Annotated in this window: 55 protein-coding genes, 1 pseudogene and 1 riboswitch (2 of these 57 cut by a window edge); of the genes and pseudogenes, 37 read left to right on the top strand and 19 right to left on the bottom strand. The window is 69.9% G+C overall.

What is annotated here, in order from left to right; translation table 11 throughout:
* Both H4Q84_RS05890 and H4Q84_RS05885 read right to left on the bottom strand, forming a co-directional pair.
* Positions 1–424, bottom strand: partial view of a histidine kinase gene (locus tag H4Q84_RS05890; RefSeq protein ID WP_248582471.1) — the 5' portion only. It extends 863 nt beyond the left edge of the window; only the first 424 of its 1287 coding nucleotides appear in the window; its start codon is at positions 422–424; its stop codon lies beyond the left edge, outside the window.
* Between the two features lie 429 nt (positions 425–853).
* Positions 854–1951 carry an IS630 family transposase gene (locus H4Q84_RS05885; RefSeq protein ID WP_248582470.1) on the bottom strand — a complete coding sequence of 366 codons (1098 nt, stop codon included), beginning with the start codon at positions 1949–1951 and terminating at the stop codon, positions 854–856.
* A gap of 135 nt (positions 1952–2086) precedes the next feature.
* Between H4Q84_RS05885 and H4Q84_RS05880 the strand changes: the two genes are divergently transcribed.
* Positions 2087–3355 carry an IS110 family transposase gene (locus tag H4Q84_RS05880; RefSeq protein WP_248582469.1) on the top strand — a complete coding sequence of 423 codons (1269 nt, stop codon included), beginning with the start codon at positions 2087–2089 and terminating at the stop codon, positions 3353–3355.
* 245 nt (positions 3356–3600) lie between these two features.
* The gene (locus tag H4Q84_RS05875) at positions 3601–4857 is read left to right on the top strand and encodes an IS110 family transposase (protein ID WP_248582468.1); all 1257 of its coding nucleotides are present in this window, start codon (positions 3601–3603) and stop codon (positions 4855–4857) included.
* A 51-nt stretch (positions 4858–4908) separates the two neighbouring features.
* On the opposite strand, the gene H4Q84_RS05870 is transcribed toward H4Q84_RS05875, so the two are convergent.
* From H4Q84_RS05870 to H4Q84_RS05855, 4 genes are all read right to left on the bottom strand, one after another.
* A complete protein-coding gene (locus tag H4Q84_RS05870) occupies positions 4909–5280 on the bottom strand; it encodes a hypothetical protein (RefSeq protein ID WP_248582467.1) in 372 nt (123 codons plus the stop codon).
* 355 nt (positions 5281–5635) lie between these two features.
* Positions 5636–6637 (bottom strand): HNH endonuclease signature motif containing protein, encoded by a 1002-nt coding sequence (locus tag H4Q84_RS05865; protein WP_248582466.1) that lies wholly within the window; start codon positions 6635–6637, stop codon positions 5636–5638.
* A 54-nt stretch (positions 6638–6691) separates the two neighbouring features.
* Positions 6692–6949 (bottom strand): hypothetical protein, encoded by a 258-nt coding sequence (locus H4Q84_RS05860; protein ID WP_248582465.1) that lies wholly within the window; start codon positions 6947–6949, stop codon positions 6692–6694.
* Positions 6950–7023: 74 nt separating this feature from the next.
* Entirely contained in the window at positions 7024–7917 is an 894-nt protein-coding gene (locus H4Q84_RS05855; RefSeq protein ID WP_248583619.1) for an SGNH/GDSL hydrolase family protein, read from the bottom strand.
* Positions 7918–7959: 42 nt separating this feature from the next.
* On the opposite strand from H4Q84_RS05855, the gene gatC reads away from it, so the two are divergent.
* From gatC to H4Q84_RS05815, 8 genes are all read left to right on the top strand, one after another.
* Entirely contained in the window at positions 7960–8259 is a 300-nt protein-coding gene (gene gatC, locus H4Q84_RS05850; RefSeq protein ID WP_248582464.1) for an Asp-tRNA(Asn)/Glu-tRNA(Gln) amidotransferase subunit GatC, read from the top strand.
* Positions 8259–9773 carry an Asp-tRNA(Asn)/Glu-tRNA(Gln) amidotransferase subunit GatA gene (gene gatA, locus H4Q84_RS05845; RefSeq protein ID WP_248582463.1) on the top strand — a complete coding sequence of 505 codons (1515 nt, stop codon included), beginning with the start codon at positions 8259–8261 and terminating at the stop codon, positions 9771–9773. The genes gatC and gatA overlap by 1 nt, the downstream gene beginning before the upstream one ends.
* Positions 9770–11263, top strand: coding sequence for an Asp-tRNA(Asn)/Glu-tRNA(Gln) amidotransferase subunit GatB (gatB, locus tag H4Q84_RS05840; protein WP_248582462.1), 1494 nt, complete (start codon positions 9770–9772; stop codon positions 11261–11263). Before gatA ends, gatB begins: the two co-directional genes overlap by 4 nt.
* 95 nt (positions 11264–11358) lie before the next feature.
* Positions 11359–11441, top strand: a riboswitch (cobalamin riboswitch).
* Between the two features lie 96 nt (positions 11442–11537).
* The gene (locus H4Q84_RS05835) at positions 11538–12896 is read left to right on the top strand and encodes a hypothetical protein (protein WP_248582461.1); all 1359 of its coding nucleotides are present in this window, start codon (positions 11538–11540) and stop codon (positions 12894–12896) included.
* A gap of 5 nt (positions 12897–12901) precedes the next feature.
* Positions 12902–13753 (top strand): hypothetical protein, encoded by an 852-nt coding sequence (locus H4Q84_RS05830; RefSeq protein WP_248582460.1) that lies wholly within the window; start codon positions 12902–12904, stop codon positions 13751–13753.
* Complete coding sequence (locus tag H4Q84_RS05825) at positions 13750–14823, top strand: energy-coupling factor transporter transmembrane component T (RefSeq protein WP_248582459.1); 1074 nt, start codon at positions 13750–13752, stop codon at positions 14821–14823. The genes H4Q84_RS05830 and H4Q84_RS05825 overlap by 4 nt, the downstream gene beginning before the upstream one ends.
* Positions 14820–16424, top strand: a complete 1605-nt coding sequence (locus H4Q84_RS05820) for an ABC transporter ATP-binding protein (RefSeq protein ID WP_248582458.1) — start codon at positions 14820–14822, stop codon at positions 16422–16424. The genes H4Q84_RS05825 and H4Q84_RS05820 overlap by 4 nt, the downstream gene beginning before the upstream one ends.
* The gene (locus tag H4Q84_RS05815) at positions 16417–17226 is read left to right on the top strand and encodes an ECF transporter S component (protein WP_248582457.1); all 810 of its coding nucleotides are present in this window, start codon (positions 16417–16419) and stop codon (positions 17224–17226) included. The genes H4Q84_RS05820 and H4Q84_RS05815 overlap by 8 nt, the downstream gene beginning before the upstream one ends.
* A 107-nt stretch (positions 17227–17333) precedes the next feature.
* On the opposite strand, the gene H4Q84_RS05810 is transcribed toward H4Q84_RS05815, so the two are convergent.
* The 3 genes from H4Q84_RS05810 to H4Q84_RS05800 are packed head-to-tail and all read right to left on the bottom strand — an operon-like array spanning position 17334 to position 19980.
* Complete coding sequence (locus tag H4Q84_RS05810) at positions 17334–18476, bottom strand: PQQ-dependent sugar dehydrogenase (RefSeq protein ID WP_248582456.1); 1143 nt, start codon at positions 18474–18476, stop codon at positions 17334–17336.
* The gene (locus H4Q84_RS05805) at positions 18476–19405 is read right to left on the bottom strand and encodes an alpha/beta hydrolase (RefSeq protein ID WP_248582455.1); all 930 of its coding nucleotides are present in this window, start codon (positions 19403–19405) and stop codon (positions 18476–18478) included. Before H4Q84_RS05805 ends, H4Q84_RS05810 begins: the two co-directional genes overlap by 1 nt.
* A 35-nt stretch (positions 19406–19440) precedes the next feature.
* Positions 19441–19980 carry a DUF402 domain-containing protein gene (locus tag H4Q84_RS05800; RefSeq protein ID WP_248582454.1) on the bottom strand — a complete coding sequence of 180 codons (540 nt, stop codon included), beginning with the start codon at positions 19978–19980 and terminating at the stop codon, positions 19441–19443.
* Between the two features lie 105 nt (positions 19981–20085).
* Between H4Q84_RS05800 and H4Q84_RS05795 the strand changes: the two genes are divergently transcribed.
* On the top strand, positions 20086–21750 hold the full coding sequence (locus H4Q84_RS05795) for an alkaline phosphatase D family protein (protein ID WP_248582453.1): 1665 nt from the start codon (positions 20086–20088) through the stop codon (positions 21748–21750).
* Positions 21751–21854: 104 nt separating this feature from the next.
* Here the strand turns inward: H4Q84_RS05795 and H4Q84_RS05790 are convergent, their stop codons facing one another.
* Positions 21855–22703: an EamA family transporter gene (locus H4Q84_RS05790; protein WP_248582452.1), complete on the bottom strand. Its 849-nt coding sequence runs from the start codon at positions 22701–22703 to the stop codon at positions 21855–21857.
* 9 nt (positions 22704–22712) lie between these two features.
* Positions 22713–23261 carry a PadR family transcriptional regulator gene (locus H4Q84_RS05785; RefSeq protein ID WP_248582451.1) on the bottom strand — a complete coding sequence of 183 codons (549 nt, stop codon included), beginning with the start codon at positions 23259–23261 and terminating at the stop codon, positions 22713–22715.
* A gap of 66 nt (positions 23262–23327) precedes the next feature.
* On the opposite strand from H4Q84_RS05785, the gene H4Q84_RS05780 reads away from it, so the two are divergent.
* From H4Q84_RS05780 to H4Q84_RS05770, 3 genes are read left to right on the top strand one after another with little or no spacing between them, the layout of a single operon-like run.
* Positions 23328–24419 carry an exo-alpha-sialidase gene (locus tag H4Q84_RS05780; RefSeq protein ID WP_248582450.1) on the top strand — a complete coding sequence of 364 codons (1092 nt, stop codon included), beginning with the start codon at positions 23328–23330 and terminating at the stop codon, positions 24417–24419.
* A 12-nt stretch (positions 24420–24431) separates the two neighbouring features.
* Positions 24432–24884, top strand: a complete 453-nt coding sequence (locus H4Q84_RS05775) for an SRPBCC family protein (RefSeq protein WP_248582449.1) — start codon at positions 24432–24434, stop codon at positions 24882–24884.
* Complete coding sequence (locus H4Q84_RS05770; protein ID WP_248582448.1) at positions 24881–25975, top strand: hypothetical protein; 1095 nt, start codon at positions 24881–24883, stop codon at positions 25973–25975. The genes H4Q84_RS05775 and H4Q84_RS05770 overlap by 4 nt, the downstream gene beginning before the upstream one ends.
* A 32-nt stretch (positions 25976–26007) precedes the next feature.
* On the opposite strand, the gene H4Q84_RS05765 is transcribed toward H4Q84_RS05770, so the two are convergent.
* Both H4Q84_RS05765 and H4Q84_RS05760 read right to left on the bottom strand, forming a co-directional pair.
* Positions 26008–27780, bottom strand: coding sequence for an MMPL family transporter (locus H4Q84_RS05765; RefSeq protein WP_248583618.1), 1773 nt, complete (start codon positions 27778–27780; stop codon positions 26008–26010).
* Entirely contained in the window at positions 27711–28199 is a 489-nt protein-coding gene (locus H4Q84_RS05760; protein ID WP_248582447.1) for a hypothetical protein, read from the bottom strand. Before H4Q84_RS05760 ends, H4Q84_RS05765 begins: the two co-directional genes overlap by 70 nt.
* Positions 28200–28335: 136 nt before the next feature.
* On the opposite strand from H4Q84_RS05760, the gene H4Q84_RS05755 reads away from it, so the two are divergent.
* The 7 genes and pseudogenes from H4Q84_RS05755 to H4Q84_RS05725 all read left to right on the top strand — a co-directional run bounded on the left by H4Q84_RS05755 (position 28336) and on the right by H4Q84_RS05725 (position 35919).
* Entirely contained in the window at positions 28336–29493 is a 1158-nt protein-coding gene (locus H4Q84_RS05755; RefSeq protein ID WP_248582446.1) for a sensor histidine kinase, read from the top strand.
* Positions 29445–30058, top strand: a pseudogene (locus tag H4Q84_RS05750) (response regulator transcription factor). The gene H4Q84_RS05755 and the pseudogene H4Q84_RS05750 overlap by 49 nt, the downstream one beginning before the upstream one ends.
* 177 nt (positions 30059–30235) lie before the next feature.
* Positions 30236–31912, top strand: coding sequence for a dihydroxy-acid dehydratase (gene ilvD, locus H4Q84_RS05745; protein ID WP_248582445.1), 1677 nt, complete (start codon positions 30236–30238; stop codon positions 31910–31912).
* 48 nt (positions 31913–31960) lie between these two features.
* Entirely contained in the window at positions 31961–32905 is a 945-nt protein-coding gene (locus tag H4Q84_RS05740) for a hypothetical protein (protein WP_248582444.1), read from the top strand.
* Positions 32902–34164, top strand: coding sequence for an aminotransferase class V-fold PLP-dependent enzyme (locus H4Q84_RS05735; protein ID WP_248582443.1), 1263 nt, complete (start codon positions 32902–32904; stop codon positions 34162–34164). The genes H4Q84_RS05740 and H4Q84_RS05735 overlap by 4 nt, the downstream gene beginning before the upstream one ends.
* A gap of 31 nt (positions 34165–34195) precedes the next feature.
* Positions 34196–35212, top strand: coding sequence for a S66 peptidase family protein (locus H4Q84_RS05730; RefSeq protein WP_248582442.1), 1017 nt, complete (start codon positions 34196–34198; stop codon positions 35210–35212).
* Positions 35209–35919 carry a GNAT family protein gene (locus H4Q84_RS05725; protein WP_248582441.1) on the top strand — a complete coding sequence of 237 codons (711 nt, stop codon included), beginning with the start codon at positions 35209–35211 and terminating at the stop codon, positions 35917–35919. Before H4Q84_RS05730 ends, H4Q84_RS05725 begins: the two co-directional genes overlap by 4 nt.
* Here H4Q84_RS05725 and H4Q84_RS05720 read toward each other — a convergent pair.
* Positions 35891–36337, bottom strand: coding sequence for a hypothetical protein (locus tag H4Q84_RS05720; protein ID WP_248582440.1), 447 nt, complete (start codon positions 36335–36337; stop codon positions 35891–35893). The two genes, H4Q84_RS05725 and H4Q84_RS05720, sit on opposite strands and share 29 nt — an antisense overlap.
* A gap of 74 nt (positions 36338–36411) precedes the next feature.
* On the opposite strand from H4Q84_RS05720, the gene H4Q84_RS05715 reads away from it, so the two are divergent.
* The 9 genes from H4Q84_RS05715 to efeB all read left to right on the top strand — a co-directional run bounded on the left by H4Q84_RS05715 (position 36412) and on the right by efeB (position 45409).
* Positions 36412–36831: a VOC family protein gene (locus H4Q84_RS05715; protein ID WP_248582439.1), complete on the top strand. Its 420-nt coding sequence runs from the start codon at positions 36412–36414 to the stop codon at positions 36829–36831.
* A complete protein-coding gene (locus H4Q84_RS05710; RefSeq protein ID WP_248582438.1) occupies positions 36828–37496 on the top strand; it encodes a 4a-hydroxytetrahydrobiopterin dehydratase in 669 nt (222 codons plus the stop codon). Before H4Q84_RS05715 ends, H4Q84_RS05710 begins: the two co-directional genes overlap by 4 nt.
* Before the next feature lie 235 nt (positions 37497–37731).
* Entirely contained in the window at positions 37732–39495 is a 1764-nt protein-coding gene (locus H4Q84_RS05705; protein WP_248582437.1) for an acetolactate synthase large subunit, read from the top strand.
* Between the two features lie 64 nt (positions 39496–39559).
* Positions 39560–40105, top strand: coding sequence for an acetolactate synthase small subunit (gene ilvN, locus H4Q84_RS05700; RefSeq protein WP_248582436.1), 546 nt, complete (start codon positions 39560–39562; stop codon positions 40103–40105).
* A 111-nt stretch (positions 40106–40216) separates the two neighbouring features.
* Positions 40217–41245, top strand: a complete 1029-nt coding sequence (gene ilvC, locus H4Q84_RS05695) for a ketol-acid reductoisomerase (RefSeq protein WP_282580315.1) — start codon at positions 40217–40219, stop codon at positions 41243–41245.
* 41 nt (positions 41246–41286) lie between these two features.
* Positions 41287–41982 carry a DsbA family oxidoreductase gene (locus H4Q84_RS05690; protein ID WP_248582435.1) on the top strand — a complete coding sequence of 232 codons (696 nt, stop codon included), beginning with the start codon at positions 41287–41289 and terminating at the stop codon, positions 41980–41982.
* Between the two features lie 70 nt (positions 41983–42052).
* Positions 42053–42919 carry an iron uptake transporter permease EfeU gene (gene efeU, locus H4Q84_RS05685; RefSeq protein ID WP_248582434.1) on the top strand — a complete coding sequence of 289 codons (867 nt, stop codon included), beginning with the start codon at positions 42053–42055 and terminating at the stop codon, positions 42917–42919.
* A gap of 25 nt (positions 42920–42944) precedes the next feature.
* Positions 42945–44114, top strand: a complete 1170-nt coding sequence (gene efeO / locus H4Q84_RS05680) for an iron uptake system protein EfeO (protein WP_248582433.1) — start codon at positions 42945–42947, stop codon at positions 44112–44114.
* A 14-nt stretch (positions 44115–44128) separates the two neighbouring features.
* The gene (gene efeB / locus H4Q84_RS05675; RefSeq protein ID WP_248582432.1) at positions 44129–45409 is read left to right on the top strand and encodes an iron uptake transporter deferrochelatase/peroxidase subunit; all 1281 of its coding nucleotides are present in this window, start codon (positions 44129–44131) and stop codon (positions 45407–45409) included.
* Positions 45410–45412: 3 nt separating this feature from the next.
* On the opposite strand, the gene H4Q84_RS05670 is transcribed toward efeB, so the two are convergent.
* Positions 45413–46135 (bottom strand): flavodoxin family protein, encoded by a 723-nt coding sequence (locus tag H4Q84_RS05670; protein ID WP_248582431.1) that lies wholly within the window; start codon positions 46133–46135, stop codon positions 45413–45415.
* Positions 46136–46215: 80 nt separating this feature from the next.
* Positions 46216–46557, bottom strand: a complete 342-nt coding sequence (locus H4Q84_RS05665) for a hypothetical protein (RefSeq protein WP_248582430.1) — start codon at positions 46555–46557, stop codon at positions 46216–46218.
* Between the two features lie 142 nt (positions 46558–46699).
* Here H4Q84_RS05665 and H4Q84_RS05660 point away from each other — a divergent pair, with 142 nt between their 5' ends.
* From H4Q84_RS05660 to serA, 3 genes are all read left to right on the top strand, one after another.
* The gene (locus tag H4Q84_RS05660; RefSeq protein ID WP_248582429.1) at positions 46700–48154 is read left to right on the top strand and encodes a cytosine permease; all 1455 of its coding nucleotides are present in this window, start codon (positions 46700–46702) and stop codon (positions 48152–48154) included.
* A 146-nt stretch (positions 48155–48300) separates the two neighbouring features.
* Positions 48301–48756, top strand: coding sequence for a hypothetical protein (locus H4Q84_RS05655; RefSeq protein ID WP_248582428.1), 456 nt, complete (start codon positions 48301–48303; stop codon positions 48754–48756).
* Between the two features lie 114 nt (positions 48757–48870).
* The gene (gene serA / locus H4Q84_RS05650) at positions 48871–50460 is read left to right on the top strand and encodes a phosphoglycerate dehydrogenase (RefSeq protein WP_248582427.1); all 1590 of its coding nucleotides are present in this window, start codon (positions 48871–48873) and stop codon (positions 50458–50460) included.
* Positions 50461–50588: 128 nt separating this feature from the next.
* Here serA and H4Q84_RS05645 read toward each other — a convergent pair whose 3' ends face one another.
* Positions 50589–52028: a PLP-dependent aminotransferase family protein gene (locus H4Q84_RS05645; RefSeq protein ID WP_248582426.1), complete on the bottom strand. Its 1440-nt coding sequence runs from the start codon at positions 52026–52028 to the stop codon at positions 50589–50591.
* Between the two features lie 62 nt (positions 52029–52090).
* On the opposite strand from H4Q84_RS05645, the gene H4Q84_RS05640 reads away from it, so the two are divergent.
* Positions 52091–52774 carry a hypothetical protein gene (locus H4Q84_RS05640; protein WP_248582425.1) on the top strand — a complete coding sequence of 228 codons (684 nt, stop codon included), beginning with the start codon at positions 52091–52093 and terminating at the stop codon, positions 52772–52774.
* A gap of 63 nt (positions 52775–52837) precedes the next feature.
* On the opposite strand, the gene H4Q84_RS05635 is transcribed toward H4Q84_RS05640, so the two are convergent.
* Complete coding sequence (locus tag H4Q84_RS05635) at positions 52838–53404, bottom strand: class I SAM-dependent methyltransferase (RefSeq protein WP_248582424.1); 567 nt, start codon at positions 53402–53404, stop codon at positions 52838–52840.
* Between the two features lie 245 nt (positions 53405–53649).
* Between H4Q84_RS05635 and H4Q84_RS05630 the strand changes: the two genes are divergently transcribed.
* Together H4Q84_RS05630 and H4Q84_RS05625 are read left to right on the top strand one after the other, a co-directional pair.
* A complete protein-coding gene (locus H4Q84_RS05630; protein ID WP_248582423.1) occupies positions 53650–53787 on the top strand; it encodes a hypothetical protein in 138 nt (45 codons plus the stop codon).
* An 11-nt stretch (positions 53788–53798) separates the two neighbouring features.
* A complete protein-coding gene (locus H4Q84_RS05625; protein WP_248582422.1) occupies positions 53799–54863 on the top strand; it encodes a 3-isopropylmalate dehydrogenase in 1065 nt (354 codons plus the stop codon).
* A 17-nt stretch (positions 54864–54880) separates the two neighbouring features.
* Here the strand turns inward: H4Q84_RS05625 and H4Q84_RS05620 are convergent, their stop codons facing one another.
* Entirely contained in the window at positions 54881–55285 is a 405-nt protein-coding gene (locus H4Q84_RS05620; RefSeq protein ID WP_248582421.1) for a hypothetical protein, read from the bottom strand.
* Positions 55286–55392: 107 nt separating this feature from the next.
* Here H4Q84_RS05620 and H4Q84_RS05615 point away from each other — a divergent pair, with 107 nt between their 5' ends.
* Positions 55393–55683 carry the start of a branched-chain amino acid aminotransferase gene (locus H4Q84_RS05615; protein ID WP_248582420.1) on the top strand. Its footprint extends 783 nt past the window's final position, so only the first 291 of its 1074 coding nucleotides appear in the window; its start codon is at positions 55393–55395; its stop codon lies off the right edge, out of view.

Here is a 55683-nt window from a genome sequence, read left to right as displayed (position 1 = left end):
TCGGCTGCGCCACGGCTACCGCTGCTACGAACCGGGCCACTCGCGGGCGCCTCCAGGAGGCGCACACCGCGACAGACATGAACGCGGCATAGGCCGTCCACGGCCAGGCAAACCCAATTGCCAACCCCATGATCAGGCGAGGCAACACCAGCAGGACTCCGAGCAGCACCGAGCGCAAAGCCGCAAGAGGGGCGCCGACAAGAAGGATGCTCCCCAAGACCGCCCATACTGGCCGCACGTTGGACTCCACGATGAACCCGTTGCCCGACGTCGGCGTGTAAGTGATGTCCCACGGGGTCTGACTCTCCAGCACCACAAGCAACGCTGTAGCGACCAGAGCGGTCAGCGCGAAGACTTGTGGCGCGCCGGCCCATCGACGGACATGGGCAAGTACGACTCTCATGTCTGCAGCCTCCAGGGTCATGAAGACGCCTACCACCCTCTCGCGGGCCAACTCGCTCCCTCGCACGGGGGTGGCACACAAGGTCGCAGGCCTGAGGGGTCCGGGCTGCCTCGACTTCGGCTTACTCCTTTGGCCGTCGGAGGCGATCAGCTGTGGGATGTCGAGGCCATGGCTTCAGTTTCATGTCTCGATGCTGAGAACCGCTTCAGCCCGAGGGCGCACGCGGCAAGTGGGCCAATCCGAATCCCGGTTGAGCGGATGCCGCACAAGCGCGGATCGCGGCTACTAGCCAAGTTGCCCCTTCCGGGGCGCCCGTTCCCGGGCGAAAATGTTCTCGTGTCGTCCGGTGACGCCGTGTCTCTATGCTCCGTTGAGGGCGTCTACTAGCCGGGCGCGGGGATCACGCTCTGGGCCCTTCATTGTTGCCGCCTCTGCGGGCGAGCACGAGGACTAGTGGTCCGGATTTGAAGTCTTCATCCGGTTGGCTTTGGTGAGGATCTCGTCGGCGGTCTTGGTCCAGACGAAGGGGTGGGAGCGTTCGTTCCAGCAGTCGATGTAGGTGCGGATCTTGGTGTTGAGGTCCTTGACCGAGGTGAACACGCCGCGGCGGATGGCTTGGCGTTCGATGAGGGAGAACCAGACCTCGACGAGGTTCATCCAGGAGGCGTGGGTCGGGGTGAAGTGGATCTTGAAGCGCGGGTTCTCGATGAGCCAGTTCTTCACGTTGGCGTGTTTGTGGGCGGCGTAGTTGTCCATCACCAGGTGCAGATCGACGGGCTGGCCGGTCTCGTCGACGACGTCGCGGTAGGCGCGTTCGACCTGCTTGAGGAACGCGAGGAACTCTTGGTTGCGGTGCCGCGGCTTGAGAGCGGCGGTGACCTTCCCGGTGGCGATCTCCAGCGCGGCGAACAAGGTGGTGGTGCCGTGGCGGACGTAGTCGTGAGAGCGGCGTTCGACGAGCCCGGGTTGCATCGGAAGGACCGGCATGGTGCGGTCCAGTGCCTGGATCTGGGACTTCTCGTCCACGCACAGCACGATCGCGTTCTCTGGCGGGTTCAGGTACAGCCCGACGATGTCGATGACCTTGGCCTCGAGTTCGGGATCGGTGGAGAACCGGAACGACTCCGAGCGCCACGGCTTGACCCCGTAGGAACGCCAAGCCTCCGCGACGGTGTAGGCGCTGACCTTCAACCGAGCCGCCAACAGCCGCGTGGACCAGTGCGTCACGCCGAGCTTCTTCGGCGGGGGCTTCAGTGTCTCGGCCACGATTTTGCGATGGTCGATCGTGCGCGGACGGCCCGGACGCTGCCGGTCGAGGAGCCCGGCCATGCCCTTGCCCTGGTAGCGGCCCCGCCACTGCAGCACCTTCTGACGGCCGCACCCGACGAGCTCGCAGATCTGGTCGTTCGGCACCCCGTCGGCTGCCAGCAACACGATCCGAGCCCGTTGAGCCGCACCAGCCGAGACCGTCGAGGAGCGAGTCAGTCGCTCGAGCTTGTCCCGGTCACCATCACGCAGCACCAGGGCCGGAGCAGGTCGATTCGCCATGCGCCCATGATTTCACTTCATCAACCCGATGACTATTTCCCACGCGGACCACTAGATTCTGCTTCTTTCTGTGGTCTCCCCGGACGGTCACGTGGTTCAACGTCGAGAACTCGTGGAGGTGGGAGATGAGAACCAATGCTGGCTGAGTCGGTCGACGAGGAACAGATCATCGAGCGGGTGGCCGCCGTGGACATCGGCAAAGCAGAGCTGGTCTGCTGTGTCCGGGTCCCCGGGACAGGCGGTGCGAAGAGACGTCTGCAGGAGGTCTCGACTCACTCGACGATGACCCGGTCGTTGACCGAGTTGGCCAATCACCTGGTCGATCTCGGCATCGAACGGGTGGTGATGGAGGCGACCTCGGACTATTGGAAGCCGGTGTTCTACCTGCTCGAGGCTCATGGCCTGCAGCCGTGGCTGGTCAACGCCGGCGACGTCCGCCACCTACCGGGGCGACCCAAGACCGACGTGCTCGATGCGGTCTGGTTGTGCAAGGTCGCGGAGCGCCAGATGCTGCGGCCCAGCTTCGTGCCGCCGCGGCCGATCCGCCAGCTGCGCGACTTCACTCGCTACCGGATCGACCTGGTCGGAGCAAGGACCGCGGAGAAGAATCGGGTCGAGAAGTTGTTGGAGGACGCCTGCATCAAGCTCTCGGTGGTGGCCTCGGACATCTTCGGTGTCTCTGGGCGACAGATGATGGCAGCGATGATCGCTGGCGAACGTGATCCGAAGGTCCTGGCGAACATGGCGCGGACTCGGATGCGCGCCAAGATCCCCCAACTGCAGGAGGCGTTCACGGGTCACTTCGATGACCATCACCGGTTCCTGCTGGCTCAGATGCTGGCCCGCATCGACGGGATCGACGCCGACATCGCCGTGCTGGACGCACAGATCGAGTCGCTCCTGGCCCCGTTCGCCCGAGACGCCGTACGCCTTGACGAGATCCCCGATATCGGACCTATCGCGGCCGCGATCATCATCGCCGAGATCGGCGTGGACATGACCCGGTTCCCCACGGCCGGGCACCTGTGCTCGTGGGCGAAGTTCTCACCGGGGTTCAAGTCCTCCGCGGGCAAGAGCAAGGGCAACGGGTCCACCGGACACGGCAACCGGTACCTGGCACGGGTTCTCGGGGAGGCCGCGGTCATCGCCGGCCGCAGCGACACGTTCCTCGGAGAGCGTTACCGCAGGATCGCGCGACGCCGGGGCAAGAAGAAGGCGATCGTCGCGGTCGGCCGCTCCATCCTCGTCGTTATCTGGCACCTACTCGCTGACCCCGACGCCGGCTTCAACGACCTCGGAGCCGACCACTTCGTACGAAACGTCAACACCGAGACCAAGAAGCGCAACCACATCCGACAGCTCGAAGCCCTCGGCTACCGAGTCACCCTCGAATCCGCAGCCTGACCTGCACAGACCTGATTCCCGGCTCCGCCGGGAGCTGCCACCTGCCCACTCACCCTTCATTTTCGGACTAGGAGACTTCCGGCAGGATCGGTGTCTGGCCAGACTTCGATCTAGGTGATCGGCGGGACGCTCTCAATCGCGGCTGCCCACCCGGGTTTTGGGGTGTGGCTCACTTTCGGTCTGCGACCCGCTGGTCACCGTGACGAGGCGTGGCTCAAGAGGGGACTGCCCAGCTCGTAGTAGCAATGCCCACCTCGCCGTCTCTATCGGAACGAGTGACAGACGAGGTGAGCAGGATGAGCGCAACGAAGGGCGTGATCATCGGGGTCGATCCCCACAAGATGTCGGCCACGATCGAGGTCGTCGATACCAACGAACAGCTCCTCGGTACCGGCCGGTTCCCGAGCGACAAGGCCGGCTATGCCGCGATGCAGCGTTATGTGAGGCAGTGGCAACGCCGCACGTGGGCGGTCGAGGGAGCCAACGGCGCCGGCCGTCCGTTGGCTCAGCGCCTGGTCGAGAACGGCGAGCTTGTTGTTGATGTGCCGGCGAAGCTCGCAGCGCGGGTGCGGCTCTTCGACACTGGCCACAACCGCAAGACCGACGCCCTCGATGCGCACTCGATCGCGGTAGTCGCCGTGCGCACCCCGGGGCTGCGCACCGTGGCCGCCGATGGTGAGCTCGAGGCGTTGCGGATGCTCACCGACCGCCGCGACGAGCTTGCCCACCAACGGGTCCAGACCGTGAACCGGTTGCAGCGACTGTTGAGCGAACTGCTGCCTGGCCAGCGCAAACGTGACCTGTCCGCCGCGCAGGCCAAGGCGATGCTGGCCACTGTCCGTCCCCGTGACATCGCTGGGAAGACGCGTCGGCGGATGGCGGCCGAGGAGATCGCAGACCTGGTCGCGGTCGACGCGAAGCTGAAGAAGATGAAGGCTGAGCTGAAGGCAGCGGTCACCGCACGCGGGTCGTCACTGATGGACATACACGGGGTCGGGCCCGCGGTTGCCGCACGCACCCTGGCCGACGTCGGTGACGTGGCCAGGTTCGCCGACCGAAACAGGTTCGCGTCCTGGACCGGGACCGCACCGCTCGATGCGTCCTCGGGCGAGCAAAACAGGCACCGGCTCTCCCGAGCCGGGAACCGGCGGATGAACCACATGCTCCACGTCGCGGCGATCGTGCAGATCCGCCACGACACCGAAGGCCGCGCCTACTACCGGCGCAAGCTCGCCGCGGGCAAGACCCCGATGGAAGCGTTGCGGTGCCTGAAACGACGCCTGTCCGACGTCGTCTACCGCCAACTCGTTGCCGACAACGCCGCCGCCGCAACGGCTAAGGGTGCGGATCCGGGAGGGCACAGCGGGGCGACTCAAGAATCCAGCGCGGCCGACCTACCCCCGCGAATCGACACTTCGGATAAGCCACTTCCCGGACCCGCACAACCGACGCTACGCCGCCCACCAGCCGGTCGGAAGACCCTCACTCGAACAGCGCCTTGACACAGAGGGGAGCCAGATCCGGGCGAGCGTAGCCGCCCACAACGCGGCATGTCAGTGCGTTGACGATGCTCCGTGGTCATCGCCATGGAGCAACCGCGCAAGCTCCTGCTTTGCAGCCTGCTTCAGGTCAGCGTCCAGCCTTCCCCAGCTGCCACTCCACTCGTCGTCGAGGCCGATGAACAACCCGAGGTCGAACTCTGGATCGGTCTCGCCCAGGTGCGCCAGGGTTGTGACCGCCCACCGGGTGTCTTGCGTCTGCCGCCAGGCGCTTCCGACCCAGTCGACAGCGATCCCCTGCACGGTGCCAGTGTCGCTGGGAACATCGACGTTCGCCTCCGAGACGGAATCAGCGAGTAGTTGCTCCAGCGCCCAAGCATCGCGCCGGTCGTAGCCCGCGAGCACACGCACCGACTCGGTGTCCACAAGGTCGGATGCAAGCCAACGCGCAGCGAGGTCTGGGAGTTCGTCAGACCGCACAAGCAGCAATCGGTGCAACACCGTCGTCTCAGCAAGGTCGGGCAACACTGCCCCATCAGAGCGCACGGCACCAGGGTGTCAGGCGCCGGGAACCCGTGCACCCAAACACACTCGTCTCGGCATGAGAGGTCGTCAGCTCCTCAGGGGCCTCACTGATCAGGAGGTGGTGACACCCCCAGGGCGAGGCGAACGGACAAGTCGCGCCTCACGGTGAGACGCCAGGCGCGTCCGGATGGCAAGGGCGGCTCGCGGCACGACTCGGACCCCGCCGGTCGGATCGACGGGGTGTGGGGCGATGTGGTCAACCGGGCTCGGTGCCGGACGGGTCGCGCAGGTAGGTGTTGCCGCGGGGGCTGGTCCAGGTGTACTTCGCTAGGCCGGTGCGTTCGTAGCGCCAGGCGCTGTGGGTCTTGAGCCAGTGATGTCGTCGACACAATGCGGCAAGGTTCGCCGTCGAGGTCTCGCAGCCGTCCTGCCACGGGACGATGTGGTCGAGGTCGCAGGACCTCGCTGGTCTGGTGCACCAGGGGAACACACAGGTCCGGTCGCGGAGGATGACCTGCTCGCGCAGCCGCGCCGAGGGTTGGTATCCGTCGCACACGATGGGTTCGTTGAGGTCGATGACCGGCCTCACGACCACCTGGGTCTGGGACTGGCCGCACCAGCGTTCGATCTGGTCGAGGGTGGCGAGGTTGCCGCGCTCGAGCCGGGCGACCGGATCTCCGCCGCGCATGTGCACGTGAAGGACGACCTGCCGCGCTGCTGAACCTTGGTTTCGAGACGGTTGCTGCGCAACCTCCTCACCCAACGGGAGGGCGAGCTGGGACCGGGCCAGCTCTCCGACCGCGGACGCTCGCCGGGCATCGAGGGACTCCTCGGACCCGAGGCTCTTCAACGTCTGCGCTCCTTGGGTGACGGCGGCCCCGAAGTCGAGAGCATCGGCCAGGTCGAGCTCCGCGGTGACCCGCATGGTGCCCGCAAACGAGACGTGCTCCTCATCGATCGTCACGCGCCGCCCGTCGGCAGCCTGTCGGGCGGCCTCGGTGGCGCGGGCGGGGTCGAACCGTGCGATCGCGGCATCGACCAACCGGTCCACCGCACTGACCGAGGTGCGGCGTGCGAATGGGGCGAGCTGCGCGTCGACGTACGACGCGGCTTCTCGGCACAGGCCGGCGTGGATGGTGGTCTCGGCGACCCGGCGTGCCCGCCAGGCCGGCAGGTCACCGGACTGGACACGGCGCCACAACCGCGGGAGTCGGTGTCGGAGCTCGAGGGCCTGACCGATCAGGTGCTTCGCAGACACCGTCGAGATGCCCAAGACCGCACCGACCCTTCGAGACGGGCCTAGCGGCCCTCCTCAGGACAGCGCCTCGGCGATGCAGAACTCCGCCACCAACGGCGCACCCGGACCAGCGACCGGCTCCTCATGCTCGGAGCCACCCGGGATCAGGAACGCCGCCGCATCCGAGGCCGACGAAGCCGGGTGCAGGTCAGCCCACTGGCACGCGGCGACCAGCAGCTCCGCCTCCGCCCGATCGGCCGTGACACGCGATGAGCGCGCGAACGCCAGCACCGCGGATGCGGTGTCGGGGAGCTCGCTCGTCGTGATCGCCATACAAGAAGCCAACCAGGGACCGCCGACATTTCCGGGCCACGATTCGGGGCCTGTGGAAGACGAGCAGCGCAGCCTCAATCGCCCAGCGCCTCGACCACGAGCTCGGCGACGGCAGCCTGCTCCGCGGCGAACGGGTGATAGGCCAGTGCCTTCTCGAAGGTGGTCTGGGAGCCGTTGATCCACGGGTCGTCGGCGCAGATGTCGCGGCCGGCGGTGGCCTTCCAGACATCGATGTACGTCGCGTCCGCACGGCGGGCGGCCGCCTCGACCGTGGTGACGAGCCGCCGGTTGACCGTTCGCGCGTATTCCACGTCGCCCTCGGCGAACGGCAGGGCGGCGCAGCGGCCGTCGGCCGGCACGATCTGCGGGTAGCCGACGACCAGCACCTGCGCGTCGGGCGCGCGGCGACGGATCTCGCGCACTGCGCGGGCGACGTGGTCACGGATCTGGGGGAGTACGTCGAGGTAGACGTCGCCCACGCCCGGCTGCTGCGCGGCTTCGCGGCACGGGCTGCCCTTCGGGTCCTGGTCGCGGAGGGCGGTGCAGTAGCCCATCAGGTTGCCGAAGAGGTCGAAGTCGTTGCCGCCGATGCCGAGGGTCACGACGTCGGTGTCGGCGTTGACGGCGTCGAGCTGGGGCGGCACCACCGACGACCCGGTGTCCTGGGGCTGGGTGAGGTGGCTGCTGTCGGCCTGGCTGCAGCTCTGGTCGACGAGCTCGGTGCCGGGCCTCGCCGCCGCGACCAGAGAGGGGTAGTTGCTCTCCGAGCGGACGCACCCGCCGGCCAGTGACATCTTCGGGACGAGCGGGGCCGCGGTGTAGCTGTCACCCAGCGCGACGTACTGCTCAGACACGAGCGGAACGTCGGGCAGGTCCGGCACGTTCATGGCCACCGGAGCGGCCACCGCGACGACACCGATCGCCGCCACGGCAGCGGCGATCACCAGGGGTCGGACCAGCGCGGACATGCGTTTCACGCTCTCATGCTGCCGGGTCATAGGATCGCGCGCATGCCTGAAATCTCCCGGGACGAGGTCGCGCACCTCGCCAACCTGGCCCGGATCGACCTGTCCGACGCCGAGCTCGACCACCTCGCACCGCAGCTGTCGGTGATCCTCGAGTCGGTCAACTCCATCAACGAGGTGGCCAGCGCAGACGTCCCGCCGACCTCCCACGCGCTGCCCCTGACCAACGTCTTCCGCGACGACGTGGTGACTCCGAGCCTGACCGCCCAGGAGGCCCTGTCGGGCGCGCCGGCCTCCGAGCAGCAGCGCTTCAGCGTGCCGCGCATCCTGGACGAGGAAGCCTGATGACCGAGACCCGCAGCACCGCCGCCCACATGGCCCAGGCCCTTGCCGAGGGCACCGTCACCTCCGTGCAGCTCACCGAGGCCCACCTCGACCGCATCGACGCCGTCGACGGCGCCGTACACGCGTTCCTTCACGTCGACCGCGAGGGCGCTCTGGCCCAGGCCTCAGCCTCCGACGAGCGCCGTGCGGCCGGCAACGCCGCCAGCACCCTCGACGGCGTGCCGATCGCCGTCAAGGACGTGATGGCCACCCGCGGGCTGCCCACGACGTGCGGCTCGAAGATCCTCGAGGGCTGGATCCCGCCGTACGACGCGACCGTGGTCGCCCGGCTGCGCGCCGCCGGCCTGCCGATCCTCGGCAAGACCAACATGGACGAGTTCGCGATGGGCTCCTCCACCGAGCACTCGGCGTACGGCGCCACGCACAACCCGTGGGACCTCGACCGCATCCCCGGCGGCTCGGGCGGCGGGTCCGCTGCGGCCGTGGCCGCCTTCGAGGCCCCGCTGGCCATCGGCACCGACACCGGCGGCTCGATCCGCCAGCCCGGCGCCGTGACCGGCACCGTCGGCGTGAAGCCGACCTACGGCGGCGTCTCGCGCTACGGCCTCGTCGCGCTCGCCAACTCGCTCGACCAGGCGGGCCCCGTGACCCGCACCGTCATGGACGCCGCGCTGCTCCACGAGATCATCGGCGGCCATGACCCGCTCGACTCCACCAGCATCGACCAACCGATGCCATCGCTCGTCGAGGCGGCCCGCCAGGGCGCGACCGGTGACCTCGCCGGCGTGCGCATCGGTGTGGTGAAGGAGCTGGGCGGCGAGGGCTACCAAGACGGCGTGCTCGCCCGGTTCCAGGAGTCCGTCGACGTGATGGTCGCGGCCGGCGCCGAGGTCGTGGAGGTGTCGTGCCCGCACTTCGTGCACGCGCTCGCGACGTACTACCTGATCCTGCCGGCGGAGGCGTCGAGCAACCTCGCGAAGTTCGACGCGATGCGTTACGGCCTGCGCGTGCTGCCCGAGGGCAACCCTTCGGCCGAGGAGGTCATGCGGGCCAGCCGCGACGCCGGCTTCGGCGACGAGGTGAAACGCCGGATCATCCTGGGCACCTACGCCCTGTCGAGCGGCTACTACGACGCCTACTACGGCCAGGCCCAGAAGGTGCGCACCCTCATCTCGCGCGACTTCGACGCCGCCTTCGAGAAGGCCGACGTGCTCATCTCGCCCACGGCGCCCACGACGGCGTTCAAGCTGGGGGAGAAGATCGACGACCCGCTGGCGATGTACCTCAACGACCTCGCCACCATCCCCGCCAACCTCTCCGGCGTGCCGGGCATCTCGGTGCCCAACGGCCTCGCCGCCGAGGACAACCTGCCGTCGGGCCTGCAGATCCTGGCCCCGGCACTCGCCGACGACCGGGTCTACCGGGTCGGCGCAGCCGTCGAGACGCTGCTCGAGAAGCAGTGGGGCGGCCCGCTGCTCGACCAGGCGCCCACCCTCGAAGGAGCCACCCGATGAGTGACGCACTGCTGACGTTCGAGGAGTCGCTCGAGAAGTTCGACCCCGCCATGGGCCTCGAGGTCCACGTCGAGCTGAACACCAACTCGAAGATGTTCTGCGGCTGCCCGACCGGGTTCGGCGCCGAGCCCAACACGCAGACCTGCCCGACCTGCCTCGGCCTCCCCGGCGCGATGCCGGTCGTCAACCGGGTCGCGGTCGAGTCGGCGATGCGCATCGGCCTCGCGCTCAACTGCGAGATCGCCGAGTGGTGCCGGTTCGCGCGGAAGAACTACTTCTACCCGGACATGCCGAAGAACTTCCAGACCTCCCAGTACGACGAGCCGATCGCCTTCGAGGGTTTCACCGAAGTGGAGGTGGACGGCGAGACCTACCGGATCGAGATCGAGCGCGCCCACATGGAGGAGGACACCGGCAAGTCGCTGCACGTCGGTGGCGCCACGGGCCGCATCCACGGCGCCGACTACTCGCTGGTCGACTACAACCGAGCCGGCATCCCCCTCATCGAGATCGTCACCAAGCCGATCATGGGTGCGCGCGAGAAGGCCCCGGCCGTGGCCCGCGCCTATGTCTCGCAGCTGCGTGACCTGATCGTCGCGCTCGGCGTTTCGGATGCCCGGATGGACCAGGGCTCGATCCGCGCCGACGTGAACCTGTCGCTGGCGCCGGTCGGCACCGGCTCGCTCGGGACCCGCACCGAGACCAAGAACGTCAACTCGCTGCGCAGCGTCGAGCGGGCGGTCCGCTACGAGATGCAGCGGCACGCCGCGATCCTCGACGGCGGCGGGTCGATCCTCCAGGAGACGCGTCACTGGCACGAGGACACCGGGGTGACCACCAGCGGTCGCGAGAAGTCCGACGCCGAGGACTACCGCTACTTCCCCGAGCCCGACCTGGTGCCGGTCGCGCCAAGTCGCGAGTGGGTCGAGCAGCTGCGCTCCGAGCTGCCCGAGCCGCCGCAGGACAGGCGGGCCCGCCTGCAGTCCGACTGGGGCTTCACCGATCTCGAGATGCGCGACACCGTCGGCGCCGGTGCGCTCCTGCTCGTCGAGGAGACCATCGCCGCCGGCGCCAGCCCGCAGACGGCCCGCAAGTGGTGGCTCTCCGAACTGGCCCGGCGGGCCAACGACACCGGTGTCGACCTGGCCGATCTCGGTGTCTCCCCGACCGACGTGGCCGGCGTACAGAAGCTCGTCGACGCAGGCTCGATCAACGACAAGCTGGCGCGGCAGGTCTTCGAGGGCCTGTACGCCGGCGAGGGCACGCCCGAGGAGATCGTGGCCGCCCGTGGGCTGGCCATCGTGTCCGACGACGGTGCCCTCGGCACGGCCGTCGACAACGCGATCGCCGCCAACCCCGACGTCGCCGACAAGATCCGCGACGGCAAGGTGGCGGCTGCCGGAGCGCTCATCGGCGCGGTGATGAAGGAGATGCGCGGGCAGGCCGACGCCGGCCGCGTGCGTGAGCTCATCCTCGAGAAGCTGACCTGATCCTGCCGGTCCGTCCCACGCCCCGACCGCGGTCGGACGTGGGGTGGACTAGAGGTAGTCTGCGGCGTCAGACAACATCAAACTTCGTTCGCGGAGGGAAGCCGGTCGAAACCCGGCGCTGACCCGCAACCGTAGGCCCGGACCGGCCATCAAATGGCTGGTCCTGGCGAGCCGGACCATCCCCGTGAGCGTCCCGAACATCGCTGTCGTGGAACAACGGCGGGTTCGCCCCGAATTTCGCCGGGGCAGCCCGCGAGCAGCGGGAAGGAACATCATGGCGCACACCCTGCGCACCGCCGGAGTCCTCGTGGCCTCGGCGGCACTCACTCTCACCACCCTGACGGGCACCCCCGCCCAGGCAGCCCCCAAGGCCGCTCCCGGGAAGCTCGACGGCTCGGCCGCCACGCTGGCGTCCAACTGGATCAAGGCCCAGCTCAAGGACGGCCTCGTCGTCGGCGAGTTCGGTCCCGACTACGGGCTGAGCATCGACGTCGCGCTCGGCCTCGACGAGACCGGCAACGACTCGGCGGTGAAGACCATCAGCGGCGCAGTCGGCTCGAAGATCCAGTCCTACATCTCCGGCGGCACCGACGACCCCGACAGCACCTACGCCGGCGCAACGGCCAAGGCCGCCACGCTCGCGCGCGTCGCCGGCGGCAACCCGACGTCGTACGGCGGGGTCAACCTGGTCACCCGCCTCGAGGGCCGGGTGGCCACCGCCGCACCGGTCACCGGTCGCATCTCCGACAAGTCCAAGTACGGCGACTTCGCCAACGTCGTCGGCCAGTCGTTCGCTGCCCGGGCGCTCACCGAGGCCAAGTCGGCCCGCGCGGCCGACGCGGTGAAGTTCCTCCTCGCGCAGCAGTGCGCGGGTGGCTGGTTCCGGCTGAACTTCAGTAAGAGCCTGACCGGCGCGCAGGGCTGTGTCGACGGGGCGGCCGACAGCGCCGCCGACCTCGACGCCACCTCGCTGGCCGTCGTCAACCTGGCCGCGTCGGGTGACAACTCGCCCGAGGTCAAGGCCGCGCTGGACAAGGCCGGCACGTGGCTGGCCGCGCAGCAGGCCGCCAGCGGCGCCTTCGGCACGGTCGGTGCCACCGGCAAGGCCAACACCAACAGCACCGGCCTGGCCGGCTGGGCACTGGGCTCGTTGAACAACAAGGACGCCGCTGCCAGTGCGGCCGTCTGGGTGCGCAAGCGTCAGCCGATCGACAAGAGCCGCTGCCGCAGCGCCCTCTCGAAGAGCCTCGGTGCCGTCGCGTACGACGACTCGGCGGTCAAGGCGGCCCGCACGGCCGGCATCACCGACGAGACCACCGACCAGTGGCGCCGGGCGACCGCCCAGGCCCTGCCGGTCCTGCAGTGGGCGCCCGCGTCGACCGACAAGCTGTCGGTCAGGGGCAATACCGCGCGTGCCGCAGCCGGCACGAAGGTGCGCTTCAAGACCTTCGGCCTGTCCGGTGGCGAGCGCGCCTGCATCTCCGTCAAGGGCGACTTCAAGCGGATCGTCGGCAAGGCGAGCGGGGCCAAGGTCGCGGCCAAGCTGACGATGCCCACCGGCAACGCCAAGCGCACGGTGAAGGTCAAGACGGCCGACTCCGTCGCCAAGACGAACGTCCTCGTCCGCAACTGACACTCGTGACGCTTCGCCTCGCTGCACGCTTCGTCGCCGCGGTCATCCTGGCCGCGGCGACGGGCGTCAGCGTCCCTGTTCCCCCCGCAGGTGCGGCGACCTGCGCGACGTCGTCCGGCGTCAGCGTCGTGGTCGACTTCGGCACGCTGGGCGGCGGCGTACAGACCTCGTGCGATGCCGGGGGAGCGAGCAAGAACGCCGCGGCGATGCTCGGCGCCGCCGGCTACTCGCTGACCTACGTGCAGCGGTTCCCGGGCTTCATCTGCCGGATCAACGGCGTCCCCGCCGACGACCCGTGCGTCAACACCCCGCCCGGTGATGCCTACTGGGGCCTGTTCTGGTCCGACGGCAAGAACGGCTCGTGGGTCTACTCCAGCATCGCCGCAGGCGGGCTGCGCGTGCCCTCCGGCGGCTACGTCGGCCTCGCCTGGCAGTCCTCCGCCGACCGCCGGGTCCCCGGGGTGCCCGCGAGCGTGCGGCCGTCGCCCAAGCCGACGCCCACTCCGAAGCCGACGCCCACTCCGTCCCCGACGAAGAAGCCGACGCCCACCCCGACTTCGGCGCCCACGCCGTCAGCGACTGCCACCCCCACGCCGTCGGCCACTCCGTCGAAGTCACCGCCGAAGAAGAAGCCGACCAAGAAGCCGACGGCCCTGCCCTCGTCTGCTGTCCCCTCCTCGGTCGCCCCGTCGTCTGCCGAGTCGCCCTCGCCCGTCTCGGCGCCCGACTCTGATGCGGGCGACGACTCGGCCGCCGCGTCGGCCGTGCCGACCTGGCTGGTGCTGGCCGTGCTGGCCGCGCTGCTGGTCGGCGGCGGCGCTGCGATCGTCGTACGACGGCGGGGGTCGCCTCGATGAGCTCGCGGATCGCCCGTGATCTCCACCCGATGGCGTGGTGGCTGTGGGCGATCGGGCTGGCCGCTGCTGCGTCATTCACCACCAACCCGCTGATCCTGCTCCTGCTCGTGGCCGTCGCCGCGCTGGTCGTGGCCCTGCGTCGCGGTGACCACCCGTGGTCGCGGTCGTTCCGGCTGTACCTGTGGCTCGGCGTCGCGATCGTGGTGATCCGGGTGCTGTTCCGCATTGTCTTCGGGGGCGTCGAGGGCGGTCATGTGCTGCTCGACCTGCCCGCTGTCCCGCTGCCCGGCTGGGTGACCGGCGTGCGGCTGCTCGGACCACTGACCAGCGAGGGGCTGCTCGCCGGCCTGTACGACGGGCTGCGACTGGCGGCGATCGTGGTGTGTGTCGGCGCGGCCAACGCGCTGGCCAACCCCAAGCGGCTACTGAAGTCGGTGCCGCCCGCTCTCTACGAGATCGGTACGTCGCTGGTCGTCGCGGTGACGATCTTCCCGCAGCTGGCCGACAGTGCCCGGCGGGTGCGTGCGGCGCAGGCCCTGCGTGGCGGCAGCACGGGCCGAGTCGGACGTTTGCGCCGCTTCCTGGTGCCGGTGCTCGAGGACGCGCTCGAGCGCTCGCTGACACTGGCTGCCGGCATGGACCTGCGCGGCTACGGCCGTGCTCCCGGGCTCTCCCGTCGCCAGCGCTGGACCACCGGCACCCTCCTACTCGTGGGGCTGTGCGGCATCTGCGTCGGTGTCTACGCCGTCCTCGACCGCACCGCCCCGCGGGCGCTGGCCGTGCCGATGCTGGTCGGGGGAGCCGTCGCCGCCGTCGCCGGTCTGGAGTCGGCGGGCCGCCGCGTCGAGCGCACCCGCTACCGGCCGGACGCGTGGCTGTGGCCCGACATCCTCGTCGCCGTCACCGGCTTCCTCACCGGGTACGTCGGGTGGTCCCTTGGCCAGCAGCAGCCGCTGGTCGCCCATCCCGGCGTCGTCGACTGGCCCGTCGTCAGCGTGCTCGCCCTGGTCGGCATCCTCGTGGGTGCCCTGGCGGGCGTGCTCGCGCCACCGCCGCGGGTGGTCGGATGATCGAGCTGCGCGACATCGTCTTCTCCTACTCCGCCGACGACGAGTCACCGGCGGTGCTCGACCACGTCGACCTCGCCCTCGAGCCCGGCGAGCTGGTGCTGGTCTCCGGACGTACGGGTGTCGGCAAGTCCACGCTCCTCGGGGTGCTGACCGGCCTGGTGCCACGGTTCAGCGGCGGCCGGCTGACCGGCGACGTACTTCTCGACGGGCGGAGCATCCTGCACCAGCCACCGCGCGAACGGGCGCATGTGATCGGCTTCGCCGGCCAGGACCCGCTGGCCGGGTTCGTCACCGACACGGTCGAGGAGGAGCTCGCCTACGGCATGGAGCAGCTCGGCCTGCCCGGCGACACGATGCGACGTCGCGTCGAGGAGACGCTCGACCTGCTGGGACTGGCCGACCTGCGCGAGCGTGACCTGCGCACGCTCTCCGGAGGCCAGCAGCAGCGGGTGGCGATCGGGTCGGTGCTCACCACGCATCCGCGGCTGCTGGTGCTCGACGAACCCACGTCCGCCCTCGACCCGACCGCGGCCGAGGAGGTGCTGGCCACGCTCACCCGGCTGGTGCACGACCTCGGGCTGACCGTGCTGCTCGCCGAGCACCGACTCGAGCGCGTGGTGCCGTTCGCCGACCGGATGGCGCTGCTCACCGGCGACGGCCGGCTGCTCGTCGACGAGCCGGCGACCGTGCTGGCTTCCTCGCCGGTGGTTCCCCCGATCGTCGAGCTCGGCCGGCTCGCCGGCTGGGACCCCTTGCCGCTCAGCGTGCGCGATGCCCGCCGGCGCGCTGCCTCACTCTCCTCCCGGCTTGCTGGCGCGACGCCGTACGACGGGCGCGTGGGCAGCGACGTGCTGCTGACCGCCCGCGGGGTGAGCGTCACGCACGGCCGCACCCGCGCGGTCGCGGGCGTTGACCTCGACCTGCACGCCGGAGGCGTCACCGCGCTGATGGGCCGCAACGGCGCGGGCAAGTCGTCGCTGCTGTGGGCGCTCCAGGGATCCGGGCGACGCACTGCGGGCAGCGTCGAGGCCGGCGGGCTCGACCCGGCGAAGCTCGACGCGCCCGCCCGGCGGGCCCAGGTCGGCCTGGTGCCGCAGACAGCCGCCGACCTGCTCTACCTCGAGTCGGTCCGTGAGGAGTGCGCGGCCGCCGACACCGGTGCCGAGGCGGGCACGTGCAGCGACCTGCTCGACCGGCTGGTGCCCGGGATCGACCGCGCCGCGCATCCGCGCGACCTCTCGGAGGGTCAGCGGCTGGCGGTGGTGCTGGCGATCGTGCTCACCGCCCGGCCGCGGGTGCTGCTGCTCGACGAGCCGACGCGTGGCCTCGACTACCCGGCCAAAGAGACGCTGGCCGCGATCCTGCGCGACCTCGCCGATGCCGCCCACGCCGTGCTCGTGTCCACCCACGACGTCGAGTTCGCGGCCCGGGTCGCCGACGAGGTGATCGTGATGGCCTCGGGCGAGGTCGTCTCGGCCGGTCCGGCGCGCACCGTGCTGGCACAGTCGCCGGCGTTCGCCCCGCAGGTCACCAAGATCCTGGGCGCGCCGTGGCTGCGCGTCGACGAGGTCGCCGAGGCCCTGTCGGTGACCGATGGGTGAGTCCGGGCAGCTCGCGCTCCGGGCCGTGCCGCTGCGGGCCCGGTCGGTCGTCGTACTCTCCGTCGCCTCCGTCGCCGGCCTGATGATGCTGGCCTGGCCACTGCTGGTGCGGGTGCCCGAGAACGCGCGGATCGACCCCCCGTTCATCTTCCTGGCGCTGCTGCCCCTGGTGATCGTGGTGGTGCTCGCGGAGTTCTCCGAGGGCGGCATGGACGCGCGCGTGCTGGCGATCCTCGGCGTGCTGAGCGCCGTGAACGCGATCCTGCGCGGGCTCGGCGCGGGCACCGCCGGCATCGAGCTGGTGTTCTTCCTGCTGATCCTGGCCGGTCGGGTGTTCGGGCCGGGGTTCGGCTTCGCGCTGGGCTGTACGTCGCTCTTCGCGAGCGCCCTGATGACCGCCGGCGTCGGCCCGTGGCTGCCGTTCCAGATGCTGGTGTCGGCGTGGATCGGCATGGGTGCCGGGTTCCTGCCGCGTCGCTTCACCGGTCGCGCCGAGATCGCGGTGCTGGTCGTGTACGGCGTCGTGTCGGCGTACGCGTTCGGCCTGCTGATGAACCTTTCCAGCTGGCCCTTCACCCTCGGCATCGTCGTGCCCGGGCACGAGGGCGGGCTGTCGTTCGTCGCCGGCGCGCCACTGGTGGAGAACCTGCAACGCTTCGGTGTCTACACGCTGCTGACGTCCACCGGCAGCTGGGACACCGGCCGGGCGGTCACCACCGCGCTGATGCTGATCGTGCTCGGCCCGGCGATCCTCAGCACCCTGCGGCGGGCGTCGCGGCGGGTGGTCGTGGAGCAGCGCTGAGGGCTCGTCGTACCCGGGCTCTGGCGTCGTTCCCGACGCTGTGTGTGCGTTGCAACGACGCCGAGGCGACGGGACACCCGGTCAGCCGGGTATCGCTGCGGGACCACCTACGGCGTGACCTGCAGGATCCGGTCGTCCTCAGGAGCCGGATTCCCCCGCCCGTCCTTGTTCGACGTGGTCACCCACAGCGTGCCGTCGGGGGCGGCGACGACGGTGCGCAGCCGGCCGTAGTCGCCTACGAAGAAGTCGCGCGGCGTCCCGGCCCGCTCGCCGTCGACGGGCACCTTCCATAGCCGCGCGCCGCGCAAGGCGCCGAGCCACAGCGAGCCGTCGAGCCAGGCCAGCCCCGAGGGTGACGCCTCGCTCGTATGCCACACCACCTGCGGGTCGACGAAGCCGGTGCCGCCGTTGTCGGCGCGGCCCTCGACCTCGGGCCAGCCGTAGTTGGCGTCCTTCTCGATCAGGTTGAGCTCGTCCCACGTCGAGTCGCCGAACTCGCTCGCCCACAAGCGGTCGCCGTCGTCGAACGCCAGCCCCTGCACGTTGCGGTGCCCGAGGCTCCAGATCGCCGAGCCATCGGGGTTGCCCGGCGCGGGATCCCCGGACGGCGTGAGCCGCAGGATCTTGCCGCCCAGCGAGTCGCGGTCCTGGGCGAGATCGCCGTCGCCGGTCTCGCCGGTGGACGCATAGAGGAACCCGTCGGGCCCGAACGCCAGCCGGCCGCCGTCGTGGATGAACCCCTTCGGGATGCCGGTGAAGATCGGCTCGACGTCAAAGAGCGCGGTGCCGTCGTACGTCGCGCGCACGATGCGGTTGTCGTCGGCGGTCGTGAGGTAGAAGAAGACGGTCTGGTCGGTCGCGAAGTCGGGCGAGACCGCGACGCCCATCAGGCCGCCCTCGCCTTCGGGAGCCGCGGACTCGATGGTGCCGACCTCCTCGACGGTGCCGTCGCCGGGCACGAGCAGCACGCGCTCGGTGTCCCGTTCGGTCACGAGCGCCGTGCCGTCGGGCAGGAACGCGATGCCCCACGGCACCGCCAGGCCCTCCGCGATGGTGCCCGTGACCTTCGGAGGTCCCGATGCAGGTGTGGGTGCGGGCGAATCCGAAGCAGCTGGGGCCGCCGGCGCCTCGGATGCACCCGGGCTGGCGGTGACGGTGGGGTCGCCCGTGTTGGGCTCGCCGGAGCAGGACGACGCCAGCAGCGTCGTACTCACGAGACCCGCAAGGAGTACGACGCCGCGTCGGCGCATCAGCCGACTCGCTCGAGGAACTCCAGCAGCAGTCCGTGGACCACTTCTGGCTGCTCGAGCGACAGGAAGTGGCTGCCCCTGAGCTCGACGTACGTCGACTCCTTCAGCCGCTCGGCCGCGCTGGCCATGTCGCGGGAACCGGCCAGGACGTCCCAGCGGCCGGCGACGAAGAACGCCGGCACGTCGATCTTCGAGAGCGAGACGCGGGCGTGCTCGGAGGTGCGCAGGGCGAGGTGGAGGTACCAACCGACGGGGGTGGTGAGAAACTCGCGCACCGCCCGCGCGGTTACCTCGATGTCAGCCACCGGCAGCATGAAGCCGGTGTGCGAGAGCACGCGGATGACGTTGGCTCCGATGGGCAGCCGCGAGGTGATCGGGGTGAGCGCCCACCCCGCCGGACGCACGGTCCTCGCGATGCCGACAGCGAGGTGGTGGGCAAGCCGGCCGGGCAGGCGCAGCGGGCCGAGCATCGTGGCAAACGTGTCGCCCGGCACGCCCGCGACGGCGAAGATGCCCGCGACGCGCTCCGGGTTGCGCAGCGCCAGCTCGAACGCCGTGTTGACACCCATCGACCAGCCCAGGACCACCACCCGGTCGAGACCGAAGTGGTCGAGCACCGACAGCGCGTCGCTCACGAAGTCCTCGATGCCCACGCGCTGCGGGTCGGCCGGACGGTCGGAACCGCCGGTGCCGCGGTGGTTCCACGACACGACGCGTACGCCGCAGTTCGGGTCGAGCAGCGCCGGCCAGGCCCACGGGTTGGTGCCCAGCCCGTTGCACAGCAGCACCGTCGGGCCCCCGGCGGCACTGATCACCCCCTCCGGGTCGTTGGTCCAGGCGCGCAGGTGGGTGCCGTCGTCGGCCCGGACCTCCTCGAAGCCGAGGGAGGCGTCGGTCGTGACGGAGTCGTCGGTGACAGGTGCAGACATGCCTCGATTGTGCCCGAGCACCCGCATGGATTCGGTCAGGCTGGCGTCCAGTCGTCCCAGGGCGCCCACCAGCGTTCATCTTCGTCGAGCAGGCCGATCACGTCCTCGGCGGCCGCGAGGACCTCACCGACCGTCTCGAGCGTGATGCGGCCCTGCGTCATCTGGGCGTTGAGGTGCTCGACGTCCTTCCACTCCCGACGGCCGTCGGGGTGCACGATCAGGTCGAGGCCGTAGTCGTCGGTGTCGAAGCCGTCGTCGTGGCGCACGATCGGCGCCTCGAAGTTGACGTACCAGTGACGGAACGTGCCATCGGTCTCGTAGAACTTCCACACGCCGTACTTGTCGCCCGCCCGCAACAGCTGCAGCACGATCGAGGCGCCCCACTGCTCGTGCGCGCCCCAAGGGTGCGGCCCGAACGGATGCCCAGGGAAGACGAACGTCGACCCCGGCTCGAGGAGTACGGCGAGCACGTCGCCGTCATCGGCCACGACCGTGACGGGGTGCTCCATCCAGAGTTGGCCGTGCAGGACCTCACAGCGGCGGATCGTGGTCCCTGGCTGGTAGCGCGGCTGCATAGGCGACGAGGTTAGTCACGTATGTCGCGGGGTGGTCACCCGCACGTCACCGGGCGGTTGGCGAGGAGTCGGCCGGGCGTTGTCCGCGGCTGATGACAGTGGCCCATGGACACAACTCGTCGAAGCATCATCAAGACCGGCATCATGACCAGCGGCGTCGCCCTCGTCGGCGCAGGCACCATCCTCGACCAGCGCCCCTCGGCGGCGGCGTCGACGCCGAGGACCAACCCCTTCACCCTCGGTGTCGCGAGCGGCGACCCCTTGCCCGACGGCTTCGTGATCTGGACCCGGCTGGCCCCCGAGCCGCTCGCGGAGGACGGCCTGGGCGGTATGCCGTCGGCCCGCCAGATCGTCTCGTGGCAGGTGGCGACAGACGAGCGCTTCCGCCGCGTCGTACGTGCCGGGGCGGCCCGCACCGGGCCCGAGCTCGGCCATGCCGTCCATGTCGAGGTCGCCGGCCTGGCGTCGGGCACGGAGTACTTCTTCCGGTTCCGGCTCGGCCGCCATCTCTCTACCAGCGGTCGCACTCGTACGGCGCCCGCGCTGCACAGCACCCCGGCGGCGCTCTCGATGGCCTTCGCCTCGTGCTCGCAGTTCGAGCACGGCCTCTTCACCGCCTACCGCCGCCTCGCCGAGGACCAGCCCGACCTTGTGCTCCACCTCGGGGACTACCAGTACGAGTACCGGAAGGGGTCCTACGTCGCGCCCGGCGGCAACGTGCGCGACCACGAGGGTCCCGAGACAGTCAGCCTCGCGGGCTACCGCCAGCGGCTGGCTCAGTACAAGACCGACCCCGACCTGCAGGCGGCGCATGCGGTCGCCCCGTGGCTGGTCGTGTTCGACGACCACGAGGTCGACAACAACTGGGCCGACGAGATCCCCGAGAACGCTGCGTCCGTGCCCGGCTTCATGGACCGCCGAGCCGCGGCGTTCCGTGCCTACTACGAGAACATGCCGCTGCGTCGTACCTCGTTGCCGAACGGGCCGGACATCCAGGTCTACCGCCGGCTCCAGTGGGGCTCGTTGGCCAACTTCCACATGCTCGACACCCGGCAGTACCGCGACGACCAGGCCTGTGGCGACGGGTACGACGACTGCCCCGAGGCCGCGGCGCCCGAGCGCTCCCTGCCCGGCGCGGCGCAGGAGCAGTGGCTCGCCGACGGCTTCCGCTCCTCGACGCAGACCTGGGACGTGCTCGGCCAGCAGGTCTTCTTCGGCCGACGTGACAGCACGATCACGCCCGACAACACCGTCTCGATGGACTCCTGGGACGGCTACCCGGCCGCGCGCGACCGGGTCGTCCGGTCCTGGGTCGACGCCGGGGTGCGCAACCCGATCGTGCTGACCGGCGACGTACACGCCCACTGGGGCTCCAACGTGCTCACCGACTGGAACGACGCCGCGTCACCGGTGCTGGGCGAGGAGTTCGTCTGCTCGTCGATCACGTCGGGCGGCAACGGCTACGACCAGCCGACCGGCAGGCACCCCTGGGCGGCGCAGAACCCGAACCTGACGTTCTGGACCAACCTGCGCGGCTACGTGAACACCACGATCACGCCGGAGTCGTTCACCGCCGACTTCCGCTGCATCCCCGAGGTCCGGTCGGGGGAGGCGGCCGCGTTCACGCGGGCGACGTTCGTGATCGACAGCGGCGTGCGGGGGATGCGCAAGGTGGCCGACAACCCGCTGCCCACGACGCTCACCCGTCGGGCGCCGCGCAGCGACGAGCAGATCATCGCCGACACGATCGAGGCCGAAACGGGTCACTGATCGTTGAGTTGCGCCTCCCGCACCGTTGAGTTGCGGCTCCCGCATCATCAAAGCGGAACCGAGGCGCAACTGAACGGGAACAGAGGCGCAACTCAACGAAGGGGTCAGTTGGGCACGGGTTCGGTTTGCACCGCGCGGCCGGTGCGCGTCGCGCCGATGCTCGCGACCACGACGCAGACGATCGCGAGCCACTGCCAGACCGACAGCAGCTCACCGAGGACGGCCGCCGCCGCCAGCGCGGCGGCGGCCGGCTCGAGGCTCATCAGGATCCCGAAGACCGAGGGGCGCAGCGTGCGCAGCGCGACAAGCTCGCAGCTGTAGGGGATGACCGAGCTGAGCACGCCGATTGCCGCGCCGATCAGCAGCACCCGAGGCTCGAGCAGCGTCGTACCCCCGGCGACGAGGGCCATCGGCATCAGCACCACTGCGGCGATCACCGACGCCACAGCGAGGCCGTCGAGGCCCTGCCAGCGGCTGCCGGTGCTCGCGCTGAGCAGGATGTACGCCGACCACGCGGCGCCCGCGAGCAGCGCGAAGAGCACTCCGACCAGGTCCAGGTCGGTGCGTTCGACACCGAGCAGCATCACGCCGACACCGGCCAGGCCGACCCAGGCGAGGTCGCGTGCGCGGCGCGAGCCGACGACCGCGAGGGTCAGCGGGCCGATGAACTCCAAGGTGACCGCAATGCCGAGCGGGATGCGCGCGAACGACTGGTAGATCGCGAAGTTCATCAGGCCCAACGAGAGCGCGAACCCGACCACGACCTGCCAGTCGCGGGGAGTGCGGCCGCGCAGCCGCGGTCGAGCGATGGCCACGAGAATGAGCGCGCTGGCCGCGAGCCGCAGCCACACCAGCGCCGTGGGCGAGATCGTGCCGAACAGGTCCTTGGCGAACGCCGCCCCCAGCTGCACCGAGGCGATGCCGACGAGGACCAGCCAGACCGCCCTACTCACTCTGGGAGCTCACTCGCCGGCCTCGACGCGCTTCACCAGACGGGCGACGATCTCGCGCTCGGCGCCGAGGTAGTCGAGGCCCCAGTCGGCGACGAGTGCGGGATGACGGAACACCTCCCCATCATGGTCGGCGCCGCGCAGTGACTCGCGCACCTCCCTCAGCGCGGACAGCTCCTCCTCGAGGGCGGTGAGGTGGGACCGCAGCATCGCCAGGGTGTCGTCGGTGTCGACCAGGTGGCCGAGCAGCAGCCGCAGCGCGACCGGGTGCTTGAGCACCTGGAAGCCGGCCGGCGTCTCGCGCATCCAGGCCGCCAGGTCGCGCCGCCCATGGGCGGTGATGCGGTACGTCGTGCCGCGTCCTTCGCCCAGCTTGTGCACCAGTCCGGCCTCGGTCAACCGGGCCAGCTCGCTGTAGACCTGGCTCATCGCGGGGGAGACCCAGTAGAAGCGCAGCGTCATGTCGGCGCGCTGCTTGAGCTCGTAGCCGGTCAGCTCGTCGCCGAACGTCAGCAGCCCCAGCAGGGCGTATGACGTGATCGGAAGGTCTTGACGTGGCACCCAGTCAGACTACTGTTCCTTTTAGGAATAGAGGGGTCGATCTCACGTCCGGAGAGGGACTGACTGATGAGCACGACGATGTTGATGGTGGGTACGCGCAAGGGACTCTGGATCGGCACTTCCGACGAGGCCAGGCAGGACTGGTCGTGGACAGGCCCGCACTTCCCGATGGAGGAGGTCTACTCCGTCATGGTCGACCAGCGCGGCGACAAGCCACGGCTGCTGGCGGGGGCGGCGTCGAGCTGGCTCGGACCGCAGGTCTGGCGCTCCGACGACCTCGGCGAGAAGTGGGACGAGACCCCCAACGGCGCGATCCGGTTCCCCGAGGACTCCGGCGCCACGCTCGCCCGGGTCTGGCAGCTGGTGCCCGGGGTGGAGGACGGCGTCGTGTGGGCCGGCACCGAGCCGGGCGCGATCTTCAAGTCGGTCGACGGGGGCGAGCGCTTCGACTTGGTGCGCGGCCTCTGGGACCACCCGCACCGCAAGGAGTGGAACGAGGGGTACGGCGGGCAGGCCTTCCACACGATTCTGCCGCACCCCACCGACGGTGGCTCCGTGCTCGCTGCCATCTCGACCGGCGGCGTCTACCGCACCAGCGACGGCGGCGAGACCTGGGAGCCGGCCAACAAGGGCGTCAAGGCCGAGTTCATGCCGGGGGAGCGTTTCTACCCCGAGTTCGGCCAGTGCGTGCACAAGGTCGCCCGCGACTCCGGCTCGCCCGACAAGCTCTTCCTCCAGAACCACGGCGGCGTCTACCACTCCGACAACGGCGGCGACTCCTGGGACGACATCGCACCCGGCCTGCCCACCGAGTTCGGCTTCGCCATGGTCGCGCACCCGCACCAGCCCGACACGGCGTACAACTTCCCCATCACCGACGCAGGGGCCCGCTGGCCGGTCGACGGCAAGGCGAGGGTCTACCGCACCACCGACGCCGGGTCCTCGTGGGCGCCGATGGGTGAGGGTTCGCTGCCCGACAACTACTACGCTGCGGTGATGCGCGACGCGATGTGCGCCGATGACCACGAGCAGATCGGGCTCTACTTCGGTGGCCGCAACGGCGGGGTGTGGGCGTCGGCCGACGAAGGCGGCTCGTGGCAGCAGATCAACGCCGACCTGCCCGACGTGATGGTGGTGCGCGCCGCCGTCCTCGACTGACAGGATCCTCTCGTGAGCGCCTTCAGCATGAGCCGGTCCACCACCATCGACGCGCCCCCGGGGGTCGTGCACGGACAGCTCGACGACTTCCGCGCGTGGCAGTCCTGGTCGCCCTGGGAAGGTCTCGACCCCGACCTGCAGCGCACCTTCACCGGCCCAGCGACCGGCGTGGGCTCGCACTACCACTGGAAGGGCAACTCGAAGGCGGGTGAGGGGACCATGGAGATTACCGAGTCGACACCGACGCGGGTGGCCATCGACCTGGAGTTCCTCAAGCCCTTCAGGGCCACCAACGTGACGTCGTTCGACCTCGTGCCAAGCGGCTCGCGCACCGACGTCACCTGGACCATGACGGGCCAGCGCAGCCTGCTGATGTCCCTGATGGGCAGGCTGTTCTTCGACAAGGCGATCGGCAAGGACTTCGAGAAGGGCCTGGCCCGACTCAAGGCCACGGCAGAGGCATGAGCGACCCGCTCATCGCCGCCGCGGCCGCGGCGATCGGCCTGGACGCGTTCGACGACGTCAGCGAGATCCTGCACGGCGACCGCAGCCGGGTGCTGCGGGTGCGCGCCGGCGACGCGTCGTACATCGTCAAGGGCTACCTCACCGACGAGGGCGACACCAGGGCTCGCGAGACCGCGGCGCTGCGTGCCCTCGATGGCCTGGACGTGGTGTCCGACCTGGTGGGGACCTCCGCCGACCCGCCGCTGATCGTGGTGCGCGACCTCGGCGAGCACCCGAACGTCGCCGACGCCGTGCTCGGTCGCGACCCCGGCGTCGCCGACCGGGCAGTCGATGCCTGGACCGACGCGATCGCCGACATGCACGCCACCACGGACGAAGGTGTCCTCGACAGTTTTGCCACCCACCTCGCCTCGATGGCGCCGCACCGGGCCACCCACGGCGTGCCCGGTGCCCTCGAGTGGTCCGTCGGCAAGTACGACGAGCTCGCGGCCGCCATCGACCTGCCGGTGCCCGCGGGTTTCGCCGATGAGCTGCTCGCCCTGCCCGACCGCTTCCGTCGTAACGAGGTCGTGCTGACCGCGGGCGACTGCTGTCCCGACAACAACGCGCTGATGGGCGATCGGGCAGTGCTCTACGACTTCGAGTTCGCCGAGATCAGGCACGTCGCTTGGGACGTCGCCTACCTGCGGGTGCCGTGGCCGACGTGCTGGTGCGCGTGGCGGCTGCCCGACGCGGTGGCGGCCAGGGGGGTCGCGCGCTACCGCGAGCGCCTCGCGCCCCGCATCCCGTACGTCGCCACCGACGACTTCCTGCACGACCTCGACGTGGCGACGGTGGGCTGGTGTCTGATGTCCGCCTCCTGGTGGATCCCGCCGGCGCTCGACGAGGACACGTTCCAGGGCGGCGACGAGGATGCGCCCAGCACCCGCCCGAAGATGCTGCACCGGCTCTGGCTGGCCGGTCAGCTGCCCGCGGACCCCGAGCTGACCTCGTACGCACGGGCGCTGCACCGAGCCCTCGTGCGGCGCTGGGGCGATCCGGCGCTCGTCCTCGCACCTGCCTGGCGAGACGACGACATCGCGATCCCCTGAGGGCCTGCCGGCCCCCAGGGGGTTCGCCACCTCTAGACCCGGGACTCGTCCCTGGCCCGCACCGGCACCGGCTCAGCAGGCAGGTGCCGGCTCACCCGCACGCGTGCGGGGGTGAGGGGCCACCACCATGCGCGCTCACCCAGCAGGACTAGTGCTGCCGGCAGGATCACCAGCCGGATCAGCGTGGCATCGAGCAGGATCGCCGCGGACAGGCCGACGCCCAGCATCTTCATCTCGAGCATGCTCAGCGTCGCGAAGATCGCGAACACCGACACCATCACGGACGCGGCGCTGGTGATCACGCCCGCGGTCTCGGAGACCCCGCGCCGCACCGCGTCCCTGGTGGACTGACCCGCCTCGACGTACTCGCGGATCCGGCTGACGACGAAGACGTGGTAGTCCATCGAGAGCCCGACGAGCACCACCAGCACGAACAGCGGAATCCACTCGATCACGAAGCCGGGGCTGCTGAAGTCGAGCAGCGACTCGCCCCAGCCGTGCTGGAACACCAGCGTGATCAGGCCGAACGCCACCCCGACCGAGCCCAGGTTGAGCGCGGTCGAGAGCAGCGCGATCGGCACGCTGCGGAACGCGAAGGCCATCATCAAGAAGGTGAGCAGCAAGACGAATCCGATCACGAGCGGGAGCCGGCTCTGCTGGCGTTCGACGAAGTCGAGCGAATCGGCCGCGTCGCCGCCGACCACGACCTCGGCGGGCACGTCCAGCACGGAGGGCGCCAGGTCGCTCCGGAGCAGACGGAGCGCCTCGTCGACGCGATCGTCGGACTCCTCGAACGGCATCGTCAGGTGCAGGACGGACGTCCGCCCGTCCGTCGAGACCTCCACGGGCGGTGCGCTGTCGGTGAAGAGACCGGTCGCTGCCGCGTCCCCTGCGAGTACGTCGAGAGCCGTGCCCACTTCTTCGCGGTTGTCGGCGGAGGTGTGGACGACCACCTCGGCGCCGGGTCCCTGGGATGGGAACCGGTCGGCGATCTCGATCATCGTCTGCACCTGCGGGATGGAGTCGGGCAGCGTCTCGAGATTGGACGAGTGGGTCTTCATCCCGAGTGCCGGTGCGGCCAGGGCGGCCACGATCAGACCTCCCACGAGCACGGACGCGACCGGGTGGCGCAGGATCGGTCCGAGCAGGCGGCTGCTGATGCCGCCGCGTCCGATCCGTCGGTTGACGCGCCACAGCAGCGGCACCCGCGGGCGGTCGACCCAGCGACCGAGCTTGGCGAGCAGGGCAGGCAGCACGGTGATCGACCCGAGCACCGCGATCGCCACCACCAGGATCGCGCCGACGGCGAGGCTGTTGAACGTCGTGTCCTGCATGAGGAACAGGCCGGCCATCGATGCGATGACGGCTCCTCCCGAGACGAGGATCGAGTGTCCGGAGGTCTGCGCGGCGATCTCGACGGCGTCGAGCGTGGTGTGACCCCGTTCGCGTTCCTCGCGCTCGCGCTTGAGGTAGAAGAGTGAGTAGTCGACACCCACGGCCATGCCGATCAGCACGATCATGCTGGTCACGGTCGCGTCGGCGTGCACGAGGTGCGAGACCGGCGCACTGATGCCGATGGTCGCGGCCACACTGGTCGCGGCCAGCAGCACCGGGATGCCGGCGGCGATGAGAGCGCCGAACGCCAGCAGCATGAGGACCAGCGTGATCGGCAGGCTGATCGTCTCCGCCACCGAGAGGTCCTCGGCGACCTGGTCGTCGATGGCGGTGTCGAGCGTCAGGTCGCCGGTCTGGCTGAGCTCCAGGCCCGGGAACTGCGACTGGACCTCGTCGACGGCCGCGACGATCGGCCTGCTTCGTCGTGCTCCTTGGCGAGCTGGACCGCGACGAGCAGCGCCGTACTGTCCGGGCTCCACTGGGGCTCGACGACCTCGGCCACACCCTCGAGAGGACGTACGGCGTCCGCGACGGCCGCGGCCGCCTGCTGGGCGACGGCGCGGTGGGGAGCGACGCCGTCCTTCCCGGTGATCAGCACGTTCTCCGAGGGCAGGCCGTCGAGGCCGGCCTCGGCCACGAGCTGGTCGGCCCGGCCGGACTCGCCCATCCGGTAGTCGGCGTCGGAGGTCTCCACGGTCGGGATCGCGGTGGCGAGGCCGACCGCGACGACGACGAGGGCGAGCCAGCCGAGGATGGCGCGCCAGGGGTGGGCCGCGCTCCAGCGGGCGGCCTTCATGGACACTGCGGTCAGGGGGTTTCCGGCGGACATCAGGTTCTCCTGTCGTGGTCTTTGGGACGTCCTCAGCCTCGCGACCCGCGGCCCGATGATCAGGGGCCTCAGCACCCCGAACCGAGGTGGTGCCAGCACCACCGCGCCGGGCGCCGCGGTCGGGAATGATGCAGTCATGCCCGACACTGACCCACCGCCGAGCCGCCTTCAGCTCACCGGGTACGCCGCCCTGCAGGTGGCCTCCGTCGTGCCGCTGGTGGTCCTCTTCGTGCTCTGGGTCGCCGGCGGTGTGCTGATGGTGATCTGGGTGGGTGCGCTGCTGCTCACGGCAGTCATCCCGGTGACGCGGGGGCTGGCGAACGCCCACCGCCGGATGGCGTCACGGGTGCTGAGCAGCCCGGTGCCGACGCCGTACGTGCCGACGGAAGGCCGCAAGCTGTTGGCCAGGCTCCGGATCGTCGCCACCGACCCGATGACCTGGCGGGACCTCGGCTGGATGCTCGCTGCGATGACGGTCGGTTTCGCGATCTCGCTGGTCACTGTCGTACTGCTGCTGGGGGTCGTGAGCGGGTGGATCTGGTACTTCGCGGTCGAGCCGCTGATGCGCCTGCGCTCCACGATCGACCGGGCCTTCCTCTCGCCGGGCACCACCGACCGCCTGGAGCGCCGGGTCGAGGTGCTGACCGAGACACGCGCCGACGTGGTGGACGACTCGGCTGCCGAGCTGCGCCGCCTCGAGCGAGACCTCCACGACGGCGCCCAGGCCCGGCTGGTCGCGCTGTCGCTGAGCCTCGGCATGGCCGACGCGGTGTTCGCCTCCGACCCCGACGCCGCGCGCAAGCTGGTCAACGACGCCCGGCAGACGAGCGACGCGGCGCTGGGCGAGCTGCGCTCCGTCGTACGCGGAATCCACCCGCCTGTGCTCGCCGACCGCGGACTGGTCGGCGCCGTGCAGGCACTCGCGCTGGACATGGCGGTGCCGGTGTCGATCGAGGCCTCCCTTGCCGGACGTCCGTCGGCGTCGGTCGAGTCGGCGGTCTACTTCGCGGTCGCGGAGTGCCTGGCCAACATCGGCAAGCACGCGGGCGCCGAGAACGCCTGGATCCGAGTGTCGTACGACCGCGACGTGCTGCTCGCCGAGATCGGCGACGACGGCTCGGGCGGTGCGGACCCCGACACGGGCACGGGCATGCGGGGGGTGATGCGGCGGCTCGGGGCGTTTGACGGGACGATGATGGTCTCGAGCCCGGTCGGCGGGCCGACCCTCGTCACCCTGGAGGTCCCGTGCGACTTGTCCTCGCCGAGGACCACGCCCTGCTCAGAGCCGGCCTGACCCAGCTGCTCGAGACCCACGGCTTCACGGTCATTGCCTCCGTCGCCAACGAGGCCGACCTCGAGGACGCCCTCCAGGATCCCGAGGCCGAGGCCGCCGTGGTCGACGTACGCCTGCCTCCTACGCAGACCGACGAGGGCCTGCGCTCGGCGATCGCCGTCCGCGCCGTGCGACCGGGGTTCCCGGTGATGGTGCTCTCGCAGTACGTCGAGCACCTCTACGCCCGCGAGCTCCTGGCCAGCGGCGAGGGCGCGATCGGCTACCTGCTCAAGAACCGGGTCTCCGACGGGTCATCGCTGGCGGCACGGTGCTCGACCCCGAGGTGGTCGCCACGATCATGGCCCGCCGCCAGCAGGAACCCGTCGACCGGCTCAGCGCCCGCGAGCGCGAGGTGCTCGCGCTGATGGCACAGGGTCGCTCGAACGCCGCGATCGCGGTCGAGCTGTTCGTCACCGAGAAGGCCGTCGCCAAGCACATCAACGGCATCTTCACGAAGCTCGACCTTCCGCTCGACACCGACGACCACCGCCGGGTGCGCGCGGTGCTGACCTGGCTTCGGGTCTGAACGAGGCGGACTGGTGAGACGGTGGCTTCGCGATCCCCTGACCGATTCGCGGGTAGTCCGTAGCAATCCGCACCGCCAGCCGCCCGACGAGGTGCAATTTGCCCCGGACTATCCAGCCGACGGGCGCGGCTGAGACGCGAGGCAGAAGCGTCGCCAGGCGCGACTACGCTCGTGGGCATGACGAACGCTCCCGACATCAAGCCCCGTTCGCGCGACGTCACCGACGGCCTCGAGAAGGCAGCGGCGCGGGGGATGCTGCGTGCCGTAGGCATGGGTGACGACGACTGGGTCAAGCCGCAGATCGGGGTGGCGTCGAGCTGGAACGAGATCACCCCCTGCAACCTCTCGCTCGACCGGCTCGCCAAGGCGGTGAAGAACGGCGTGCACGCGGCTGGTGGCTACCCGCTGGAGTTCGGCACGATCTCGGTCTCCGACGGCATCTCGATGGGCCACGAGGGCATGCACTTCTCGCTGGTCTCCCGCGAGGTCATCGCCGACTCGGTCGAGACCGTGATGATGGCCGAGCGCCTCGACGGCTCGGTGCTGCTTGCCGGTTGCGACAAGTCGCTGCCCGGCATGTTGATGGCCGCGGCCCGGCTCGACCTCGCGAGTGTCTTCCTCTACGGCGGCTCGACCCTGCCCGGCAGTGTCGATGGCAAGGACGTCACGATCATCGATGCCTTCGAAGCGGTCGGCGCCTGTCTGGCCGGCAAGATCAGCCGTGACGAGGTCGACCGGATCGAACGCGCGATCTGCCCGGGCGAGGGCGCCTGCGGTGGCGCCTACACGGCCAACACGATGGCCTCGATCGGTGAGGCGCTCGGCATGAGCCTGCCCGGCTCGGCTGCCCCGCCGGCGGTCGACCGCCGGCGTGACGGCTTCGCGCACCGGTCCGGTGAGGCCGTGGTCGAGATGCTGCGCCAGGGCATCACCGCGCGCCAGATCCTCACGCGTGAGGCCTTCGAGAACGCCATCGCCGTGGCCATGGCCCTCGGTGGCTCGACCAACGCCGTGCTGCACCTGCTCGCGATCGCCCGCGAGGCCGAAGTCGACCTGACACTCGACGACTTCACGCGCATCGGCGACAAGGTTCCGCACCTCGGCGACCTCAAGCCGTTCGGCCGCTTCGTGTGGGTCGACCTTGACCGCGTCGGCGGCATCCCGGTGGTGATGAAGGCACTGCTCGACGCGGGCCTGATGCACGGCGACGCGCTGACGGTCACCGGCAAGACGCTCGCGGAGAACCTCGAGGAGCTGGCGCCGAAGGGTCTCGACGGCGAGGTCTTCCGCTCGCTCGACAAGCCGATCCACAAGAGCGGCGGCCTGACCATCCTCAAGGGCTCGCTGGCTCCCGAGGGCGCCGTGGTCAAGAGTGCCGGCTTCGACGACTCCACGTTCACCGGCACTGCGCGGGTCTTCGACGGCGAACGCGCTGCCCTGGACGCACTCACCGAGGGTGAGATCGTCGCCGGCGACGTCGTGGTGATCCGCTACGAAGGCCCCAAGGGTGGACCCGGCATGCGCGAGATGCTCGCCATCACCGGCGCGATCAAGGGCGCCGGCCTCGGCAAGGACGTCCTGCTCATCACCGACGGACGCTTCTCCGGAGGCACCACCGGACTCTGCGTCGGCCACATCGCTCCCGAGGCCGCCGACGGCGGCCCGATCGCGTTCGTGCGCGACGGCGACCAGATCACCCTCGACGTGTCCGGCCGCACCCTCGACGTACAGATCGACGACCTCGAAGAGCGGAAGGAAGGCTGGCAGCCGAACCCGCCGAAGTACACCCGGGGCGTGCTCGGGAAGTACGCCAAGGTCGTGCAGAGCGCGGCGCACGGAGCCGTCTGCGGCTGAGCATGATATCGGCGCGGGAGCGTGGGCCGCGGCGACTACAGTACGGCCATGATCCGGGGGATTCGCGAGGCTGCACTCGCATCGTTGACCTGTCTGACTCTCACCACCGTCGCCGGCCTGGCCGCGATGTCGAGCACTGCTGCGGCCGAGGTCCGGGCGGTGACCCCGACGTACGCCGCGGCGGCTGCCCGGCAGAAGGTGCCCGCGCTGCCGGGTGGCGGCCGTGAGGTCTTCGGTCATCACGGCTTCCTCGTGGCCTACTACGGCACCGCCAACACCGGCAGCCTCGGCGTGCTCGGCGAGACCGACCCCGACACCATGCATGCGCGGTTGACCAGCGCCGCCAAGCCCTTCAAGAAGAAGGGTGAGCGCATCCAGCCCGTCTACGAGCTGATCGTCACCGTGGCCGACGGCCCCACGGTGCCGGGCACCGACGGCGACTACAGCCACGACATCCTGCACAGTCTCGTGCAGCGCTACATCGACGCCGCGCACGCCCACAACGCCCTGCTGCTGCTCGACATCCAGCCCGGCCGGTCCGACTTCCTCACCGTCGCGAAGCGGTGGCAGTGGGCGCTCGAGGACCCGTGGGTGGGGCTGGCCCTTGACCCAGAGTGGCGGATGGGCTCCGATGAGGTGCCTGGGCAGACGATCGGCCAGGTCAGCGCCGCTGAGATCAACGAGGTCTCAGGCTGGCTCAACACCCTGACGAAGAGCAACGAGCTGCCCGAGAAGGTGTTCATGGTGCACCAGTTCCAGTCCGGCATGATCGGCGGCGTCAACGCGATCAAGAAGCGCGGCGACCTCGCCGAGGTGCTGCACATCGACGGGTTCGGGTCCCCGGCGCAGAAGCTCGCGACGTACTCCTCGCTGGCGAAGCCGAAGAAGTTCTCGATGGGGTTCAAGCTCTTCTACGACGAGGACGAGCCCCGCATGAAGGCCAGGGCCGTCCGCAAGATCAAGCCTGGCGTGTCCTTCGTGAGCTTCCAGTGACGACCACCGAGGCAGGTGCGAAGCCGATCACCGATCCCGCTGAGCTCGACGCCGTCGACGAGCTCGCGGGCCACCGCGCCCGGTTCGTGGGCGCCAGCAGCCCGATCGTCTACTTCGACGGCAACTCCCTGGGCCGGCCGCTGGTCGCTACTGCCCAGCGGCTGAGCAAGTTCGTCACCGACGAGTGGGGCGACCGGCTGATCCGCGGCTGGGACGAGCGGTGGATGGACCTGCCGACCTCGCTCGGCGACCGGCTCGGCAGCGTGCTCCTGGGCGCCGCCGGCGGCCAGACCGCCATCGGCGACTCGACGACTGTGTGGCTCTACAAGCTGATGCGCGCCGCGGTCGACCACCAGCAGCGCACCGACTCCGCGCGCACCGAGATCGTCATCGACACCGACAACTTCCCGACCGACCGGTACCTCGCCGAGGGCATCGCCGCCGAGCGCGGCCTGACCCTGCGCTGGATCGAGCCCGACTCCACTGGCGGCGTCACGCCCGAGCTCCTGTCGGCAGCAGTCGGCGAGGCCACCGCACTGGTGGTGCTGTGCCACGTCGCCTACAAGTCGGCCTTCCTCGCCGACGGGCCCGCACTCACTCGTATTGCCCACGACGCCGGCGCGCTCGTGCTGTGGGACCTGTGCCACTCGGCGGGCTCGGTGCCTGTCGACCTCGACGGCTGGGACGCCGACCTCGCGGTGGGCTGCACCTACAAGTACCTCAACGGCGGCCCGGGCTCACCCGCGTTCGGCTACGTCGCCGCGCGGCTGCACGGCAAGCTGACGCAGCCGATCCAGGGTTGGATGGGCGCCCGCGACCCGTTCGCCATGGGTCCGCGCTACGAACCGGCAGCCGGCATCCGCGGCTTCATCTCCGGCACGCCCGCGATCGTCGGCATGCTCGCCATGCAGGACATGCTCGACCTGATCGAGGAGGCCGGCATCGACGCGGTGCGGGCCAAGTCGCTCGCCCTGACGTCGTACACGCTGGAGCTGTCCGACGCCTGGCTCACCCCCCTCGGTGTCACCGTCCTGTCGCCCCGCGACGGTGCACAGCGTGGGGGCCACGTCACCCTCGGGCACCCCCGCTCACGCGAAGTCGTCAAGGCACTCTGGAAGCTCGGCGTGATCCCCGACTACCGCGAGCCCGGCGGCATGCGCATTGGGCTGTCTCCGCTCTCGACATCGTTCGACGAGGTGCACGAGGGCTTGGCGCAGGTGCGCGCCCTGCTGTCCCACAGCGGCCCGATAAGCGGGTGAGCGATCGTGGCGCCGATGCGAGGATGGCGCCATGATCCGCTTCCCACCACCACTGCGCCCGGGTGACCGCATCGGCGTCACAAGCCCGTCGAGCGGGGTGCCCGACTCCCTCAGACCCCGCCTCGACTTCGCGGTCGGCTGGCTGCGCGAGCGTGGCTACGAGGTCGAGGTGGGCGAGTGCATGGGCCAGCCCAGCCACGTCAGCGCGCCGGTCGAGCAGCGCGCCGCCGAGCTCAACCGGATGCTGCTCGATCACACCATCAAGGCGATCGTGCCCCCGTGGGGTGGTGAGACCGCGATCGACCTCGTCGACCGGATCGAGTACGACGCGCTCCAGCACCTCGAGCCGACGTGGGTGCTCGGGTTCTCCGACACCACAACCTGGATGCTCCCGCTGACCCTGCGTCTGGGCTGGGCCACGATGCACGGCACCAACCTGATGGACACGCCGTACGCCGCCGCCGACGGCCTCGTGCACTGGACCGACCTCGCGGCCGCCACCGAGCCGGTCACCCAGCGGGCCACCGGCGTCTTCGGCCGCAACGGCTACGGCGACTGGGAGACCGACCCCACCGACGACACCTACAACCTCGACGAGCAGGGCACCTGGGAGGTGCACGGTGGGGGAGGGCTCGACGTCACCGGCCGGCTGATCGGTGGCTGCATCGAGACGGTCAGCAACCTCACCGGGACGCAGTACGGCGATGTCGCCGGGTTCGGCCGCGAGCACGCCGACGAAGGGCTGATCGTCTACCTCGAGGCCTCCGACGATCCAGCCCTGGAGATCTGCCGCAAGCTGCACGGACTGCGGCTGGCTGGCTGGTTCGATGACGCCGATGCCATCCTGATCGGACGCACCAGCGCCCCGGACTCGGGCGAGTTCAGCCAGCGGGACGCGGTGGTCGACGCCCTCGGCATGCTCGACCTACCGATCGTCTTCGACATCGAGTGCGGCCACGTGCCGCCGCACCTGCCGCTCGTCAACGGCGCCCTCGCCCACGTCACCGTGGCCGGCACGACCCGCGAGATCACCCAAGAGCTCGCGTGAGCCGCACCAACGCCGACGGCCAGCAGATCGGCGATGCCGTCGACTGGTCGCCACGAGAGCGGCCCGTTCCGGTGACCCTGACCGGCAAGCACGTGCGCATCGAGCCGACGTCGCAGGCCCACCGCGACGGTTTGTACGACGTCCTGTGCGGGCCCGACGACGCCGCGGTGTGGACCTACATCAGCGAGGAGCAACCCACCTCAGTCGAGGCGATGGGGGAGCGGATCGACGGTCTCGTTGCCCGATCCGGTTGGGTGACCTTCACGATCCTCACCGACGCCGGCCCAGCGGGCATGGCGTCCCTGATGCGCATCGACGCCGACAACGGGTCGGTCGAGATCGGCCGGATCATCCTGGGCACGCCGCTCCAGCAGACGCGAGCGGCCACAGAGTCGATGATGCTGTTCGCGCGGCACGTCTTCGAGGACCTCGGCTACCGCCGCTACGAGTGGAAGTGCGACAGCCTCAACGGGCCGTCGCGCCGGGCCGCGCTGCGCCTGGGCTTCGTGTGGGAGGGCCGGTTCCGCAACGCACTCGTCTACAAGGGGCGCAACCGCGACACCGACTGGTTCTCGATCACCGACGGCGAGTGGCCGGCGCTCGCCGCGGCCTACGACACGTGGCTCGACGACGCCAACTTCGACGCCGACGGTCGTCAGCGCCTGGCGCTGTCCGACCTCACGCGTCGGGCGGACGTCGCCCGCTGAGCCGGCCGGCTGCCCACTCGCCCTCGGCCACCTCGGCAAGGCTGGTGACGGTCGCCCACACGGCCCCGTGCTGGAGGTCGGCGGAGTGCGCCGCGGCGTACTCCTGACCGGCTGTGTTGTTGGCCCGGTCGACCGCCGAGTCGGCGGCGTCCGACGAGCGCTGCTCGTGGGCCAGCGCCAGCGCGCTCGCCGCTTCGCGGCCGTAGCGGGCGGTCAAGAATGCCTGCCAGGAGAAGTGGCGCACGGCATTCTGCTCGCGCCACTCGCTGGGGTGTCGCCGGGCCGCGATGACGAGGGCGGCCGCCGACGCGGCGACCATGCCGAGGGCGTCGCGGTGGCTGGCGCCGCTGCCTCGCGCCGCGGCGTACAGACGGGGGACTCCGCTGGTGGCGGCACGGATCGCGTTGCCGAGAGACATGCCGGAAGTCTGGCACTGCGTCACGAGCCGCCGGCTCGTGGCGACTGTCGGTGAGCCGTGGGAGGGTGAGGTTCATGGACCAACGCATCAGCTTCATCACCCTCGCCGTGCGCGACCTCCCGGCGTCACGCAGGTTCTACGTCGACGGCCTGGGCTGGGAGTCCGCGGTCGACGTGCCCGGCGAGGTGCTGATGTTCAAGGTCGCCGACAAGGTCGTGCTCTCCCTGTGGGACGAGACGGCCTTCGAGGCCGAGGTCGGCCAGCCGATCAACCGGGGCGGAGGCGTCGCGCCGATCACGCTGTCCCACAACTGCGCGACCACCGACGGCGTCGACCAGGTCCTCGAGTCGGCCCGCGAGGCCGGCGCCGACCCGGTGCAGACAGGTGCAGAGCGCGAGTGGGGTGGCTACTCCGGCTACTTCGCCGACCCCGACGGCTTCCGCTGGGAAGTCGCCCACAACCCCGGCCCCATCGGACAGGAAGTGCTGCCATGAGTGACGACCCAAAGCAGAAGCTGAGCCACGACGACGTGCTCGCCGCCGGCCTCGACGACTGGAGGAAGATCCTCAACTCGCTCGCTGCGCGGTTCCTGACGGGTGACTTCGCCACGGGCCTGGCACTGGTCGACCGCATCGGCGCTGCCGCCGAGGAGGCCGGCCACCATCCCGACATCACGCTCACCTATCCGTCGGTCGCCGTCACCCTCTCCAGCCATGACGTCGGAGGCCTCACCTCGCGCGACATCGACCTCGCGCGACTGATCAGCTCCTACGCCGCCGAGGCAGGTGTGCAGTCCGACCCGGCGTCGCTGACCCGTGTCGAGCTGGGGCTCGACGCCGCCGACGGTGAGCGGCTCGTGCCGTTCTGGGCGGCGTTGACCGGTGCCGAGGCCAAGCAGGGCGAGGCCCTCGACCCGACCGGCCAGGTGCCGACGATCTGGTTCCAGGGCATCGACCTCGACCACGAGCGGGCCGAGGGAGAGGTCGAGCAGCGTTTCCATCTCGACGTCTGGGTGCCTCACGACCAGGCCGAGCAACGCCTGCAAGCCGTGCTCGATGCCGGCGGCTCGCTGGTCAGCGATGCGGAGGCGCCGGCGTTCTGGGTCGTCGCGGACGCCGACGGCAACCGCTCGTGCATCTGCACGCCGCTCAGCAGGTAACGCGCCGCGCGATCACATGATGGGACACGCGTTCCAGCATGTGGGACGCGTGACACACTGGCTTGACGACGGAACGCGACGGCGAGCAACGTAAGCGCATGCGCACTGACATTCTTGTACGCACGCGACGCGTGAGCTGAGGCCCCAAGCCTCGCTGCACACGCGTCACCCCTCGCCGCCCGCCGGGCCGAGGGGTTTTTTGTTGGCCGAGCAACGACGATGAGGAACCGACGAGATGAGTGAGCAGGGCGCGACCGGTGAACAGCTCACCGGTGCACAGAGCCTGATCCGATCGCTGGAGCACGCGGGCACGGAGACGATCTTCGGCATCCCCGGCGGAGCGATCCTGCCGGCGTACGACCCGTTGATGGACTCGACCCAGATCCGGCACATCCTGGTCCGCCACGAGCAGGGCGCGGGTCACGCCGCCCAGGGGTACGCCGTGGCAACCGGTCGCGTAGGGGTCTGCATGGCCACCTCCGGTCCCGGTGCCACCAACCTCGTCACGCCGCTGGCCGACGCCCACATGGACTCCGTGCCGCTGGTCGCCATCACCGGCCAGGTCGGCGCCAACTTCATCGGCACCGACGCCTTCCAGGAAGCCGACATCTGCGGCATCACGATGCCGATCACCAAGCACAACTTCCTGGTCACCGACCCGGCCGACATTCCGCGCACCGTCGCCGAGGCGTTCCACATCGCCTCGACCGGCCGCCCCGGCCCGGTGCTGGTCGACGTCGCCAAGTCGGCGCTCCAGGCAATGACGTCGTTCGCCTGGCCGACCGAGCTGTCGCTGCCGGGCTACCGCCCCGTGACCCGACCGCACAGCAAGCAGATCCGTGAGGCGACCCGGCTGATCCTCGAGTCGCAGCGGCCCGTGCTCTACGTCGGCGGCGGCCTCATCCGCGCGGCCGCGTCCCGCGAGCTGCGTGAGCTGGCCGAGCTGACCGGCATCCCCGTGGTCACCACGCTGATGGCTCGCGGCGCGTTCCCCGACAGCCACGCGCAGCACCTCGGCATGCCCGGCATGCACGGCACCGTCGCCGCGGTGGCCGGACTGCAGCGCAGCGACCTGATCATCAGCCTGGGCGCGCGCTTCGACGACCGCGTCACCGGCAACCTCGACTCGTTCGCGCCACTCGCCAAGGTCATCCACGCCGACATCGACCCGGCCGAGATCGGCAAGAACCGGCACGCCGACGTCCCGATCGTTGGCGACTGCCGCGAGGTCATCGCCGACCTGGTCGTGGCCCTGCGTGCCGAGGTCGAGGCCGGCAACACCGGCGACTACGAGCAGTGGGTCGATTTCGTCGCCGGCATCAAGAAGACGTACCCGCTCGGCTACGACACGCCTGCCGACGGCAGCCTCTCGCCCCAGTACGTCATCGAGCGGCTCGGCGCGATCGCCGGCCCCGAGGCGATCTACTGCTCGGGCGTGGGCCAGCACCAGATGTGGGCGGCGCACTTCGTCGGTTACGAGAACCCCCGCACCTGGATCAACTCCGGTGGCCTCGGCACGATGGGCTTCTCGGTGCCGGCGGCCATGGGCGCGAAGGTCGGCCGTCCCGACGCCACGGTGTGGTCGATCGACGGCGACGGCTGCTTCCAGATGACCAACCAGGAGCTCGCCACCTGCGCCATCGAGGGCATCCCGATCAAGGTGGCGATCATCAACAACGAGTCGCTCGGGATGGTCCGGCAGTGGCAGACGCTCTTCTACAACGAGCGCTACAGCAACACCGACCTGCACTCGAAGCGGATCCCCGACTTCGTCAAGCTCGCCGACGCCTATGGCTGCGTGGGCCTGGCGTGTGACGACCCGGCCGACGTCGACGCGACTATCGAGAAGGCGATGGCGATCGACGACCAGCCCGTCGTCGTCGACTTCCGGGTCCACCGCGACGCGATGGTGTGGCCGATGGTGGCCGCCGGCACGAGCAACGACGCGATCCTGTACGCCCGCGACCTGGCTCCCGAGTTCGAGGAGGACGCCCTGTGATGTGCGCCGTTCGTGCGTCGAGTAGCGAGCGCAGCGAGCCTATCCAGACCCAGGAGGTCACCCCATGACCAAGCACACCCTCTCCGTGCTGGTGGAGAACAAGCCCGGCGTCCTGGCCCGCATCGCCGGCCTCTTCAGCCGCCGTGGCTACAACATCGACAGCCTCGCGGTCGGCCCGACCGAGGATCCCGAGGTCTCGCGCATGACCATCGTCGTCGCGGTCGACGACTCCCCGCTCGAGCAGGTGACCAAGCAGCTCAACAAGCTGATCGAGGTCCTCAAGATCGTCGAGCTCGACGGCACCGCATCGGTCAACCGCGAGCTGCTGCTGGTGAAGGTGAAGGCCAACGCCGACACCCGCGGCCAGGTGCTCGACGCCGTCCAGCTCTTCGAGGCCAAGGCCGTCGACGTCACCCTCGACGCCGTCACCATCGAGGTCACGGGCACCAGCGACAAACTGGCCGCGTGCCTCGCCGTACTGCAGCCGTTCGGCATCCGCGAGCTCGTGCAGTCCGGCATGGTCGCGATCGGTCGCGGCAGCCGCTCCATCACCGAACGCACCGTCCGACCCGTGCCGGTCGCGCCCGCCCGAGCCGGTGTCGCGTCATGATCCCCCGCCTCAGCGGGGGACCGTCACCTTTGTGACGCAGGCAATCCCCACAAACCTCACGACACGCTCACAAACGTTCCGCCAAACACCCAACACAAGGAGAGCCGCACCGTGGCTGAGATGTTCTACGACGACGACGCTGACCTGTCCCTGATCCAGGGCAAGAACGTGGCCGTGATCGGCTACGGCAGCCAGGGTCACGCCCACGCCCTGTCCCTGCGCGACTCGGGCGTCGACGTCCGGGTCGGACTGCAGCCCGGTTCCAAGAGCCGCGCCAAGGCCGAGGCCGAGGGCCTGCGTGTCCTCACTCCCGCCGAGGCGGTCGAGGAGGCCGACGTCGTCGTGATCCTCGCGCCCGACCAGCACCAGCGGAAGCTGTACGCCGAGGAGATCGAGCCGCACCTCGCCGCGGGCGACACCCTGGTCTTCGGCCACGGGTTCAACATCCGCTTCGGCTACATCACCCCGCCCGAGGGCGTCGACGTCTTCATGGTCGCCCCCAAGGGTCCCGGTCACCTCGTGCGTCGCGAGTACGTCGACGGCCGCGGCGTGCCCGTGCTCGTGGCCGTGGAGGCCGACGCTTCGGGCAAGGCCTGGGACCTCGCCCTGTCCTACGCGAAGGGCATCGGCGGCCTTCGTGCCGGCGGCATCAAGACGACCTTCACCGAGGAGACCGAGACCGACCTGTTCGGCGAGCAGGCTGTGCTCTGCGGAGGCGCCAGCCAGCTGGTGCAGTACGGCTTCGAGGTCCTGACCGAGGCCGGCTACCAGCCCGAGGTCGCGTACTTCGAGTGCCTGCACGAGCTCAAGCTCATCGTCGACCTGATGTACGAAGGCGGCATCGCCAAGCAGCGCTGGTCGGTCTCCGACACGGCCGAGTTCGGTGACTACGTCTCCGGCCCCCGCGTGATCACTCCCGACGTCAAGGCGAACATGGTCGCCGTTCTCGAGGACATCAAGAACGGCAAGTTCGCCGAGCGGTTCATCACCGACATGGACAACGGGTCCCCGGAGTTCACCAGGTTCCGCGAGCAGGGCGAGCAGCACCCGATCGAGCAGACCGGTCGCGAGCTGCGCAAGCTGATGGCCTGGGTCAAGAGCCACGACTCGGATTACGTCGAGGGCACGTCAGCTCGCTGAGCAGCGGGAAGCAAACGGGCGGCGACGGCGTTGGGCCGGTCATGCGTATCGAGATCTGGTCCGACGTCGTCTGCCCGTGGTGCTACATCGGCAAGCGCCGCCTCGAGACCGCACTGGCCGGCTTCGAGCACCGTGACGACGTCGAGCTGGTCTGGCGCTCGTTCCAGCTCGACCCGTCGGCACCGACGAGCCCGGTCGAGACCGTCGCCGAGCACCTGGGTAGCAAGTACGGCGGCGGCCAGGCCGCGGGCCAGCAGATGGTCGACCGGGTCGAAGCCGTGGCCGCCGAGGAGGGCCTGCTCTTCCGTCTGGGCCAGGCTCAGCGCGTCGGCACCATGGACGCCCACCGCTTGTTGCACGCAGCGGGGGAGCGGCGCGGCGCGCTCAAGGAAGCGCTGTTGGAGGCCTACTTCGTCGACGCCCGCAACGTCGCCGACCACGCGGTCCTCACCGAGATCGCCACGTCGGTCGGACTCGACGCCGAGCGCGTGGCCGCCGTCCTGGCCGGTGACGTGCACGCCGACGAGGTCGAGGCAGACATCCGCCAGGCCGCGGCGTACGGCGCGACCGGCGTGCCCTTCTTCGTCGTCGACGAGAAGTTCGCCATCTCCGGCGCCCAGCCGGCCGAAGTGTTCGCCCAGGCTCTCGACCAGGCCTGGGCCGCGGGTCACCCGCAGCTCAGCGTGCTCGCGGGCGGGGACTCCGAGGCCTGCGGACCGGACGGCTGCGCGATCTGACGCCACTGTGGCAAGACCACGACAGACATAGGTTAGGCAAACCTAACGGTCGGGCGTAACATCCCATTTCGTGTTCGCGAACTTCCTGATCGGCCTGCGTGAGGGCCTCGAGGCATCGCTGGTCATCAGCATCCTCGTCGCCTATCTCGTCAAGTCCGACCGACGCCACCTCCTGAAGTGGATCTGGCTCGGCGTGGTCTCCGCGGTGGCGCTGAGCGTCGGCTTCACGCTCTACCTCGGCTTCCAGTCGCGCCAGCTCGACTTCCGCTCCCAGGAGATCCTCGGCGGCACGATGTCGCTGCTCGCCGCCGCCTTCGTGACCTGGATGGTCTTCTGGATGGCCAGGGCCGCCAAAGGCATCGCCCGCAACCTGCGCGGCCGCATCGACGACGCCGCCGACAGCCCGCTCTCGCTGGTCGTCATCGCCTTCCTCGCGGTCGGCCGCGAGGGCATGGAGACCGCCGGCATCCTGTGGACCAACACCCGCAACGCCACCGGACGTGACATGCCCGACGGCTTCGAGACCAACTCCGGCCCGCTGATCGCAGCGATCGTCGGCATCCTCGTCGCCATGGTGCTGGGGTGGTTCATCTACCGGGGCGCTCTCACGATCAACCTCACCCGCTTCTTCACCTGGACTGGCGCGGTGCTGATCGTGGTCGCCGCCGGCGTGCTGTCGTACGGCGTGAAGGACCTGCAGGAAGCCGGCGTGCTGCCCGGTGCCGGCCGCACGCTCTTCGACATCTCGGCGTACCTCAACGCCAGCTCCTGGTACGGCTCTCTGCTGGCCGGGCTCTTCAACTTCACGCCGTCGCCGAGCGTGCTGGAGGGGCTGACGTGGGTGCTCTACGTCGTACCAGTGATGGCCCTGTTCCTGTGGGTCATCCACCGCCGCTCCGCGGCTCCGAAGCCTGCTCCCCAGCCCGTCTCCTCCTGAACCCGACTCACCCCGAAGGACACCCGTGAAGCGCACCCTCGTCGCGACGTTGCTCGTCGCCCTCCCGGTCCTGGCCGCCTGCGGCACCGAGAGCACCAAGCAGTCCGCCGGCGATGGCGACGCCGCCGACGCCCGGAGGGTTGCGGTCGAGTCGTCCGACGACGCCTGTGGCCTGTCGGGCACCGAGGCCCCGGCCGGCACGCTGACGTTCAACGTCGCCAACTCCGGCAGCGAGGTCACCGAGTTCTACCTGCTCGCCGAGGACGGATTGCAGATCGTCGCCGAGGTCGAGAACGTCGGCCCGCAGAGCACCAAGCCGCTCACCACCCAGGTGCCGGCCGGAAACTACGTCACCGCCTGCAAGCCCGGCATGAAGGGCGAGGGCATCCGCGCCGACTTCGTCGTGACCGAGTCCGACGCCGCCGACGTCACCGCCGACGACCAGGAGCTCATCGACCAGGCGCAGGACAACTACGCGGCGTACGTCGAGGACCAGTCCGCGCAGCTGCTCGTGAAGACCGGCGAGTTCGTCGACCTCTACAAGTCCGGTGACGACGACGCAGCTCGCACGCTGTACGCCGACGCCCGCACCCACTGGGAGCGCATCGAGACCGTCGCCGAGTCGTTCGGTGACCTCGACCCCAAGATGGACGCCCGCGAGGCCGACCTGGCGCCCGGTGAGAAGTGGACCGGCTGGCACCTCATCGAGAAGGACCTCTGGCCCGCGCGTGCCGAGGGCTACCAGGCCCTGACGGACAAGCAGCGGGCGACGTACGCCGATGACCTGCTTGCCAACACCGAGACGCTCGACGGCCGCATCCAGGAGCTCACCTACACGATCGACGAGATCGCCAACGGCTCGCGTGGCCTGCTCGAAGAGGTCGCGAGCGGCAAGGTGACGGGCGAGGAGGAGTACTGGTCGCGCACAGACCTCTACGACTTCCAGGCCAACGTCGACGGCGCCAAGGTGGGCTTCGAGGGCGTCAAGCCGATCCTGGAGCAGAAGGACCCCGACCTCGCCGAGCAGCTGCAGGCGCGCTTCGACGAGCTGGAGGTGCTGCTCGACGCCCAGCGGGCCGGCGGCGGCTTCACGCTGTACGACGAGATCGAGCAGGACGAGATCAAGGCCCTGTCCGACGCTGTCAACGCCCTGTCCGAGCCGCTCTCGCGGCTGACCGCGGCCGTGCTGGCCTGACCAGGTCGTTCGTGATGACTGAGCCCACCGCACACCCCGTCTCCCGGCGCCGACTGCTCGGCGGCGGCGTCGCCGCTGCCGGCATCGTCGCCGGGGCCGGGGCCTTCGCGGCAGGTCGGCTGACCGAGAGCGATCCTGCGGGAGCGGCCTCGCGCCCGGCGTCGTACGCGTTCCGTGGCGACCACCAGTCGGGCATCACCACCCCGGCGCAGGACCGGCTGCACTTCGCCGCCTTCGACGTGCTCGCTACCGCCGACCGTGACGACCTGGTCGAGCTGCTGAAGGCCTGGACCGCCGCCGCAGAGCGGATGACGCGCGGTGAGCCGGCCGGCGAGATCGGCCCGGTGGAGGGTGCGACCAACCTGCCACCCGACGACACGGGCGAGGCGATCGGCCTGCCGGCGAGCGGCCTGACGATCACGTTCGGCTTCGGTCCGTCGCTCTTCCGTGACGCCGACGGCAAGGACCGCTTCGGGCTCGCCGACCGCCGGCCCGAGGCCTTGGAGGAGCTCCCACACTTCCCGGCCGACGTGATCGACGCGGGCCGGTCGGGTGGCGCGCTCTGCATCCAGGCCTGCGCCGACGACCCGCAGGTCGCCGTACACGCGATCCGCAACCTGGCGCGCATCGGCTTCGGCACCGTCAGTGTGCGGTGGTCGCAGCTCGGTTTCGGGCGTACGTCGACGACCTCCACGTCGCAGTCGACGCCGCGCAACCTCTTCGGCTTCAAGGACGGCACCGCCAACGTCAAAGCCGAGGAGGCCGACGCCCTCGACGAGCACGTGTGGGTCGACGGCTCCGACGACCAGGCCTGGCTCGCGGGCGGCTCCTACCTCGTGGCGCGACGCATCAACATGCGCATCGAGACCTGGGACCGCCAGCCGCTCGGCGACCAGGAGATGTTCGTCGGCCGCAGCAAGGGCGAGGGCGCGCCGCTGTCGGGCGGCAAGGAGTTCACCGAGCCCGACTTCGACATGGGGGGCAGCAACAACGAGCCGATCATTCCCACCGACGCGCACGTGCGGGTCGTGCACCCCGACGCCAACAACGGGGTCCGGATGCTGCGCCGCGGCTACAACTTCGTCGACGGCAGCGACCCACTTGGCGGCCTGGACGCCGGGCTCTTCTTCATCGCCTACGTGCGCGACCCGCGCACCCAGTTCATCCCGATGCAGCTGGCGATGTCGCGCCAGGACGCGCTGATGGAGTACCTCAAGTTCACCTCGTCCGCGATCTTCGCCGTACCGCCCGGCGTGCGCGCGGGGGAGTATGTCGGCCAGTCGGTGTTCGCCTGATTGCTAGCGGTACTCCGGGTTCGGCTGCTCGAAGTCGAACCTCTCGCCGTCGTCCCAGGCGCTGCGCTGGTTGCCGTGCGCGGGGACGCCGCCGGCCGTCTTCAGCAGCTGCGCGAAGTGCATGAGGTTCCACGTCATGAACGTGGTGTTGCGGTTGGTGAAGTCGTTCTCCGGCCCACCCGAACCCCCGTCGAGGTAGGACGGCCCCGGCCCCACCTCGCCGATCCAGCCGGCGTCGGCCTGCGGCGGAATCGTGTAGCCGATGTGCTGGAGGCTGTAGAGGATGTTGGACGTGCAGTGCTTCACGCCGTCCTCGTTGCCGGTGATCAGCGCGCCGCCGACCCGGCCGTAGAACGCGTACTGCCCGTGCTCGTTGGTCTCGCCGGAGTGGGCGTAGAGCCGCTCGATGACCTGCTTGGTGATGCTCGAGTTGTCACCGAGCCAGATCGGGCCGGCAACGACGAGGATGTGGGCCGCCTCCACGCGCGGCCACAGCTGCGGCCACTCGTCGGTCGCCCACCCGTGCTCGGTCATGTCGGGATAGACACCCGTGGCGATGTCGTGGTCGACCGCCCGGAACTGGTCGACGCTCACGCCGTGCTTCTCCATGATCGCCGCGCTGATGTCGACGAGCCCCTGCGTGTTTGAGAGCTCGGGGGAGCGCTTGAGGGTGGTGTTGATGAACAGGGCCTCGAGGCCCGTGAAGTCCCACTCGTTGTCAGCCATGGCTCGACAGTAGCGGCGCGTACGGCGCCGGGGACCGGCCAGATGTGACGGATCCCGAACGTCCGTCGGCCGCTCGCGGGTCAGCTATTGGGCGGGGGAAGAGCGGGTTCCCACTGGCTCCAGTCTACGGCGACGCCGCGGCTGCGGAAGCCGTCGATGGCCCCACTCAGCCCTTCGGCTGCCCGCCGCGGCGCCGGGGTGGCGCCGGTGTTCTCGACGACTACTTCCACACCACCGCCGGTGAGGCTGACCCGGAGCACGCAGGGTGAGACGGCCGCGGAGCTCAGCCAGCCGAACCACGGGATGCGCCGTGCCCGGAAGCCGCTGGCATCGCGGTCCTTGGTCCGGAAGCCGGCGAGGTCCAGGGCGCTGGAGAGCGTGTCGAGCACCTCGCCCTGCGCGGCGTCGAGGTGCATCGTCATGCGGGGACGCGCGAACGTGCGCGACCATCAGCGTCGCCCGGATGCCGGGATAGTCCAGTCGCAATTCGTCGTACGACGGCCCGCGAGACGACAAGTTCCGACTGGACTACCGGGCGATGTCGGAGTGCGCGACGATGAACCCATGAGCGAGCACACGCTGGACGCGACCCGCCGCCTCGGTGTCGAGACGACGGGCATCGAGATCATCGACGAGGCCGACCGCACGGCGCGACCCGTCGACCTGTTCTGGCCGTGGTTCGCGGCCAACGTCAGCGTCTTCGGCCTCAGTTATGCGGCGTTCATCCTCTACTTCGGCATCTCGTTCTGGCAGGGCGTGCTGGTCGCGGTCGTCGGCGTCGTCGTGTCGTTCGCGCTCTGCGGAGTCATCGCGATCGCTGGCAAGCGCGGCTCCGCGCCGACGATGATCCTCAGCCGGGCGGCGTTCGGCGTCACCGGCCAGAAGGTCCCCGGCGTCATCTCATGGCTGGTCTCGATCGGCTGGGAGACGTTCCTCGCGATCCTGGCCGTGCTCGCCACCTCCACCATCTTCGACCGCCTCGGCTGGGGCGGCGGCACCGGCACCAAGATCGTCGCCGCGGCCGTGGTTGCGGCACTGATCGTCAGCGCCAGCGTCGCGGGTTACCACGTCATCATGCGGATGCAGTCGTGGCTGACCTGGATCACCGGCATCGTCTCGGTGCTCTACATGGTGCTCACCATCGACGACATCGACTGGTCGGCCGTGCAGGCGATCCCGTCGGGCTCCAACCAGGCGGTGATCGGCGCGCTGGTGATGGTGATGACCGGCTTCGGACTGGGCTGGATCAACATCGCCGCCGACTGGTCGCGCTACCAGTCCCGCGGTGCGTCCAACGCCGCCATCGTCGGCTGGAACACCTTCGGTGGCGCGCTCGCGCCCACCATCTTGGTGGTGTTCGGGCTGGCGCTGGCCGGCTCGTCGCCGGAGATCCTCGACGGCGTGGCCGCTGACCCGATCGGCACGCTCGCCACCCTGCTGCCCACCTGGTTCCTCGTACCGTTCCTGCTCGCGGCGATCCTGGCCCTGGTCAGCGGCGCGGTGCTCGGCATCTACTCCTCGGGACTGACACTCCTCTCCCTGGGTGTACGCCTGGCCCGGCCGCACGCGGCCTTCGTCGACGGCGTACTCCTCACGATCGGCACCATCTATGTCGTCTTCTTCGCCGACAACTTCATCAACCCCTTCCAGAGCTTCCTGATCACCCTCGGGGTCCCGCTCGCGGCCTGGGCCGGCGTGATGATCGCCGACATCGCGCTCCGCAAACGCGACTACGACGACGTCGACCTGTTCGACCCCAACGGTCGGTACGGCGCGTTCGACTGGGTCTCGATCGGCACCCTCGTGGTGGCATCGCTCGTCGGCTGGGGGTTCGTCATCAACACGTTCTCCGACGACGCCTCGTGGAACAACTGGCAGGGCTACCTCCTCGGCCTCGGCTTCGGCGGCAAGGACGGCGCGTGGGCGTTCGCGAACCTCGGCGTGCTCTTCGCCCTGCTGATCGGCTTCGTCGTGACGTACGTCGCCCGGCGCGGAACGGTGGCGCGCCAGGAGGCGTGAGGTCGAGCCGGATCAGAGTCCCCTGCGGGCGCTGATGCGGTCGGGGGCTGCGATCGACGCGCGGGTGAGCCCGTCCGCCGCGAGGTCGGGATTGGCCGATACCGCCGGCTGCAGCAACCTCGGAGATCATCGACGGCTTCGGCACCGTGGTCAACGGGGTGGCGGCAGGTGTCGAGGTGGCCGGTGCGCTCGTGGCCGGGGTCCGCGCCCTCGTGCGCGACGGCTTCTCGCAGCTGGTGGGCTACGGACTCTCCAAGCTGGCCCAGCTGCTGAGCCTGGTGCTCGCGCCCAAGGCCATCGGGGAGATCTGCGCCAAGGTCACGGAGTGGACCGCGAAGATCGGCACCTTCCTCAAGAACCTCATCAGCTCGATGGGCAAGCTCGGCGAGGTGCTCGATGACATCTTCGGCGCCCTCGGCACCGCGGGGTCGAAGATCAAGACGGTCGACAGCAGCGACTACGACTTCAACGCGATCGAGAAGGCGGTCAAGGAGGGTGCGGCGGTCGGCGGGGGGCACTTCCCGAGCCTGGCGAGCGTGGCCAACACCGGTCTCGGCGAGTCGGCCAGGCACACGGGCGGGCTCGACGACCGACCGAACTGAGCGGGGGTCCGGACTGAGACCGGATCGGGCCGGGTCCGCGACGCGAGGTAGGCTGGGCCACGCACAGCGTCGTGCACCTCGACCATGTTCCATGATCTGTCTTGAGGACCCGCTGTGACTGACAAGCCCGTCGTACTCATCGCCGAAGAGCTCAGCCCCGCCACCGTGGACGCGCTCGGCCCCGACTTCGAGATCCGCAACTGCAACGGTGCCGACCGCGCCGAGCTGCTGTCCGCGATCGTCGACGCCGACGCGATCCTGGTGCGTTCCGCCACCAAGGTCGACGCCGAAGCACTCGCCGCCGCGAAGCGTCTCAAGGTCGTCGCCCGCGCCGGTGTCGGCCTCGACAACGTCGACGTGAAGGCCGCCACCCAGGCCGGCGTGATGGTCGTCAACGCGCCGACGTCCAACATCGTCTCGGCCGCCGAGCTGGCCGTCGCGCTGATGCTGGCCGCCGCCCGCCACGTGAGCCCCGCGCACGCCGCCCTCAAGAACGGCGAGTGGAAGCGGTCGCGCTACACCGGCATCGAGCTCTACGAGAAGACCGTCGGCATCGTCGGCCTCGGCCGCATCGGCGTACTCGTCGCGCAGCGGCTCAGCGCCTTCGGCATGAAGGTCATCGCTTATGACCCCTACGTGCAGGCCGGCCGCGCCGCGCAGATGGGCGTCCGCCTCGTCGACCTCGACACCCTGCTCGCCGAGGCCGACTTCATGAGCGTCCACCTTCCGAAGACCCCAGAGACTGTCGGCCTCATCGGTGCCGACGAGCTCGGCAGGGCCAAGCCGCAGCTGGTGCTCGTCAACGCCGCGCGTGGTGGCATCGTCGACGAGGCCGCGCTCTACGACGCCCTCAAGACCGGCCGCATCGCAGCCGCCGGCCTTGATGTCTTCGCCAAGGAGCCGTGCACCGACAGCCCGCTCTTCGAGCTCGAGAACGTCGTCGCCACGCCGCACCTCGGCGCATCGACCGACGAGGCGCAGGAGAAGGCCGGCATCGCCGTCGCCCGCTCCGTCGTCCTCGCCCTCTCCGGTGAGCTCGTGCCCGACGCGGTCAACGTCCAGGGTGGCGTCATCGCCGAGGAGGTCCGACCCGGCATCCCGCTCACCGAGAAGCTCGGCCGCGTCTTCAGCGCCCTGGCCGGCGAGGTCGCCCAGCAGATCGACGTCGAGGTCCGTGGCGAGATCACCGAGTACGACGTCAAGGTGCTCGAGCTCGCCGCCCTCAAGGGCGTCTTCACCGACGTCGTCGAGGACCAGGTCTCCTACGTCAACGCCCCCCTGCTCGCCGCCGAGCGCGGTACGGCGGTCCGGCTGGTCGCCGACCCCGAGAGCCCCGACCACCGCAACCTGATCACCATCCGCGGCACCCTGGCCGACGGGTCCCAGATCTCGGTCAGCGGCACGCTGGTCGGCCTCGGGCAGCGCGAGCGGCTCGTCGAGGTCAACGGGTTCGACGTCGACATCGAGCCCACCGACCACCTGGCGTTCTTCAGCTACGAGGACCGCCCGGGCATGGTCGGCACCGTCGGTGGCATCCTCGGCGACGCCGGCGTCAACATCGCCGGCATGCAGGTCGCCCGGGACGCCAAGGGCGGCTCCGCGCTGGTGGCGCTGTCGGTCGACTCTGCCATCCCGGCCGAGACGCTGGCCGAGATCCAGGGCGCCATCGACGCCACGTCGGTACGCGCGGTCAACCTGTCCTGACCGTCCTCGGTGGTCGAGTGCCCGCGAGGGACGTGCGGGTGTATCGACCCGGGTGTATCGAGACCGGGGTGAGGTCTCGATATGGGCTCGCTTCGCATCGCCCTACTCGACCAACGAGGGCCGGACAATCAGGCCACCATCACCCGCCCCCGGCGCGAGCCCGGCTCGCTGCCGGCGTCGGAGATGACGATGTCCCAGGCGACGGCCAACCGTCGGGCGGCCTCCTCGAGCTCGTCGACGGGACGCGTCCACGGGATCCGGACGAACCGGTCGAGGCCGCCCTCGGCGGCGAACACCGGCCCCGGCGCCACGATCACGCCGTGCCGCTCGGCCTCGACGGCGAGATCGGTGCCAGCGGCGCGAGGCAGCTGACACCACAGCGCCAGTCCGCCGGTGGGCACGTGGAACGTCCACGACGGCAGCTCGCGGCGTAGCGCGTCGACGAGGGCATCGCGCTGGGTGCGCAGCTGGACGCGGTGCGCGGAGACGATGGTGGCGCGATCGGCCAGCAGCCGGCTCAGCACGAGCTGCTCCAGCACCGGCGAGCCCAGGTCGAGGCCCAGTCGGGCATTGATGAGCCGCTCGACGTGCTCGTGCGGGGCGCGCAGCCAACCCAGTCGCAGGCCACCCCAGAACGTCTTGCTCGAGCTCCCGATGGTGATGGCGCCGGGCGAGTGGTGCGCGAACGGCAAGGGCATCTCCTGTCCCTCCAGGGCGAGCGCCTCGTGGGCCTCGTCGATGACGGCGATCGTGCGCGTGCCGGCCAGGTGCCGGGCCAGCGTGACCCGCTGGTCGTCGGTCATCAGGTGCCCGGTCGGGTTCTGGAAGTCGGGGATCAGGTAGGCCAGCTTCGGCGACGTCTGCCGGAGTACGGCCCGGGTCGCGTCGAGGTCCCAGCCGTCGGGGTCGACCGGCGACGGCACGATGCGCGCCCCGCTGTGCCGGATGGCAGCAACCGCATTCGGGTAGCACGGCGACTCCACCAACGCCCGGTCGCCGGGCCCGGTGAACGCCTGAGCGACGATCGACGCGGCCGACAGCGCCCCCGGCGTCACGAGGATCTGGTCGGGCTCGGTCGGCAGCCCGCGTTCGTCGTACGTCGCGGCGATGGCCTGCTGGAGCTCGGGCACGCCAGCCACGAAGTAGCCCGGCCCAGAGAGGTACGCCGGCAGCTCGGTCGCCGCGGCGGCGAAGGCCGTGCCGACCCCCGCCGGTGCGGAGGTGGCCGCGCAGCTGAGGTCGATGGCGTCGGCGTCGCCGGGCCGGGGGAGCAGGGCCCGGTCGAGGGCTCGGGTGCGACCGCTCGGGACGCGCGTGAACGTGCCGGCGCCGACCCGGGCCTCGGCGTACCCCACCTCACGCAGGGCGGCGTACGCCCGGGTCACCGTGGTGCGGGAGACCGAGAGCGTGGCGGTCAGCTCGCGCTCGCTCGGCAGCCGGGTGCCGAGCGCGATCCGGCCGTCGCCGATGAGCAGGCGCAGTGACTCGGCCAGACCGGCGTACGCGGGGGAGCGGTCGAAGTCACCGACGAGAGTGGCAACGCGTTGTGGGCTGATCGAGGCGGCCATGCAGGCCACTCTTCCACGATTGGCTATTCATTCCAAGTCCAATCGACGTCAGAATATTGATCGTGACTCGTACGCCGCTGGCCCACCTGACCCCCCTCGAGCAGCTCCGCGCCCCGCGCCTGCCGCGCCGACTCGTGCAGCTGACGCTCGGCCTGGTGCTGTACGGGTTCTCGATGGGGATGATGATCGAGGCCAGCCTGGGCCTCGACCCGTGGGACGTGCTGCACGCCGGCCTGGCCGAGCAGACCGGCCTGAGCTTCGGCACGATCGTCATCGTCGTCGGCTTCGGGGTGCTGCTGCTCTGGATCCCGCTGCGGCAGATGCCCGGCCTCGGCACTGTCGCCAACGCCATCGTGATCGGCGTCGTCTCCGACATCTCACTCGCGCTCATCACGCCGCCCGACGCACTCACCCTGCGGCTGGCGATGTTGCTCAGCGGTGTGGTGCTCAACGGCCTGGCCGGCGCGCTCTACATCGGCTCGCAGCTCGGCCCCGGGCCGCGTGACGGGCTGATGACCGGCCTGGTGCGTCGTACCGGACTCTCGGTCCGGCTGGTGCGCACCTCACTCGAGGTGATCGTGCTCGCGGTCGGCTGGCTGCTCGGCGGCGCGGTGGGCCTCGGCACGGTCGTCTACGCGCTCGCGATCGGGCCGCTGGTGCACACGATGCTGCCGTGGTGCACGGTCGACGTCGGAGCCGAGGAGCCGGTGCTCGACCCCGAGGTCGACCGGCCGATCGCCAGCTAGGGTCTCGATACGCTCGCCACTCGACCTCCGATATCGCTGGCGCTCGCTACTCGACCACCGATATCAGCGGCGGGTGGCGATGACCGCAGACGCGTCCGAGGCGATCATCACCTCGACTGCGGTGAACCGCTCGTCGGTCAGCCACTCCTCGCGCAGGGTGTCGACCCGGCCCCGATGGATCGGCGGCCAGACCTCGCACGGGGTGAAGTCGTCGAGTACGACGAGCCCGCCGGGCTCCACGAGGTCGGCGACCGCGTCGACCCGCACGCTGTCGGGCTCACCGGAGTCGAGGAACAGCAGCGAGAACGGACCCTGGTCGGTCAGCGTCGACCAGTCGGCGGCGAGCACGTCGACCGACGGGTCGTCCTCGAAGATCTCGGCGGCGGCGGTCGCCAGCTTGGGGTTGAGCTCGGCGGTCACGATGCGTACGTCGGTGCGCACTCCCGAGCGCAGCCACGCCGTGCCGACGCCGCACCCGGTGCCGAACTCCGCCATGGTGCCGCCCCGGGTCGCGGCCAGGGTGGCCAGCAGTCGTCCGGTCTCGTTGCGGCAGAACGCCACGTAGCCCGCCTTGCGGCAGACGTCGAACGCGCGGGCGACGATGTCGGGCAGGTCGGGAGGAGCACTCATGGGGCGAGTCTTTCATCCTGGACCAGATGTCTCGACATGTGGCCAGTTCGAGAATCGTGGTGCACGGCCCCGCGGGGTGGGCGTACCGTTCCTCTTACTATGCGGAGCGTGTTCGTACTCATCGGCTGCCGCGGCGAGGCCTGACAGATCTGAACTGTCCACCGGGGCCTACTCGCCGCGGTGTGTTCGACGTGCGGTCCCGGAGCTTTGGTCAGACTCCCGCCACGCGAACCCGAGGAACCGCCATGTACGACATGTACCCCGAATGGGGACCCGCCAGCCACAGCCCCGAGAACCCGCACAGCGCCGAGGCAGCCGCCCGCGCAGTCCAGGCTTCTCTTGACCTGCGAGACAACGGCGGCCAGACGCCCGACGACAACTAGCCTCGCCCTCCATGAGCTCTTTGCAGAACGCCGCATCCAGCATCCGACTCGCCGTCATCGCCGGCGACGGCATCGGGCCAGAGGTCACCACCGAGGCCCTCAAGGTGTTGGAGGCGGTCGCGCCGGTCAAGGTCGAGGCCACCCGCTACGACCTGGGCGCCGAGCGCTACCTCGCCACCGGTGAGGTGCTGCCCGACGCCGTGCTCAGCGAGATCCGCGAGCACGACGCCATCCTGCTCGGTGCGGTGGGCGGAAAGCCGAACGACCCGAACCTCCCGCCCGGACTCCTCGAGCGCGGGCTGCTGCTGCGGCTGCGCTTCGAGCTCGACCACTACGTCAACCTGCGCCCCAGCCGGATCTTCCCGGGCGTCACGTCGCCCCTGGCCGCGCCCGGCAACGTCGACTTCGTGGTGGTCCGCGAGGGCACCGAGGGCCCGTACACCGGCAACGGTGGCGCCCTGCGCGTGGGCACGCCCGCCGAGGTCGCCACGGAGGTCAGCGTCAACACGGCGTACGGCGTGGAGCGCGTCCTGCGTGACGCGTTCACCCGCGCCGCCCACCGGCCGCGCAAGAAGCTCACCGTGGTTCACAAGACGAACGTGCTCGTGCACGCCGGGTCGTTGTGGTGGCGGCTGACCCAGGAGGTCGCTCGCGACTTCCCGGAGGTCACCGTCGACTACATGCATATCGACGCGGCGATGATCTTCATGACGACCGACCCGGCCCGCTTCGACGTGATCGTCACCGACAACCTCTTCGGCGACATCATCACCGACCTCGCCGCCGCCATCACAGGGGGCATCGGGCTGGCTGCGTCGGGGAACATCAACCCCGACCGCACCGCACCCTCGATGTTCGAGCCGGTGCACGGGTCGGCGCCTGACATCGCCGGCCAGCAGAAGGCCGACCCCACCGCGGCGATCCTGTCCGTGGCGCTGCTGCTCGAGCACCTCTCGTACGCCGACACCGCGGCTGCGGTCGAGGCGGCCGTGATCGCCGACCTCGCCGCCCGCCTGCCGGGGGAGACCCGGACGACGGGCGCCGTGGGCGACGCGATCGTGGCTCGCCTCGGCTGACTGCTGATCGAGCTGCGTCAGCGGGAGGTGCGGAACCGCGGCTTCGGCACCCGGTCGCTCAGCGGGTCCGGCGCCGGCTCCTTGTAGTTGATCGGCTGCTCGATCTTGTCGATCAGCCGGGCCAGCGTCGAGGTCGCGCCCGACAGCTGCTCGTGCGCCTGCTTGCTGAGCTGCAGGATCTCGGCGATCCCGGCGTACGGCGCAGTGGCGCGGGCCGCCTTGATCATCCGCTCGACCCGGTGCACCGACTCCTCGATGAGGCTGTCGGCGACTTCCTGGGCCTGGGACATCAGCAGGGCTGCCTGCCGGTCACCGTGCGAGAGACGGGACTGGAGCTCGGCGTTCTCCCGCCGCAGACGCTCGACCTCCGCTTGCAGGACAACTACGTCCGACGTGGTCGACTGCTCCGTCAAACCGTTCATGCCGCCCCTCCCGATGTGAGGCCTTTGTTATCACCTCAAGGGGTGATACCGCGAATCTTATCGGGACCTACAGGTCACTGGCCCAGACCGTTGGATACCGTGTGGCCATGGACATCAGCACGACCCTCGCCACGTCACCGGTCGACGACTCCCGGCTCGCCGAGATCCTGGCCGACCCCGGCTTCGGCCAGTACTTCACCGACCACATGGTCACGGTCGAGTGGACTCCCGACGACGGCTGGCACGCGGCTCGTGTCACGCCGTACGGGCCGCTCTCGCTCGACCCTGCCACCGCGGTGCTGCACTACGCGCAGGAGACCTTCGAGGGCATGAAGGCCTATCGCCATGCCGACGACTCGGTGTGGACGTTCCGTCCCGAGGAGAACGCCAAGCGGATG

This window comes from Nocardioides sp. InS609-2, assembly GCF_023208195.1.
In the GTDB taxonomy this organism is placed as follows: Bacteria; Actinomycetota; Actinomycetes; order Propionibacteriales; family Nocardioidaceae; genus Nocardioides.
The sequence above is the reverse complement of the archived record's forward strand: the minus strand, read 5'-3'. Positions and strand labels throughout refer to the sequence as shown.

Excerpts from the sequence above, each read along its gene's own strand:
- H4Q84_RS05885 (WP_248582470.1), bottom strand. The coding sequence starts at position 1,951 with ATGGCGAATCGACCTGCTCCGGCCCTGGTGCTGCGTGATGGTGACCGG.
- H4Q84_RS05880 (WP_248582469.1), top strand. The coding sequence starts at position 2,087 with ATGCTGGCTGAGTCGGTCGACGAGGAACAGATCATCGAGCGGGTGGCC.
- H4Q84_RS05875 (WP_248582468.1), top strand. The coding sequence starts at position 3,601 with ATGCCCACCTCGCCGTCTCTATCGGAACGAGTGACAGACGAGGTGAGC.
- H4Q84_RS05860 (WP_248582465.1), bottom strand. The coding sequence starts at position 6,949 with ATGGCGATCACGACGAGCGAGCTCCCCGACACCGCATCCGCGGTGCTG.
- H4Q84_RS05855 (WP_248583619.1), bottom strand. The coding sequence starts at position 7,917 with ATGTCCGCGCTGGTCCGACCCCTGGTGATCGCCGCTGCCGTGGCGGCG.
- gatC (WP_248582464.1), top strand. The coding sequence starts at position 7,960 with ATGCCTGAAATCTCCCGGGACGAGGTCGCGCACCTCGCCAACCTGGCC.
- gatA (WP_248582463.1), top strand. The coding sequence starts at position 8,259 with ATGACCGAGACCCGCAGCACCGCCGCCCACATGGCCCAGGCCCTTGCC.
- gatB (WP_248582462.1), top strand. The coding sequence starts at position 9,770 with ATGAGTGACGCACTGCTGACGTTCGAGGAGTCGCTCGAGAAGTTCGAC.
- H4Q84_RS05835 (WP_248582461.1), top strand. The coding sequence starts at position 11,538 with ATGGCGCACACCCTGCGCACCGCCGGAGTCCTCGTGGCCTCGGCGGCA.
- H4Q84_RS05825 (WP_248582459.1), top strand. The coding sequence starts at position 13,750 with ATGAGCTCGCGGATCGCCCGTGATCTCCACCCGATGGCGTGGTGGCTG.
- H4Q84_RS05820 (WP_248582458.1), top strand. The coding sequence starts at position 14,820 with ATGATCGAGCTGCGCGACATCGTCTTCTCCTACTCCGCCGACGACGAG.
- H4Q84_RS05815 (WP_248582457.1), top strand. The coding sequence starts at position 16,417 with ATGGGTGAGTCCGGGCAGCTCGCGCTCCGGGCCGTGCCGCTGCGGGCC.
- H4Q84_RS05810 (WP_248582456.1), bottom strand. The coding sequence starts at position 18,476 with ATGCGCCGACGCGGCGTCGTACTCCTTGCGGGTCTCGTGAGTACGACG.
- H4Q84_RS05805 (WP_248582455.1), bottom strand. The coding sequence starts at position 19,405 with ATGTCTGCACCTGTCACCGACGACTCCGTCACGACCGACGCCTCCCTC.
- H4Q84_RS05800 (WP_248582454.1), bottom strand. The coding sequence starts at position 19,980 with ATGCAGCCGCGCTACCAGCCAGGGACCACGATCCGCCGCTGTGAGGTC.
- H4Q84_RS05795 (WP_248582453.1), top strand. The coding sequence starts at position 20,086 with ATGGACACAACTCGTCGAAGCATCATCAAGACCGGCATCATGACCAGC.
- H4Q84_RS05780 (WP_248582450.1), top strand. The coding sequence starts at position 23,328 with ATGAGCACGACGATGTTGATGGTGGGTACGCGCAAGGGACTCTGGATC.
- H4Q84_RS05770 (WP_248582448.1), top strand. The coding sequence starts at position 24,881 with ATGAGCGACCCGCTCATCGCCGCCGCGGCCGCGGCGATCGGCCTGGAC.
- H4Q84_RS05760 (WP_248582447.1), bottom strand. The coding sequence starts at position 28,199 with ATGTCCGCCGGAAACCCCCTGACCGCAGTGTCCATGAAGGCCGCCCGC.
- H4Q84_RS05755 (WP_248582446.1), top strand. The coding sequence starts at position 28,336 with ATGCCCGACACTGACCCACCGCCGAGCCGCCTTCAGCTCACCGGGTAC.
- ilvD (WP_248582445.1), top strand. The coding sequence starts at position 30,236 with ATGACGAACGCTCCCGACATCAAGCCCCGTTCGCGCGACGTCACCGAC.
- H4Q84_RS05740 (WP_248582444.1), top strand. The coding sequence starts at position 31,961 with ATGATCCGGGGGATTCGCGAGGCTGCACTCGCATCGTTGACCTGTCTG.
- H4Q84_RS05730 (WP_248582442.1), top strand. The coding sequence starts at position 34,196 with ATGATCCGCTTCCCACCACCACTGCGCCCGGGTGACCGCATCGGCGTC.
- H4Q84_RS05720 (WP_248582440.1), bottom strand. The coding sequence starts at position 36,337 with ATGTCTCTCGGCAACGCGATCCGTGCCGCCACCAGCGGAGTCCCCCGT.
- H4Q84_RS05715 (WP_248582439.1), top strand. The coding sequence starts at position 36,412 with ATGGACCAACGCATCAGCTTCATCACCCTCGCCGTGCGCGACCTCCCG.
- H4Q84_RS05710 (WP_248582438.1), top strand. The coding sequence starts at position 36,828 with ATGAGTGACGACCCAAAGCAGAAGCTGAGCCACGACGACGTGCTCGCC.
- H4Q84_RS05705 (WP_248582437.1), top strand. The coding sequence starts at position 37,732 with ATGAGTGAGCAGGGCGCGACCGGTGAACAGCTCACCGGTGCACAGAGC.
- ilvN (WP_248582436.1), top strand. The coding sequence starts at position 39,560 with ATGACCAAGCACACCCTCTCCGTGCTGGTGGAGAACAAGCCCGGCGTC.
- H4Q84_RS05690 (WP_248582435.1), top strand. The coding sequence starts at position 41,287 with ATGCGTATCGAGATCTGGTCCGACGTCGTCTGCCCGTGGTGCTACATC.
- efeB (WP_248582432.1), top strand. The coding sequence starts at position 44,129 with ATGACTGAGCCCACCGCACACCCCGTCTCCCGGCGCCGACTGCTCGGC.
- H4Q84_RS05670 (WP_248582431.1), bottom strand. The coding sequence starts at position 46,135 with ATGGCTGACAACGAGTGGGACTTCACGGGCCTCGAGGCCCTGTTCATC.
- H4Q84_RS05665 (WP_248582430.1), bottom strand. The coding sequence starts at position 46,557 with ATGACGATGCACCTCGACGCCGCGCAGGGCGAGGTGCTCGACACGCTC.
- H4Q84_RS05660 (WP_248582429.1), top strand. The coding sequence starts at position 46,700 with ATGAGCGAGCACACGCTGGACGCGACCCGCCGCCTCGGTGTCGAGACG.
- H4Q84_RS05645 (WP_248582426.1), bottom strand. The coding sequence starts at position 52,028 with ATGGCCGCCTCGATCAGCCCACAACGCGTTGCCACTCTCGTCGGTGAC.
- H4Q84_RS05635 (WP_248582424.1), bottom strand. The coding sequence starts at position 53,404 with ATGAGTGCTCCTCCCGACCTGCCCGACATCGTCGCCCGCGCGTTCGAC.
- H4Q84_RS05630 (WP_248582423.1), top strand. The coding sequence starts at position 53,650 with ATGTACGACATGTACCCCGAATGGGGACCCGCCAGCCACAGCCCCGAG.
- H4Q84_RS05625 (WP_248582422.1), top strand. The coding sequence starts at position 53,799 with ATGAGCTCTTTGCAGAACGCCGCATCCAGCATCCGACTCGCCGTCATC.
- H4Q84_RS05620 (WP_248582421.1), bottom strand. The coding sequence starts at position 55,285 with ATGAACGGTTTGACGGAGCAGTCGACCACGTCGGACGTAGTTGTCCTG.